Source organism: Micromonospora sp. NPDC049047 (assembly GCF_040649135.1).
Taxonomy (GTDB): Bacteria; Actinomycetota; Actinomycetes; order Mycobacteriales; family Micromonosporaceae; genus Micromonospora.
On sequence record NZ_JBEZEY010000003.1, the window covers coordinates 419,903 to 475,678 of the forward strand.

Consider the following 55,776-nt stretch of genomic DNA (forward strand, 5'->3'; position numbering starts at 1 on the left):
TTGCGCACCCGTGGCCCGTTGAGCAGGCAGACCGTGTCCGGGTCGTCGACCGCCAGTGGACGGCCGAGGGCCCAGACCGCCGCGCCGGTCGCGGCGATCACCCGCCCACCTGTCGGACCGAACTCGACGAACGCCATCCCGGTCGCGCCGAGGGCGGGCTGGGCCATCCGGAGCAGTTGGCTGAGGACCGGAAGGCCCGCCTCACCGGAATTGATCATTTCGATGATGATGGTGTGACCGGTGAGGAGAGCGGGGAAATCGATACGCTCCGGCATGTGCCGAGTCTGCACCGCCGACCCGAATTTGGCACCCCTGCCGGTCAGCGGTCCAGCCGGGCGAGGGCGTACCCCGGCCGGTCGGTGATGATCCCGTCCGCCCCGGCCGCCAGCACCAGCTCAAGGTCGGTGGGCTCGTTCACCGTCCAGACGTACACCTGGTTGCCGGCCGTGCGGAGTGCGGGCAGCAACTGCGGACGGGCCCGGACCAGGTCGATGCCCGGCCCGGCGATCCGGGTGCCGAACGGCAGCCGGCTCAGCCGCGGCCAGCGCGGCAACACATCGAGCAACAGCACAGTGGGCAGCGTCGGGGCGAGTTCGCGCACCCGGCGGACCGCCAGCGGGTGGAACGACATGACGGTGACCTGCACCGGATCGTCCGGTGCCGGGTCGGCCAGCCCGTACCGGCGCAGCAGGCTGACGAGTCGGCGTTCCACGTTCGCGCCGTAGCGGGACGGGTGCTTCGTCTCCACGAGCAACCGGACCGGCCGCCCGGCGGCGAGCACCGCCTCCAGCAGCCGGGTCAGGGTCAGCAGCCGGGTGTGCGAGTCGTCCGGGGGCAGGTCTCCGCTCGGCGCGCTGCCCGGATGCCACGAGCCGAAGTCAAGCGCCTCCAGCTCGGCGAGGGTACGTGCACTGACCAGCCCGCGGCCGTTGCTGGTGCGGTCGAGTCGCCGGTCGTGCACGCAGACCAGGTGCCCGTCCCTGGTCAGCCGGACGTCGCACTCCAGGCCGTCGGCACCCTCGTCGAGCGCCCGCAGGTACGCGGCGAGGGTGTGCTCGGGAAGGTCGTACGAGGCGCCGCGGTGAGCGAAGACCAGTGGACCACCCATCCCGGCCGCCTCAGATGACCTGGCCGGGCTGCCCGTTCGCGTCGACCACCGGGCGGCCGACCGCAGCCCACTGGCGCATTCCGCCGTCGGCGTTACGCACCTGCTCCCAGCCGTTGTTCACCAGGTAGGCAACGACCTGGGCGGAGCGCCCCCCGGAGCGGCAGACGACCGCCACCTCCCGGTCGGTGGGCACCTCCGCGAGCCGGGCCGGCAGCTCCATCATCGGCAGGTGGTGGGCCTGGGGAGCATGGCCGGCCGCCCATTCGTCGGCCTCCCGCACATCCAGCAGGTAGGTCTCGTCGGCGATCTCGGTCACGGGCACGGTGGGAACCTGGGGTCCGAACACAGGAAGCAACACTAGATCCTCGTCGGCCGGTTCGGCACCGACCTGGCCGTCAGTACTGTCACAACCGGGTCACCCAGCGCGGGTTGGCCTGGGCCCAGGACGGCATCTGACGGCCACGAACCGCCTCGAACAGCCCGTTGCCCCCGTTGTCGAGCACCACGTACGAGACCTCGTCGATGGTCTGTGGGGACGACGGCACCTGGACGCCGCGCATCCCGTCGGGCGGCAGCGCGCGTAGCGCGAGGAGCAGGTCCTCCAGGGGTACGCCGTTGGTGTCGACTGTCAACGAGCCGCCCACCGCGCGGAGCACCTGATCCAACTTGACCGGGTTGCTGCGCAGATCGGCCCGGCCGGCGCTGTCCAGCATCGCCCGGAGCAGTTGCTGCTGGTGGTGTTGCCGGTCGTAGTCGCCCCCGGGCAGGTCGTAGCGCTGCCGGACGTAGTCCAGGGCCTGCGCTCCGTCCATCTGTTGGCAGCCGACGGGGAAAACCCGGTTGGTGTGGATGGAGCGGACCTCGGTGTCCACGCACATCTGGACCCCGCCGAGGAGGTCGATGACCTTCCGGAAGCCGGAGAAGTCGATGAGCGCGGCACCGTCGAACCGGATTCCGGTGAGCCGGTTGAGGGTGGCCGAGAGCAGTTGGGCCCCGGCCGGCCCGCCGCCGCCGTGCTCGTACGCCGCATTGATCTTGTCTTGACCGCCGCCGAAGCCGTTTCCCGGCGGGATGGCGACCAGCAGGTCACGCGGGACGGAGATCAGGTATGCCTCGTGCTGGCCGGCCGGCACGTGCACGATGAGGATGGTGTCGGAGCGTTGGTCCGGGCCGCTGCCGCCGGGGCGGCGGTCGGAGCCGACCAGGAGGTAGTTGAGCGGCCCGTCCAGGTCGGTGCGGGCGGTGCGGGCGTCGGGGTCGAGCAACTGTTCCTTGGTCACCGTGCGGTCGTACCGGTTGGTGAGCGTCTTGAGCCCGACCATGGCGAGCCCGGCCAGCAGGACGAGGACCAGGCCGAGGCCGAGCATGATCCGTGACCCGAGGGCGTGGCGTGCCCGGGTGGGCGGGGCCGCCCCGGCCCGGCCCGCCGCGTTCCGTCCCCACCTGGACGTGACCGCCTCCCCGCAGCCGATACGTGAAACCTGCTCACGTCAGGCTACGCGGGGTGACGGGATGGTCGCCGGCTTTCCGGGACTCCCGCCACCGGCCTCACTTGCGGGTGGAGATCACCTCGGGGTGGTTGAAGACGAACTCGGCGAGCTTGTCCTGCTTGACCGCCCGGAACATTTCCTTCGTCTCGTCGTTCAGCGCCTCGGTACCGTTGCTGGTGCCGTTGAAGGTGCCGTTGTTGGTCTTGAGCATGGTCAGCTCGTTCGCGGTCACCCCGCGCATGGTGAAGATGAAGTTCTCGATCGACGCGCCGCCGGTGTCCAGCACGAACGCCTTGCCGGCCGCCTTGATCAGCTGCTGGAGCTTGGCCGGGTTGGTGAGCATCCCGCCGTCGGTGGCCTTCTTGGCCATCGCCTTGATCAGCTGCTGCTGGTTCTGCTGCCTGTCGTAGTCGCCACTGGCCAGCCCGTAGCGCTGCCGGGAGTAGTCAAGTGCCGCCCAGCCCTCCATCTGCTGGCAGCCCTTCTTGTGCACCACCTGGGTCATCTTCTTGCCGGTCTTCTTGGCGTCGGCGTTCCACATCGGCTTGCCGTCGACGAACGACATGTGCTTCGACTTGACCTCTTGACTCACGCAGATCCGCACGGTGCCGAGGGTGTCGATGACGTTCTTGAAGCCGCCGAAGTTGATGATCGCCGCGCCGTCGAAGCTGACGCCGGTGAGCCCCTTGATCGTCTCGGCCATCAACTGGGCGCCGCCCTCCCAGCCGCCGCCGTTGCGGGCGCCCACCTCGAAGGCCGCATTGATCTTCGCGCTGCCACCGGACCAACCGTTCTTCGGGCGGGCCGGGATCTGCACCTCGGTGTCCCGGGGGATGGAGATCAGGTACGCCTGGTCGTGGGTGGCCGGGATGTGCAGGATGATGATGCTGTCCGAGCGGACGTTGTCGGCGGCCCAGCGCTCCCGGGCGTCCACGCCGAGCAGCAGCATGTCGATCGGGCCGTCCAGGCTGGCCCCGCCCTCGGCGTCGGACTTGCTCGCCTGACCGAGCAGGTTGCGTTGGGCGATGTCCCCGGTGGCCTGGCCGATCAGCACCTTGCCGCCGACGATGCCCACACCGCTGCTGAGCATCAGCACCGCCCCGAACACCACAGTCAGCCGGGCCCAGAGCGGGTCCTTGCGCTTGGTCCGCTTCTTCGCAGCCCCTGCGCCACCCACCCGGCCGCCGTCACCGCCGCCGGGCGGGCGGCCACCCGGCCCACCACGCGCGGGGTGTACCTGCGCCGGTATGGCCGCGGCGACGCGGCCGCTGGGGGCGGCGGACCCGGGGGAGGAGGGGCGGCGACTGGCCTGAACCGGCATGCGTGCTCCAGCTCGTGATCAGGAGGGGGCGGCACCACTGTACGTACATCAAATCGACTTGGCGAGTTCATCCCGGGTCAATCTCGACACGGACCTACCCGAATCGGATCGATCGTCGCACCTCGATGACCCGAACGGCGGGGTGAGCGTCCGCCCGGCGTACCAGCCGACCGACCGGTGCGGTCAGCCGCCGTCCTTGCCCTTCGGCGGGTTGGCCTTGACCCAGTCCGCCATGGTGTCCGCAGTCATTGCCTGGTACATGGCGAGCGCCTTCTCCCGGTCGGAGACCACCACCGACTCGCCGTTGATCGTGTCGCTGCCCGAGTTCGGGCTTGTCACAAAGGTGAGGTTCTGGCCGCGCAGGTTGCGGAACTGCAACGCCATATCGGTAACGGAGAAATCCCTGTCGACGGTTACGGCCGCGGTCACCGATTTGAGGAAGTTGTTGAGCTTGCCCGGGTTCGCCAGCGTGCCGGAGCTCGCCGCCTTGTCCATCAGCGCCCGGAGGAACTCCTGCTGGTGCCGCATCCGGGCGAAGTCCCCGTCCGGGAACTGCTTGCGCTGACGGATCCAGTCAAGCGCCTCCGCGCCGTCCATGTGGTTGGTGCCCTTGGTGAACGTCCGGTACGGCTTGTGGATCGAGGTGATGGTCCGCTCCACCTTCAGGTCCACCCCGCCGAGGGCGTCGGTGACCTCCTTGAAACCGCCGAAGTCGATAGCCATCACGTGGTCGATCCGGACGTCGGTGAAGCACTCCACTGTGCGAACCGCGAGCGGCAGGCCGCCGAACGCGAACGCAGCGTTGATCTTCGCGCGCTGTCCGGAACCGCAGTCCGCGCCGGCGCTCTCCGGGATCGGCACGTAGAGGTCGCGCGGGATGGAGACCAGGTACGCCTCCTGGTGGTCGGCCGGGATGTGCATCACGATGATCGTGTCGGCACGCCACTGGCTCTTGGCGTCGACAGGCGCGTCCGGGTCCCGCGAGTCGCTGCCGACCAGCAGGATGTTCAACGCACCATCCACCGTCTTGCCCGGCCGGCCACCGGTGATCTCCGCGAACGGGTCGGTGCGGGCCAGGTCGCCGTCGAGGTTGCGGGCGTACAGCCAGGCGCCGACGCCGCCGAGCAGCGCCAGCACCAGCACCGCGACCCCCGAGACGAGGGCGATCCGACCCCACCGGGGGCGCGGCCCACGACGCCCCGACCCACCGGGGCCACCCGGCCCGCCGGGTCCCCGTGGCCCCACCGGGCCGTCGGGCCTGGGCTGCTCCTCGTCGTACGGCGGGTAGAAGCGCGCCTCGGTCGGACGGGCACGCCCGGAGGCACCCCGGTCGGGGCCAGGGACCGACGCGCGTCCGGAGCTGCGGTGCAGGTACGGGACGCCGGCAGACGAGGTCGCAGACATGTCACTCAGGGTACGTAGCCGGAGCCACCGCCGCCTTCAGCCGACACTCAGAGACCGTGGGTGCCTATCCCAGCCGGTCCCGGAAGTACGCGATAGTGCGGCGCAGGCCATCTTCGGGCGCCACCGTCGGCTCGTAGCCGAGTAGTTCCCGGGCGAGCGTGAGATCGGGCCGGCGCATCTCCGGATCGTCCGAGCTGCGCGTGACGTAGGTCACCGACGAGGTGCTGTCGGAGAGTGACACGATCAACTCGGCGAGTTGCCGCATCGACATCTCATGCTCGGTGCCACAGTTGACCGGGCCGGTCTCGGTCGAGTCGAGCAGCAGCAGGATGCCCCGCACCAGGTCCTCGACGAAGCAGATCGACCGGGTCTGGTTGCCGGTGCCGTGCACGGTGATCGGCTCACCGCGCAGCGCCTGGGAGATGAAGGTGGGGATGGCGCGGCCGTCGTCCGGGCGCATCCGCGGGCCGTACGTGTTGAAGATCCGGACGATGGCCGCGTCGAGCCCGCGGTAGCGGTGGTACGCCATTGTCGCGGCCTCGGAGAAGCGCTTCGCCTCGTCGTAGACGCTGCGGACCCCGATCGGGTTGACGTTGCCCCAGTAGGTCTCGCGCTGCGGGTGCTCCTTCGGGTCCCCGTACGCCTCGGAGGTGGAGGCCATCAGGAACCGGGCGCCGTCGGCGACCGCGCGCTCAAGCAGGTGCAGGGTGCCCACCGAGCCGACCCGGAGGATCTCCACGGGCAGTTGGGCGAAGTCGGTGGGGCTGGCCGGCGAGGCCATGTGCAGGATCGCGTCGAACCGCTCGGCAAGCGCCGGGTCGTGGGTCGGCAGACCCTCGGAGATGTCCGCTTCGACCAGCGTGAAGGTGGGCCGGCCCAGCAGGTGGGCGACGTTCTCCTTGGAACCGGTGACGAAGTTGTCGAGCGCCACCACCGTGCAGCCACGGGCGATCAGGGCGTCGACAAGGTGCGATGGGACGAAACCAGCGCCGCCGGTGACGAGAACGCGATGACCGGGACCGAAGCGCTCAGCAACCTTCATACTGGTCAGCCTACCGAGCCCCGATTGCGGCAAGAGGCCCCCTGCCGACGCGTGGCGTCAACAGGGGGCCCGGTGCCTGGATCAGTGGGCGCCAGCCCCGGTGAGGGAGCGCACCTCCAGCTCCGCGTACTTGTCCTCGTCGTGCTCCTTGGAAATGATCGTGCCGATCCACCCGCAGAGGAAACCGAACGGGATGGAGAGGATGCCCGGGTTGGACAGCGGGAACCACTGCCAGTCGTGCTCCGGGAACATCGAGGTGGCAGCGCCGGAGACCACTGGTGAGAAGAACACCAGCAGGACTGCCGAGAGCAGACCGCCGTAGATCGCCCAGACCGCGCCGGAGGTGTTGAACCGCCGCCAGAACAGGCTGTAGAGGATCGCCGGCAGGTTGCCCGAGGCGGCGACCGCGAAGGCCAACGCCACCAGGAACGCCACGTTGAGGTTCTGCGCGAAGATCGACAGGAGGATGGAGATCGCGCCGATCACCAGGGCGGAGATCCGGGCGACCCGTACCTCCTGGCGCTCGGACGTCTCGCCCCTCTTCAGGACGTTCGCGTAGAAGTCGTGCGCCAGGCTGGACGAGGAGGCCAGGGTCAACCCGGCCACCACCGCCAGGATGGTGGCGAAGGCGACCGCCGCGATGATCGCCAGCAGAGCCGCCCCGCCCAGGTCGCCGCCGAAGAACTCCAGGCCGAGCGCCTCGGCGAGCTGCGGTGCGGCAGTGTTGCCTGCCTTGTCCTGCGCGGTGATTGCCTCACTGCCGACAAGCGCCGCCGCACCGAAGCCGAGGGCCAGGGTGAGCAGGTAGAACGTGCCGATGATGCCGATCGCCCAGAGCACGCTCTTGCGGGCGGCCTTCGCGGTCGGCACCGTGTAGAAGCGGATCAGGATGTGCGGCAGGCCGGCGGTGCCGAGCACCAGGGCGATGCCGAGCGAGAGCAGGTCCATCTTGTTGTAGAAGGTCTGCGTCGAGTTGCCGGCGACCTCGACGCCGTACCGCAGACCCGGTTCGAGGAGCTTGTCACCCTTGCCGGAGGCGGAGGCGGCAGCGCCGAGCAGTTCCGACAGGTTGAAGTGGAACTTTGCCAGCACCAGGATCGTCATCAGCAGCGCGCCGCTCATGAGCAGGAACGCCTTGACGATCTGCACGTATGTGGTGCCCTTCATGCCACCCACGGTCACGTAGATGATCATCAGAGCGCCGACCATGATGATGGTGGCGATCTTCGCGGTGGACGCGTCCATGCCCAGGAAGGTCGTGCCCGGCCGGATGCCGAGCAGCAGCGCGACGAGCGCGCCGGCACCCACCATCTGCGCGAGCAGATAGAAGATCGACACCGTGATGGTGGAGACCGCCGCCGCCGTCCGCACCGGGCGCTGGCGCATCCGGAACGCCAGCACGTCGGCCATCGTGTACCGGCCCGAGTTACGCAGCAGCTCCGCGACCAGCAGCAGGGCCACCAGCCAGGCGACCAGGAAGCCGATCGAGTAGAGGAAGCCGTCGTAACCGTAGAGCGCGATGATGCCGGCGATGCCGAGGAACGACGCGGCCGACATGTAGTCGCCGCCGATCGCCATGCCGTTCTGGAAACCGGAGAAGGAGCGGCCACCCGCGTAGAAGTCGGTCGCCGTCTTCGTCTGTCGGCTGGCCCAGATGGTGATGCCCAGGGTCACCGCCACGAAGACCAGGAACAGCGTGATCGTCAGGTTGCGGGCCGTGTGGTTGCCCGCCTCGGCCGCGAGGAGCGGATTAGCCGCGAGGACCGTCTTCATGGGTCACCTCCCCGATCTCGGCGCGGATCCGGTCGGCGACGGGGTCGATCTTCCGGTCCGCGTACCGGGAGTAGAGCCAGGCGATCACGAACGTGGAGACGAACTGGAGCAGGCCGAAGACAAGTGCGACGTTGATGTTGCTGCCGAACAGCTTCGTGCCCATGAAGTCCCGGGCGTACGCGGAGAGAATGACGTAGAGCGCGTACCACAGGAAGAACGCGACGGTCATCGGGAAGACGAAGCCGCGCAGCGCACGCCGCAGCCCGGCGAACTCGTCCGACTGTTGTACGGCGAGGTACTTGTCCGACTGGGAAGCGGCCGGAGCGGGTGTGTCCGTGGACATTTGTGGATCACCACCTTCACAGGCGTCAGGGGAGTTTTGCGCACCGTAAAGAGCGCACTCCCCGGCAGGGAAGGCTGAGATCGACGGCGGTCGGCGAGTGCGCCGAGCGGTTGGCTGGCTGCGCCAAGTGACTCAGGTCACTGCGATGATCGGTCGCCCGGGCGAGGCCTCCGTTCAGGCCGGCAGCTCGTGATAGCGACCTCGGTAGTGCAGCAGCGGAGTGGCGTCCTCGACCAGGTCGACCGCCTCGATCGTGGCCTCGACCAGCAGGCCCCAGCCGTACTCCCGGGCGGTGTCCAGCCGGCACCCCGCCCACCCGCCGGCATCCGCCGGCACCGGCCCGTAGGGCGTCTCGATCCACCCACCGGTGGCGAAGAGCCCGCCCGGGGCGGGAAAGAGGCCGGCGAACCGGTCGGCGAGCTGCCGGTGCGGCGGACCGAGCGGCGTGACGGCGAAGCGCCCGGACTCCTCGACGGCCGCCCAGAGGTCGGACTCGGCGTCGACGAGCCCGAGCAGCCGGTCCGGCTCCCCCTCGGCCACCAGGGTGGACGACACCGTCAGCCCGGCCGGGCCCGGCGCCGTCCAGAGGGTCACCGGCGCGGCGAGGCGACCACGCAGCCGGCGTACCGGCGACCGCTGCCCGCTCGGCACCGCGAACGGGTCGGTGGAATGGATCTCGGCACCCGGCTCATGATTCACGTGAAACATTGTGCCGCCCCGGCCCCGCGCCCAACCCAGGAAGCGCTCGTGCAGGTCGGCGGGTCGCCCGGTGAGCCGCGTGAGCTGAGCGCCGGCCTCCGTCATCAGGGCACCCAGGTAGACCAGCAGCCCACGCGGTCGTGCCGGTACTCGGCGAGCAGCGCCAGCCGCGCCGACTGGCACGGCCAGGGAGCCCCGCAGCCGCGACACCGCCAGAGCGGCCGCATCGGTAGGTGCGGTCGGCTCACCAGCGACCGCCGTTCGCGCGCCAGGTCTGCGCCGGGGTCAGCCAGCCGGCCCGGCCCGGTCGCGGCACGGCCACCGTCGGCCCGTCCGCCCACGCGGGCCGCCGCGTGGGCTCCGTCCTCGGCGCACTCTCCGCGCTCACCACCGGCTTGTTTCTCCGGTACGACCACCGCGCCCCGTTCCTGCCCCTGACGAATCGGAACATGGCTCATCTCCTCCCGGTCGACGAGGGCCGCCCCGGCCGGGGGATGACCGGGGCGGCCCGAACGCAGGACCCAGTCGCCGGGACGTCGCCTCCACCGGCCGGGCCGCGTGCCCTCCACCCTGGACGGGAAGGCGCGGAAAGGGGAGGATGCCAGGGCTTACTACGCAGCGCAGTCACGTACTTACCGGAGAGGTAAGGATGAACGTCGAGATGTGGGTACGGGCGTTGAAGGCCGCCCGCGCCGGTGCCGAGGTGTCCCAGGAGACGTTGGCGACACTCACCAAGTGGAGTCCATCCACCGTCGCAGCCATCGAAACCGGCCGACGCCGGCCGACAATGGAATTCGCTGTCGCCGCCGACGAGGCCCTCGCCACCGGCGGCCTCCTCGCCGAGCTGTTGCGGGCTGCCGATCGGCAGCGGCTGCCGACGTGGTTCGTTCCGTGGCGCAACCATGAGGAGCAGGCGATCAGGCTCTGCGAGTTCGAGCCGTGCCTGATTCCGGGGCTCCTGCAAACCGAGGACTATGCCCGCGCGGTCATTTCCGCTGGTGGCCTTAATCCCACCAAGGTCGTGGACGAGCTGGTCACGGTCCGGATGGAACGACAGCAGTTGTGGCAACGTGCAGAGTCGCCGCAATGCGTCTTCGTCCTGGACGAGACGGCTCTACGCCGCCCGGTCGGCGGGCCGGCGGTACTGGACGCTCAGCTCGGTCGGCTGATGGAAATCGCCGTCATGCCCAGTGTCAGTCTGCACGTCGTGCCGCTCGACGCCGGCGCTCACGTCGGACTGACCGGCGGCTTCTTGCTCGCTGAACTGCCCGACGGGGAACGGGTCACCTATGTCGAGGATGTTGCTCGTGGACACGTCATCGACGACCCGGATGTGGTCCGTCTGATTGGTCGTAAATGGGATAGCCTGCTCGGCGAAGCACTCTCCACAAGCGCCTCGCTGGATCTGGTCCGGAAGCTGAAGGTGACGCCATGACCGTTGCTCAACCCCGCTGGAGGACGTCGACCAGGTCCGGTGACACGGGCGGTGCCTGCGTCGAGGTGGCGGACAACGTGCCTGGTGTCGTCCTGGTCCGGGACAGCAAGGACCGCTCCGGCCCGGTCCTCACCTTCGCGCCAGCCGTCTGGCGCGACTTCATCGCCGACGCTGCCCAGGTCCCGGCCACCGCGCCAGTCAACGGCGCGGCGTAACCGTGGCCAGCAGTTCCGGCTGACGTCGGTCCAGCACGTCGCCGGCCAGGTACGCCCCCAGCAACGCCGTGCCCAGCCCGTACGCCACACCGAGCGGCAGAGCCAGCCAGAGCCACACGTCACCGAGGAGCGCGGCGGCCACCACCATCGGCACCGCGGCGACCGCCGAGGCGACCATGCTCAGCATGACCAGGAGCCCCTTCGTCAGGCCCGCGCCGCTGGTCATCGCGAACGGGTTGCTCGTCTCCGGCAGCGAGTAGGCCCCGAGCACGGAGACCAGGCTGTTCACCGCCAGCCCGGCACCGTAGGTGGCGACCAGGCTGCCGAAGGTGAGCCCGAGCCAACCCGGTCGACTGAGCAGCACCGCGAGCACCACCGACACGAGCGCCAGCATCGGCAGCACGTACAGCGAGAAGGCCGTCATCCGCGCCCGCAGCTCCACCCGACCGGGCACCCCGGCCACGACGTTCGCGGCGTACGCGCTGCCGTCGAAGCCGAACTGGTTGGCCAGGGTGGCCGCGGCGAGCACACCCACGAGAACCATGGAGATGGTGACCACGACCGGTGAGCTGTCGCTCGCCGCAGCCGTCAACCCACCGCTCTCCATGGCCGCGAAGTCCCCGCCAGTGACGTTTATGAACACGGGTACGAAGATGCCGACCACCGCGATCGTGATCAGGTTGGCCCGGCGGCGAGCGTCCCGCCACCAGTAACGGGCCTCCCGGGCGACCAGGGCGCCGAACCGGTCGCGACGGACCCAGCCGGCCACGCGGGGAAACAGTTGAGCGACCGCACCGCCGCTCACGCCTCGCCGAACCGGGGCCTTACCGGCGCTCGCCGCACCCACCATCGCCGACTCCAGCGACCGGGACCACCAGGCCAGCAGGGCGCCGAGCGCCACCACCGTGATCAGCAACTTGACCGGTGCCGCCCACACCCGGCCCTGGGCCACGTCGATGCCGGCGGTCCACGGGGCACCGAACGGCGTCCAACCGATCACGGTCGCCGCGCTGGACAGCCGGGACCAGTCCGCCTCCCGCAGCGCGGCGAGACCGAAGACCTGCAACGGGCCGATCAGCGCGGCGGTCACCGCCAGCAGCACGGCCGCCAGGTCGCGGACCCGGCGTGAGCGCAGCATGGTGGCGAAGGCGCTTGTCACGGCCCGGCTCGCGGCCACACAGAGCAGCAGCCCGGCGAGCACACCCACGACCGCGACCAGTCCGGCCGACCAGCCACCCAACGACCAGGAGGTCAGCACCAGCCCGAACGTCGCGATGAGCACCGCGAGCACCGGCACGCTGATCAGGGCCGCCGCGAACAGGCCGGTCACCAACGTGCGGCGGGACAGCGGCAGCAGCGCGAACCGGGCCGGGTCCAGGGTTTCGTCCACGCCGAAGAAGACGAGGGGCAGCAGCAGCCAACCGAGCACCAGCAGCCCGCCGCCCGCCGCCGCGATCAGCACCGCGTACTGGCCGTCGTCGGCCAGGCCGGGCGCGGCGAAGAGGAAGAAGCCGCTGGCGGCGAACCAGAGCCCGACCAGCGCGCCACCGATGAACAGGGCGATCCGCCAGCCCTGGCCCCGGAAGTTGTTGCCCATCACCCGCAGCTTGAGCCGCATGAAGTGGCGAGCGGAGACCGCGCGTACGGGCGCGGCGGAGGTGGCGTCCACGCTCACTGGGACAGCCACGACAGCTCCTCACCGGTCGCGGTGCGCCCGCCGACCACCTCGACGAAGATCTGTTCCAACGAGCGGCCGTCGCGGACCTCGTCGATCGTCCCGACCCGTTTGATGACGCCCTGGGCGAGGATCGCCACGTGCGAACAGAGCCGCTCGACGACCTCCATCACGTGACTGGAGAAGACGACGGTGCCGCCGCCCGCCGCGTACCGGGTGAGGATGTCCCGGATCAGCGCCGCGGAGACCGGATCGACAGCCTCGAACGGCTCGTCCAACACCAGCACCCGAGGGCCGTGCAGCAGCGCGCAGGCCAGGCCGATCTTCTTCTTCATGCCCGCCGAGTAGTCCACCACGAGCGTGCGACCAGCGTCACCGAGCGCCAGCACGTCAAGCAGCTCGGCGGCCCGCTGGTCGACCACCGCCGGGTCCATCCCCCGCAGCAACCCGTTGTACGCGAGCAACTCCGCCCCGGTCAGCCGGTCGAACAGCCGGACCCCGTCGGGCATCACGCCGAGTAGCCGCTTGGCGGTCACCGGGTCCTGCCAGACGTCGTGCCCCTGCACCCACGCCGATCCCGCGTCCGGCCGCAGCAGCCCGACCGCCATCGACAGGGTGGTGGTCTTGCCAGCGCCGTTCGGGCCGAGCAGGCCGTAGAAGGATCCGGCCGGGACGTCCAGGTCCACGCCGGCCACCGCCACCGTGCCGTCGAATCGCTTCGCCAGGCCCCGCAGCGCGAGCGCGGGATGCTCACCAGTCATGGACCGACGTTATCCGCCGACCACCAGTTCCGCCGTCCGGCGGCCGACGGACCCGCGATCATCCTGGAGGCGTAGAGTCACCTGCTCCTCCGACTTTGTCGCCCACTGCGGAGGCCGCTGCCGTCGGTAACACCGCTGCCCTGTCGCAGCTGCTCGTCGTGTCGCGACGTACCACGAGATCCATTCATAACCTGATCCGCACCGGATCCCGTCCGCACGTGTTGACCCTGTCGATCATGGACTTGTGGTGGGTGACAAAGCGCCCGTGAAAGAGCAATCCAGGCACCAGAACTCCATGATCGGCGGGGCGGGGTGGGGTGGGTCCGCGAAGGGCACCCGCAGTCACTGCATGCGCAGGGCTTCCGGGGTGTGCAGGCGGAGCATGGTGGCTGCGACGTCGGCCGGCGCCCGGCGGCGGGTCGCCATCGACACCACGACCATCACGGTGAAGGCAAGCGGCACCGTCCAGGCGGCCGGCTGGGTGGTGAGCGTGGCCGGCCAGCCGGACAGCGGCGGGCCGAGCACGGTGACCAACACCGCCCCGATGGCCGCGCCGCCGCCCACCACGACACCGGCGGCGGCACCCACGTCGGTCAGCCCCCGCCACCAGATGCCGAGCACCAGCAGCGGGCAGAAACTCGACGCGGCGACGGCGAAGGCCAGCCCGACGACCTGCGACACGTCCAGTCCGGAGACGTGCAGCGCCAGCAGCGTCGGCACCGCTCCGGCGATCACCGTCGCCAGCCGGAAACCGCGCACCGAGCCCCGGCCGAGCACATCCGTCGAGATCACCCCGGCGACGCTTGTCAGTAGCCCGGACGAGGTGGAGAGGAAGGCCGCGAACGCGCCCGCCGAAACCAGTGCGGCGAGCAGTCGACCGGCTGCCCCGTCGCCGAGGGCCGCACCCGGCAGCAACACCACCACCGCGTCGGTCTGTCCGCTGACGAGCAGTTGCGGCGTGTAGATCCGGCCGAGCACCCCGTACAGGGTGGGCAGCAGGTAGAAGAGGCCGACCAGGGCCAGCACGACAAGGGTGGTCCGGCGGGCCGCCGCGCCGTCCGGGTTGGTGTAGAAGCGGACCAGCACGTGCGGCAGGCCCATGGTGCCCAGGAACGTGGCCAGGATCAGCGAGTACGTGGCGAACAGCCCCCGGTCGTCGTTACCGGCGGCGCTGGGCAGCAGCCAGTCGCTGGCGGCGGTGGCCACCCCGGACACGTCCGGCACCGGATCGCCGGCCGCGAAGGTCAGCTCGTCGCCGGGGCGTACCTCGCGGATGTCGCCGTCGGGCAGGGTGAGGGTCGCGCGGTGCTCGACCACGACGGTGGTCGCGACCCGGAACGTCGGCCCGTCGGGTGGCGTCACCGCCGGGCGACCGTCGGCCTGCCACTGCAAGGCCAGGAAGATCACCGGTACGGCGAGCGCGGTCAGCTTGAGCCAGTACTGGAACGCCTGCACGAAGGTGATGGCCCGCATCCCACCCAGCGCCACGTTCGCGGTGACCACCGTGGCCACCAGCAGGGCACCGACCGGGTACGGGGAACCGGCCACCGTCGCCAGGGTCAGCCCGGCGCCCTGGAGTTGCGGCACCAGGTACAACCACCCGATGAAGATCACGAACGCGGTGGCCAGGATGCGCAGCCGGCGCGACCCCAGCCGCAGTTCACAGAAGTCGGGCAGGGTGAACGCGCCGGAGCGGCGCAGCGGCGCGGCCACGAAGAGCAGCAGAGCCAGGTAACCGGCGGCGAAACCGACCGGGTACCAGAGCACGTCCACGCCGTACTTGAGGACCAGGCCGGCGACGCCGAGGAAGCTCGCCGCCGACAGGTACTCACCCCCGATGGCGGCGGCGTTCCACGTCGGACTGATCGCCCGGGACGCCACCAGGAAGTCCGACGTGGTCCGGGCCAACCGCAGCCCGTAGAAGCCGATGCCGACGGTGACCAGGGTAACCGCGACGATTGCCGGGACCACGAAGTCGTTGCCCACTCAGCGCTCCGGCCGCTGCACCAGGTCGGTGAAGTCCTGCTCGTTGCGCTCGGCCAACCGCACGTACGCCCAGCCCACCCCGATCAGGAACGGGAACGAGGCCAGCCCGAGCAGCAACCACGGCAGGTTGACGCCGGCGACCGTGGTCCGGCCGAGCGACGGGGCGATGGCGAACAGCAGAGGCAGCCCACCCAACCCGATGACCACCACCAGGGACAGCCGCAACGCAAGCGCGAGTTGGGCCCGGACCAGGCCGCGGACCAGCGCCTCGCCGACCTGGGTCTGCTGGGCCAGCTCGGCGCGGGTCCGCTCGGCGCGGGTGTCCTGCCGGCTGATCTCGGCCAGCACGACCCGGGTCCGCCGGGGCGGCGGTACCGCACCGCCCGACCCCACGTCAGGGAGTTGCTTGGCCACCCCGGCAGTCTTGCCCGCCGCGCGCGATTGTCAAGCGTTCACGCTCACCAGCCCCGCACAGCGGTGCAGTCCATCAGCGCAGCGGCCCCCTGGACCTCCTCGAGATCTCCCCGCGCCCGCTCCCGGCCGAGGTTCGTCCCCCAGAGCCCGTCGCGGGGCATCTCGGCGGCGAGCTGCCTCAGGGCGCAGCCACGCATCGGCTCGGGCAGCCGGTTCAGCGCCGGTACCGCGTCCGCCGACAATCCGGACAGGTAACCGACGTCCAAGCGGCCGGTCTGCTGGTACCTGTCGACGTTCCGGTCGGCGATCATCCGGTCCGGGTTGACCACTGCCAACCCGAGCAGCGCGAGCACCGCCGTGCCGACCACCAGTTGGGGCAACCAGGCGGCCCGCAGCCGCACCACCGCCACCCCGACCAGGACGAAGAGCAGCCCGAGCCAGAGTTCGACTGTCGTCACGAAGAGCCGGAGGCGGGTGGCACCGTACGCGTCGGCGTAGACCTGCATCCGGTAGAGCGCGGAGGCGACGACCACCAGGCTGAGCGCGGCGAGGGTGCCGAGTAGCGCTCGAACCAGCAGCCGGTCCGTTCGGGTGGCCTTCGGTGCCCGGCGGGCGGCGAAAGCGATCACCAGCAGGGTGAGTGCGGTGACGGCGAGCAGCTGCCAGAAGCCGCCACGGGCGTACTGGGCGTAGGTGAGCCCGGCCGTCCGCAGCACATGCCCCGCGCCACCGAAGAACACGGTGAGCTGGACCAGTACGAACGCGGCGAACAGGGTGTCGAGCAACACCAGCGGCATGGTCCACTCCAGCCGGTGGGCCGGTCGGGCCGGCCCCGGCCGCAGGCCCTCCAGGTCGGGTGGGCGACTGACCAGGTACGCGGCACCGAGCAGCGCGCCGCCGATCAGCCCCAGACGCACCAGCCAGCCGACGACACCGTCCAGCGAGATGTCGGGCAGCAGACCCGTGAGCAGGTCGGCGAAGACCGCGTCGGCGGAGGAGAAGAGCAGGCCGAAGAGCATCAACAGACCGGCGGAGATCGTCAAACTCTTCAGGATGCGGCCCACCCCGATCCCCGTGCCGGCCGGGCGGGTGTCGCCCAGCCCGCGTGCCGCCCAGGGGAGCGCCCGTACTGTCGCGGCCGGCGGCAGCATCGCGGCGACAAGCATCCCGAGTGGGCTTCGACCGCCGGTTACCGCGAGGGTCCCGGTCACCGCCGCCGCGAGCACGCAGAGCGCGAAGAGCCAGCCGGCGGCGCGGACCGTGCCGACCGCGACCAGTGCGATTGTCAAGACGGCCCAGGCGACCTGTGCCGTCCGCCCCGGTGCCCCCGTGGCACCGGAACGGGCGGGCGTCCCCGCGGATGGGGGTGCTGGCGCGGTGACGGTCGCCGACCCACCCGAGGGTGCCGGGGCGGCGGCGGTCGGCGTCGGAGTGTCGGGCTGCGCGGTTGGTGGTGCTGGCGCGGCGGGCTGCGCGGTCGGTGATGCTGGCGCGGTGGTGGTGGGTGGCGGCGTGCTGGCGGTAGTCGGTGCGGCGGCGGCCGGCGTCACCGGTGCGCCGGGTGCGCTGACCGGCGCGGTGACGCCAGCCGGCGACGGCGATGTCCTGGACCGGGCCACGCCGGCGGTGACCAGGGCGGCGGTGCCGACCAGCGTGGCCACCAGCCAGCCGAGGCCGGGACGAACCGTGGTGAGCGTGGTCGCGCCGACGACCGCCGCCGCCGCCAACGCCGCCAGCACCAGCGGCCGGGCCGGGCCGGACGGTCCCGGCCAGCGCCGCGCGATAGCCGACGGTGGCCGTGGTACGGCAGGTGCGCTCGGCCACGGTTGGGGCTGATGAGCGGCGGCCGGTGCGACTGTCGGACCCGGTCTGACGGTCGGGAGGACCTGCGATCCGGTCGGTCCGGTCGGTCCGGTGGCCGGCGGCGGAGTGGTGCCAGGGCTGGTCATGCGACCTCTTTCCGGTGTGGCCCGTCGGTCGGGATGGTGACCTGGATGCGGCAGCCGGGCCGATCAACCCGGTGCGGTTTGACGGGGTCGAGGACCGCGATCCGACCACCGTGCAGTTCGACGACCCAGCGGGCGATGGCCAGCCCGAGCCCGGTCCCGCCACCGGCGGATCGGTCGCCGCGGGTGAACCGTTCGAAGACCCGGGACCGCTCACCCGGTGAGATGCCCTGGCCTTCGTCGCTGACCTCGAAGCGGAGCTGGCCGGCGTGCTCCTCGGCGCTCAGCCGCACGGTGCCACCGGGCGGGCTGTGCCGGGCGGCGTTGTCGAGCAGGTTCGCGAAGACCTGGTGCAGCCGCCACGGGTCCGCGTGGACGGTGAGCGGCGCCGGCAGCTCGCGGAGCTGGAAGCGCACATCAAGCCCGGCTCCGGACGCGCTGGCGGTGGCGTGTTCCACCGCCTCGTCGAGGAAGTCGTCAACGTCGATGCGTACCCGGCGCAGTGGCACCACCCCGGCGTCGAGGCGGGACAGGTCGAGCAGGTCGGCGACGAGGTGCCCGAGCCGCTCGGTCTGGGCCAGCGCCGAGCGCAGCGCCGCCGGCTCGGGGTCGGCCACCCCGTCCACCATGTTCTCCAGCACGCCCTGCAACGCGGTGATCGGGGTCCGCAGCTCGTGCGAGACGTTCGCGATCAACTCACGTCGGCGCTGATCCGCGGCGTGCAGATCCTCGGCCATCTTGTTGAACGCCTGCGCCAGCTCACCGACCTCGTCCCGGGAGGTGGCGCGGACCCGTCGGGTGTAGTCGCCGCGGGCCATCGCCCCGGCGGCCGCAGTCATCTCGCGCAGCGGCGAGGTCATCCCGTGGGCGAGCACCTGCGAGGTGACCAGCCCGATGAGGATGCTGGTGGCCGCCGTGCCGGGCGGGAGCCAACCGATGCCGTACCAGAAGTAGCCGATGGCCACCGCCCACGAGGCGACGAGCAGCACACCGAGCTTCATCTTGATCGAGCGGACCGGATCCAGCGGACGCGGTAACACCAGTTCCAGCCAGTCCAACAGCCGACCGGTCACGCGGGCACCTCCAGGGCGTACCCGACGCCGTGCACGGTCCGGATCAGGTCGGCACCGAGCTTGCGGCGCAGCGCCTTGATGTGGCTGTCCACAGTGCGGGTGCCACTACCGTCGACCCATCCCCACACGTCGGCGAGCAGTCGTTCCCGGGGGAGCACGGTGCGGGGCCGCCGGGCGAGGTGGACGAGCAGGTCGAACTCCGTCGGCGTGAGGTGCACGTCGGCGCCGGCCCGGCGGACCCGCCGCTCGGACTCGTTGATCTCGATGTCGCCGAGGCGGATCGCGGGCGGCGTCGGAGTGGCGGCCCGCTCCACCCGGCGCAGCAGAACGTGCACCCGGGCGGCCAGCTCCCGCATCGAGAAGGGCTTGGTGAGGTAGTCGTCGGCACCGACCGCGAGCCCGACCAGCAGGTCGGTCTCGTCGTCCCGGGCGGTGAGCATCAGCACCGGCACCGGCCGCTCGGCCTGGATCCGGCGGCACACCTCCAGGCCGTCGAAGCCCGGCAACATCACGTCGAGTACGACGAGATCCGGCTGGCCGGTGCGGAACTGCGTGACAGCGCTGGGCCCGTCCGCCGCGACCTGCACCGTGAAACCCTCGGCCCGCAGACGGGCGGCGATGGAATCGGCGATGGTCCGTTCGTCCTCGACGACCAGTATCCGGCGTTCCCTCATGGGTCACGACTGTAGGGAGCCGCCGTGGAGATCAGTGGGTTGCGTTGTGAACAACCTGTGGAGAACGGCTCACGCCTGTGGATAACTCCGGTCGCCGGCTGGCGCATGGGACTCCCGCCCTGCTGGCCGTCACCACCTTCTGATCGTCGCCCGGAACCTTTCCCTCCGCCCAGGAGTGGGACAGGTGAAGAAGGGTGGTGAGGGTGTCCGACGGTGATCTGATTGGCGAGCTGTACGCAGGCTGTTTCCGACGCCTGGTGGTCCAGCTCTACGCGGTGACCGGCGATCTGTGCGAGGCGCAGGAGGCGGTCCAGGAGGCGTTCACCCGGGCGCTGACCGCACCCGGGCGGCTGACCCGCCTCGACAACCCGGAGGCGTGGCTGCGCCGGGTCGCGGTGAACGTCGCCCGTAGCCGCCACCGGCGGCGGCGGGTGCTGGACGGGCTGCTGCGTCGGATCGGGCCGCCCCCGACGGTTGCCGACCGCTCGCCCGAGCACCTTGCACTGCTCGCCGCGTTGCGCGAACTGCCCCTGGGGCAGCGGCACGCGCTGGCTTTGCACTACCTGGTCGACCTGCCGATCGACGAGGTGGCGGCGACACTCGGCGTTTCGCCGGGCACTGTGAAGTCCCGGTTGTCCCGGGGCCGGCAGGCCCTGGCGGCGCTGCTCACCGATTCAGAGATCAGCGAGAGCATGACCATCGGGAGGATCGATGTCCGGTCGTGAGTTCAGTGGCTTCGACGTCGACACCGTCGCCGACGCGATTCGCCAGCCACCCTTGGACGACCTGTGGACGGCAGCGCACGCCCGCCGTCGGCGGCGTACCAGCGGGGTGGCGCTTGTCCTGGTTGTCGCCGTGGCGAGCATCGCGCTGCTGCCGCTGTTCGGCAACACCGGCCGGGATGGATGGACTGGTCCTGACCAGCCGCCGGTCAAGCCGGACCGCGGCGGCGAGCTCTTCCTGACCGGGCCGGAATCGGCAGTCGTCGCGGGGGTGTGGGACGCCGACGAGGGTTGCTTCACTGTGCGGTTCCGGCACACCGACGACGGCGGGCGGAGCTGGACCGATGACGAGACGACCCGTTACCGCACCACCAGCCAATGCGGACAGGACGAACAGGGAAATCCGCTGAGCAACCCGGAGTTCTCGGTGCTGGGCCAGCGCTCCTACCTGGTCCGGGACGGCGCCCAGCTCCGGCTCTCCACCGACTACGGTCGCACCTGGCAGGACGCCGAGCAGGCCATGGTGACGGTGCCGTCCTTTCCGGCTACGGCGCAGCCGGTCTTCTGTCAGTGGGGCCGGGGCTGCGGGGCGCTGCGTGAACCGGTGGCGGTCTCGCCGACGGGGACGGTGTACCGGCTCGGAAGCAAGCCGCCGTCGCCCTATCCGCCCGCGAGCATCTATCCGAGTGCGGACGGAACGATCTGGGTGACCTACTGGCCCGGTGACGTCGGCGCCATGGTGGTGGCGCGGAGCGTGGACCGGGGAGCCACCTGGACCACCTGGCGGCCAGCCGACGGGGCGAACGTGATCGCGATAGCGGGGGTCAGCGCCCAGGAGGCGTACCTGTTGATCGCGCCGCCACCACCGGCCGGTGCCCAGCCGATGGAGGTCGAGGGCACGTCGCAGCTGCTGCGTACCACGGACGGAGGGCGGACCTGGGCGGACATGGGCACCACCCTGCCCAACTCGGTGGAGACCCGGTTCCTCGTTGTCGGCTCGGGCGGCTCCCTGCTGCTCGTCGAGGCGGGTAACACAGAGCCCTCCCGCAACACGTCCAGGGCCATGATCGGCCTGGATGCCGGGCGACAGTTCAAGACGGTCCGCGAGTACGACAGCGACGGAGGCGTCGGTGCCGCGCCCGGATACGCCTGGCTCTACGGCCGGGACGACATGACGGTGAGCGGAGCCGACCATGTCCTGCTCACCAGCGACGGCACCACCTGGACGCGCCTGGCGCTCCCGGACTGAGCGCACACGTTCCTTCGGGTAGGCGGCGGGGCCGGTGGCGTGGTGCCACCGGCCCCGCCGTGTCGAATCGTCAGCTGGTCGGAACGACCAGATCCACTGACATGCTGCCGCTCGTCGGCACTGTGAACCGTGCCAGCTTGCGGGTGCCGTCCGGCTGGGTCACCAGGTAGCGACCGTCGAACTGCTTGTCACCGAGCGAGACGTCGTAGGTGAAGAAGATCTTCTGCGGACCCTTGAGGCGGAAGCTGAACTGCCCGTTCTCCATCCTGCTGTTGCCCGCGATGTCGCCGGTGTCGACGCTGCGGGCAATGACGAAGCCATCGGTGAAGGGGGTGCCGTCCGGCGTCCGGAAGGTGCCGGTCAACTGGACGCCCTGGTCGAGCTGGACGTTGTAGGTGGCTGCCGCCCCGGCGGTGACCGTCACCGGGGTGGCGGTGAACCGGCTCGGCTTGTCGCCGGACCATTCGCTGACGTACGAGTAGCCGCTGACCACCACCGGCCACGCGTACGGGCCGAGCCGGTTGAGGGTGTAGACGCCGTGTTCGTCGGTGGTGGCGTCCTCTGCCCCGACCCCGGGGTGGGCGGTCAGCACCGACACTGCGGCCTCCGGCGCCGGCTTGCCCGTCGGGTCGGTGACCGTGCCGGTGACCGACCCGGCCCGGTCCAGCTTGATCTGCGGCCCGGTGACGACCTGACCGACGGTCGCGGTGACGACGGCTGCCTCCCGCTCGTCGCCGGTGCCGCCATTGACGCCGACCCACTGGCGGCCGTAGGTGTCGCCGCGCGGCACTGCGAAGAGCTTGTAGCTGCCGGCCGCGAGCGGGCCGGTCTTGATTTTGCCGGTGCGGTCGCTGCAGTTGCCGTAGCCGGCCCCCAGCTTCGCCTGCTTCGGTAGGAACGTGTCAAGGCAGACGTTCGGTACGGGAAGGCCGCTCTGTCGGTCCACGATCGTGGTGCTGATAACCGCTGCGGGCCGGAGCTTCACTGTCAGCTTCTTGTCGCGGCCGGCCCGCACGTCGACCCCGGTCACCTCGCGGGAGAAGTGCAGCCCGTCCGCTACGTTCACGTCCAGGGTGTAGCTGCCCTGCGGCAGGTCGGTGACGGTCGCCGTGCCGCTGCCGTTGCTGCAGACCGACCGGACGCAGAAGTTGGCGATGGACGCTCCGGTGACCGAATCGACAGCCTGCACGGTGACCGAACCGGTGCCGAGCAGGCTGTCCGTGATCGTCGTCTGCTCCCCGCCGCGCACCTCGACCCGGTCGGCGTCCTCAGAGTTCAACTTGCCGCGGTAGTACTGCTGCCGGTCACCGGCGTACAGGCCCACGAGGTAGGAGGCCGGAAGGAGTTGCGCGGTGAACTCACCGTTGGCGTCGGTCTCCGTGTACGCCCCGCTGCCACCACCGGCGGTGTTGATGCTGACCTGGGCGTTGGCGAGCGGGGCACCGGCGGCGTTGGTGAACCGGCCGCTGAGGGTGCCCGCCGACAGCGCGGTCTCGTTGACCACGATCGTCTCGTCCGCCTTCACCTCGAAGACACCGGCGCTGTCCTGATCGATCTTTCCGGGCACGTACTGCTTCTGGTAGGAGCCCGGGATCGGCTCGAAGCTCAGTGTGTAACGGCCCGGCTGGGTGGTGAAGCTGAACCGGCCCTGGTCGTCGGTGAGGCCTCCGGTCGCGGCGCCCGTCTCGACCTCGCGGGCGTTGACGGCCAGGTTCGGCACCGGCTCACCGGCGGCGTTGACGATCTGGCCGGTGATGGTGCCGACGGCGAAGAGTTGATCGTCGGCCCTGGCGGTGCCACCAGCGGTGACGTCCACCGGGGTGGCGCTGAAGATGGTCGGCTGCTGGTGGTAGTACTGCCCGGGCTGCTCAAGCGGGAAGAAGCCCACCAGGTACGAGCCCGCGGGCAGCCCGGCGACTGTGTAGCTGCCGTCGGCGTCGGTGTAGGTGTCGTGGACGTACGAGTAGCTGTCGGCGTCGTAGACCAGCACCTGGACCTCGGCGGCAGCCGTGCCGGTGCTGGTGGTCAGGTGTCCGCTGACCGCACCTGTGGCCGCGGCCTGCGCCGGAGTGGCGCCGGGCAGCACGAGTGCCGCCACGACGGCACCGGCCAGCAGGGCTCGGCGGGCTGTGGATAGCTGCATGGATGTCCCTTTGTGAGGGTGGTGGGGCGACTTGAGCAGGCTTCGCCCACACCGCCCCTGCGCCCCGTACGGGAATCGGCTCCCGGAGAATAGGCCACCGGCGATATCCGTCGGCAGGGCCGGTCGGGCGGACCTGAACGACCGGTCATCCCTCCTCAGCGGACTGTCACTCCACGCCGACGCGCTCAGGGCGGGCCGAGGCCGAGCCGAGCCAGGTGTGCGGGTTGCCGTGCCAGCACCACCCCAGCTTCGGTGCGCCCTGACTGATCCAGAGGGCCGGCACCCGCCGGTCGCCGCAGCGGGAACCGACGAGCGAGAAGCACCTGTTGCTCGCCAGCGCGGCCGGGTAGAGGGTGATGAAGGCGAGACCCTCGTCGATGGAGAGCGGCAGCCGGCCCTGGGCGGTGATCCCCTCCATGGCGGTGGCCGGGGCCAGATTGCGGAACTCCTCGCCCCGGTCGACGTCGAAGAGCAGGTACGCGGGGCCGGCCGGCACCTCCAGCTCCTTGATCGGGTCGAAGCGGGGCAGGTCGTCGTCGGCGTAGTTGCGGTCGAGGACGCCGGGCTTGCGCTTGCCGGCCAGGGTGGTGCGCCCGAGCCGCTCCACCACCCCGATCAACTCCCGGGTGATGACAAGCAGGAACGGCACCCGGGCGTCGGTGGGGGCGGGCAGGCCCGCGGTGCCCTCGATCGCCTTGGCCCGCAGCGGTGCGACCAGGTCGCGGAAGGCGGGCTCGGTCAGCCCGGCCAGCGCGGGGTAGTCGAGTCGCACCAGGTGGTCGAGTTGACTGTCGAACTCGGTGGCGGCGTCGAACACGGCGGCTCCAATCGTCGTCCGGATAACGTACCGTACGACGTACGGCTCGGCGCGCTTATTCCCGCCGCAGCTGCGCGATCGTGCCGGTCGGCCAGGCGCCTGGTCAGCGGCCCCAGTCCTGCTTCGCCGCCCGGACCAGCTTGTCCTTCAGCTCCCGGGTGTGCCGCCGGCTCACCGGCAGCTCGGTGGCGTCGATCACCACGACATAGCCGGAGTTGACAAGCCGCAGCTCAGCGATCAACCGCAACTGCACCAGGTACGACCGGTGCACCCGGACGAAACCGGCATCGGCCCACCGCTCCGCCAGGGTGGCAAGCGAGACCCGCACGAGGTGCGACCCGTCCGCCGTGTGCAACCGGGCGTAGTCGCCCTGCGCCTCCACCCACCGCACCGCCGAGCGCGGCAACATCCGGGTGGTGCCGGCCAACTCGATGGGAATCGTCGGGTCCTCCTCAGCGCGGGCCAGCGCCGCCGGATGAGACGGCACCACCCGCGACCCGATCACCCGACGCAGGGACTCGGCCAGCCGGTCGGCCCGAACCGGTTTGCGCACGTAGTCGGTGGCACCCAGATCGAAGGCGTCCACCGCGCCGTCGTCGTACGCGGTGACGAAGACGATCGCCGGCGGCCGGGCGAACCGGCGCAACACCCGGGCCAACTCCATCCCGTCCAGGCCCGGCATCCGAATGTCCAGGAAGACCACGTCCACGTCACCGTCGCGCAGCAACCGCAGCGCCTCGGTCGCGTCCCCGGCGGTGTGCAGCCGGGCCACCCGGGGGTCGGCCCGCAGGTGGTACGCCAACTCGTCGAGCGCGGGCGGCTCGTCGTCCACCGCCAGCACCCGGAGGAACCCCGTGGTCACGAGCCCGCCCGCACACCGGGGTGGAACTTCGGCACCCGCATGCTCACCTTCGTACCCGAGCCCAACCCGGTCTCCACCACCAGGCCGAACCGGTCCCCGAAGACCGAGCGCAGCCGCTCGTCGACGTTGGAGAGGCCGACGTGCTGACCCGGGTCGTCCCCCGGATCGCCGGTGCCCCGGGCCAGCTCGGCGATGCCGGCGGTAAGCGTGGACGGGTCCATTCCCACTCCGTCGTCCTCCACCGTGATGTGACATTCGGCGCCCGCGTCCCGGGCCTCGATGCTCACCATGCCCGTGCCCGGCTTGCGGGACAACCCGTGCCGAACCGCGTTCTCCACGAGCGGCTGGAGGCAGAGAAACGGCAGCGTCACCGGCAGCACCTCCGGGGCGATCTGCAACCGCACCTGCAACCGGTCGCCGAACCGGGCCCGCTCGATGGTCAGGTAACGGTCGATCGAGCGCAGCTCCTCGGCGAGGGTGGTGAACTCCCCGTGCGCCCGGAACGAGTACCTGGTGAACTCCGCGAACTCCAGGATCAGCTCCCGGGCCCGCTCCGGGTCGGTGCGGACGAACGAGCCGATCGCGGTGAGCGCGTTGTAGATGAAGTGTGGGCTGATCTGCGCCCGCAACGCGCGGATCTCGGCACGGGCCAGCCGCTCCCGCGACGAGTCCAGCTCGGCCAGGGCCAGCTGGTTACCGGCCCAGTGCGCCGTCTCCAGGGTGGCCTGCACCAGCCCCGGGGGTGGCGGGCTGTCGGCGACGGCCACCAGCGCGCCGACCATCCGCCCGTCCGCCCCCTGCAACGGCGCGACCACCGCCCCCCGGATCGGGCAGTCCACCCGGTCGCAGTGCAGCTCCTGCTCGCCGAGCACCGTCGACCGCCCGGTGTCCACCGTCCGCCGGGCCGCCGCGAGCAGTTGATCGCCGTGGTGCGTGCCCCGTCCGTCGAGGGCCAGCAGCCGTTCGACGTCGGTGAGGGCCAGCCCGACCGCGCCCACCAGGGCCCGCAGATGACGTACGGCCTTCGCCGCGCCCGCCGCGCTCAACCCCGCCCGCAGCGGCTCGGCGGCCAGGCCGGCGGTGTGCAGCACCTCGTAGGTGGCCCGTTGGGTGGCGGTGGCGATGCCCCGGCGAGCCCGCAGTCGCAGCACCGCCAGCAGGGCCGCGGTCAGCGCGGTAACGAGTGATACGACGCCGACCACGGCGGAGAGGTTGGCGCCCACGCAGTGATCCTTGCCCCTGTGAGCCGGTGCGCCAAGCCCTAGTACGCGCCCTTGCGGGCGAGCACCACGCCGACGGTGCGCCACAGGATGCTCAGGTCGTACGCCAACGACCAGTTGTCGACGTAGTAGAGGTCCAACCGGACCGACTCGTCCCAGGACAGGTCGGAGCGGCCCGAGACCTGCCAGAGGCCGGTCATGCCGGGGCGGACCAGCAGCCGCCGGCGTACGTCGCCGAGGAAGTCGCCGTCGTCGGCCGGCAGCGGACGCGGCCCGACAAGCGACATCTCGCCCCAGAGCACGTTGATCAGCTGCGGCAGCTCGTCGAGCGAGGTGGCCCGCAGGAACCGACCGACCGGGAAGACCCGCGGGTCCTCCTTCATCTTGAACAGCATGCCGTCGGTCTCGTTGCGGTCGACCAGGCTGGCCAGCCGATCCTCAGCGTCGACGTACATGGTCCGGAACTTCCACACCCGGAACGTGCGCCCCTCGTGCCCCACCCGAGGCTGGCGGAAGAAGACCGGCCCGGGATCGGAGATCCGGATCGCCACCGCGATGGCCGCGAAGAGCGGGGCGAGCAGCAGCAGACCGAGGCCGGCGGCGACCCGGTCCATCAGGTTCTTGGCGAGCAGCGCCGGCCCGGACAGGGTCGGCTCCTCGACGTGCAGCAGCGGCAGACCCTCGATCGGGCGGATGTGCACCCGTGGGCCGGCGATGTCGGTCAACTGCGGGGCGACCACCAGGTCGACGCCGGAGCCCTCCAACTGCCAGGCCAGTCGGCGCAGCTCACCCGGCTCGGCGCTGGCCGATCCGCAGACGGCGATGGTGTCCCCGCCGACCTCACGGACCAGCGCGAGGACGTCGCGTCCGGCGTACACCGGGACCGGGGTCGGCATGCCGCGGGCCGCCGCGTACCCGTCGGTGATGTGGATGGCGACGGGCATCAGCCCGGCGGCCGGGCTGCGGGTGACCGCCGCGTAGACCTCCAGGCACTCGGGCAGCGTGCCGACGAGCACCATCCGGTGCGCGGCCTGGCCGGCCCGCCGTCGGATGTAGTGCAGCGCCCAGCGGGCCACGAAACGACCCCAGAGGATCAGCAGCGTCGCACCGACAAGTGCGGTGCCCACGGTGAACCGGGACAGCTGGGTGACTGTGGAGAAGGCGAGGAACGAGACACTCGCGGCCACCGTCACCGAGGCCCGGATCACCCGCTTGAACTCGTCCGGGCCGAGCCCCAGGTAGCGCCGGTCGTAGGCCCGGTTGCTCCAGAGGATCACCACCCAGCCCAGCGGAAGCAGCAGGTAGGAGACGGTGTGGAACCAGGTCGGGTCCTGCTGGGTGCCGGAGAACCCGGAGGCGGCCTGGTCGAACAGTTGGATCGCGATCCAACTGGCGAACGCCGCCGCGCCGAAGTCGAGCAGCAGCAGGATGGCGATGTAGGGGCGGTGCCAGCGGGAGACCCGGCGACGCGACCTGGTCCACGCCGACCGGGGGACACCGTTGTGAGACGGCGGCGTCGGCGGCTGGATCTCGAAGCTGTCGACGTGCCGCACGAGTCTGCTCCGGCCTTCGTTGGTTACCGGGCGCTGGAGGCTTGCCGTCACCTCACCCATGTCCTCCCGCATGACACGGGCCGCTCACTCGGCGTGAGGGCCCGGGTCGCCCACCGTCCCAGTCTCCCACGCGGGCCCCCACCGGTCGCCGCCCCGAAGGAGATTGGCGAGCGATGGTGCCGGTGCGATCTGGCCGGCTCCGCACCATTTCAGAAGCCGGGGACCCGGGCCACTATACCGATGGATACGCGCGTGAACAGAACGGCGGACCGGAGCTTCCGCTCAGCGTGGGCGATTCCGCTGCGTAGTCGGCGAGTGGAATTACTCACCGTACGAGTCGGGACAACCGTCGGTCAGCGAGCGGTTTGCCCCCGGTCTGGCACGTTGGGCAGTACTGGAGGCTGGAATCGGCGAACGACACCTCGCGGACGGTGTCCCCGCACACCGGGCAGGGCAGCCCGGTCCGGGCGTGCACCTTCAACCCGGAGCGCTTCTCGCCCTTCAACTCGGCGGCCCGCTGACCGAGCGACCGCTCGACCGCGTCGCCGAGGACCTGCCGGGTGGCCGCGTGCAGGGTGGCGATCTGGGCGTCGGTGAGCCGATCGGTGATCGCGAACGGGGACAGCTTCGCGGCGTGCAGGATCTCGTCGGAGTACGCGTTGCCCACCCCGGACAGTACCGACTGGTCGGTGAGCACCCCCTTGACCTGCCCCCGCCGGCTGCGCAGCCGCTCGGCGAAGGTGGGTAGATCCGAGGCGAGCGCGTCCGGACCCAGCTTGGCCACCCCGGGCACCGCCGCCACGTCGGTGACCAGGTACGCGGCAAGCTTCTTCTGGGTGCCGGCCTCGGTGAGGTCGAAGCCGGAGCCGTCGTCCAGGCGTACCCGCACCGCGATCGGGCCCTTGCCGGGACGCAGCGGGGTGGTGGAGGGGAACGCCTCCCGGTAGTGCAGCCAACCGGCCCGGGCCAGGTGCACCACCAGGTGCAGATCGCCCTCGAAGAGCACGTCGAGGAACTTGCCGTGCCGGCCGGCGTCGATGACCGCCCGCCCGGCGACCGCTGTCGGTGCCGGTTCGTATGTCTTCAGGGCGCTGATCGCGGCGATCTCCAGCCGATCGACGCGCCGCCCCACCGCGCGCTGTCGCAGATAACCCGCGAGCGCCTCAACCTCCGGTAGTTCGGGCACGACCCAACGGTAGCCTTCTTTCCCGTGAGAATCGTGGTGGCGCACAACCGGTACCGGGAAGCCCAACCGTCCGGCGAGAACACCATCGTCGACTCGGAGATCGCCCAGCTCAACGCCGCCGGCGTCGAGGTGCTGCCGTTCATCCGCAGTTCGGACGAGATCCCGTCGATGTCGAAGGCCGCCAAGGCGCTGCTGCCGATCTCGCCGATCTGGGCTCCGCGTGCCCAGCAGGACCTCAGCCGGCTGCTCACCGAGCACCGCCCGGACGTTCTGCACCTGCACAACCCGTACCCCCTGATCTCGCCCTGGGTGGTGCGGACCGCGCACCGGCACGGCGTGCCGGTGGTGCAGACGGTGCACAACTACCGGCAGGTCTGCTCGTCGGGGATCTACTTCCGGGACGGCGTGATCTGCCAGGACTGCAAGGGTCGGGCGCTGGGCGTGCCGGCGATCAAGCACCGGTGCTACCGCGACTCGGCGGCGCAGAGTGCGCTGATGGCGACCACCCTGGCCGTGCACCGGGGCACCTGGAAGTCGGTGGATCGGTACGTCGCGCTCACCACGGCCATCGCCGACCACCTCCGCGACTACGGCATTCCGGACGACCGGATCGTCGTGAAGCCGAATGCCGTACCCGATCCGGGCCGCCCGGCGCCGCTGGGTGACGGCTTCCTCTACATGGCCCGGCTCTCGCCCGAGAAGGGCGTCGACCTGCTGCTGGACGCCTGGCGTCGGCACCCGGTGGGCACCTTGGGCACGCTGCGCGTGGCAGGTGACGGCGAACTGCGCCCGCTGGTGGAGGCCGCCGCCGCCGAGCGACCCGACGTGGTCTACCTCGGTCAGCTCGACCGCTCAGGGGTACGCGCCGCGGTCGAGGCGAGCGCCGTGGTGATCGCGGCCTCGATGTGGCACGACGTGCTGCCTACCGTGATCATCGAGGCGCTGGCCAGCGGTCGGCCGGTGCTCGGCACCGCGTTGGGCGGCATTCCGTACCTCGTCGGAGCGGACGCCCCGCACGAGCCCGCCGGCACCGGCCCGGCCGAGACCGCCTCGGCGGTCGCCGGGGGCGGCGGGCCGGTCATGCCGGCCGGAATCGGCCTCGGGGAGGCCGGCTGGGTGGTGGCGCCGGAGCCGGCCGCGCTGGCGGCAGCCCTGCCGGTGGCCCGTGCCGGCGCGTCCGGGTTGGCGCTGGCCGCCCGCGCCCGCTACGAGCGGACCTTCCACCCCGACGTGGTCACCAAGCAGCTCATCGACATCTACGCCGGGATGTCCCGAACCCCCGACCACGTCTAACCTCGCGCGCCGCCCCCGCCCGCGCCCCCGCGCCGCGCGCCGCGCGCCGTGCCCCGTGCGCCGCGCCCTGTGTCCCGTGCGCCCCGTGTCCCGTGCGCGCCGTGCCCCGTGCGCGCCGTGCCCCGTGCTCCGCCCCCCGCCGCGGCCGCGGCCGCACGTCATGATCGCGCTCGATCCAGGATGAAGTGGCATCCGGCCGCTTTGAAGCCACTTCATCCTGGATCGAGTGCGATCTTGGAGTCGGGCGGGCACCCGTGGGTGCCGGCGCGGTCTTGGAGTCGGGCGGGCACCCGTGGGTGGCGGTGTGATCTTGGGGGCGCGCGGGTGGTGTCAGCGCAGGGAGGCGCGGGCGGAGAAGGCGATGCTGGCCAGCAGGAAGCCGCCGTTGACGATCGTGAACGCCACAATCACCCAGAGGACCAGCGCCGGGGCCACGGCCAGCACCAGGGCGGCCACGAAGACCACAGCGCCGTAGTCGCGGACCAGCTTCACCAGGCGGACCGGCAGCGAGGTCGAGGTGACCATGCTTGCGGCGTTCGGACCGGCCTGCATGACCGAGGTGACCAGGTTGACCATCCAGGTGCCCGCGAAGGTCGCGACCAGCCAGGTCGGGGTGGCCGGTTCCTGCGCCACGGCGGTCGCGGCCAGCGCGGCGACCAGGGCGATCTGCGCGGCCACGTCGCAGAGGATGTCGACCCGGGCCCCGGCCGCGCTGCCCTGCCCGGTCACCCGGGCCAGCTGTCCGTCGGCGCAGTCCAGGGAGTACGCCACCTGCCAGCCGATCAGGGCGAACAGGCCGACCACCCAGGCCGGTACGTCTCCGTCGGCGACCGGGCCGGCGAGCGCCACCACGGTGACCGAGGTGGCCAGGCCGAGCACCAGGTTGGCGATGGTCAGCGCTGTGGGACGCAGCCCGAGGCGCTGGGCGACGAGCGCGAAGACGGCACCCAGCCACTGGCTGATCGACTCGCTGAACAGGCCGCCACCCCGGTTCACCCGGTGGAAGTCGGCGACGGTGGGACGGGGGTCAGCCAAGCTGGTCGCGGATTGCACCGGCGTAGTCTGCCAGCCGCTCCCGCGTCTCGGTAGGCGACAGCGCCAGGTGCTCGAGGATGGTGTACCGGTCCGGTCGGGTACGCGGCGCGAACTGCACCGCCTCGATGAACTGGTCGTCGCTGAGTGCCACCTCGGCGGGGAGGCGGGGCAGACTGTGCCGGGCGAGGCAGGCCGACATCTCCCCGAAGCGGCGTTGGTCACCGCGCAGCCAGGTGCAGAACAGCGCGCCCAGCCCGGCCAGCTCGCCGTGTGAGGCGGTGCCGGGGAAGAGCGCGTCGATGGCGTGCATGATCTCGTGGCAGCCGCCGCTGCACGGGCGGCTGGTGCCCTCGATGGCCATCGCCAGACCGCTGGAGATCAACGCCTCGGCGAGCACTGTGACGAAGGCGTCGTCGGTCATGTCGCCCGGGTGGTTGAGCACGGCTTCGGCACCGGCCCGGGACAGCGACGCGGCGAGTCCGTCGAACGGTTCGACGCGGACCCGGCGGGCCAGTTCCCAGTCGGCAAGCGCACTGATGTTGCTGATCACATCACCGATACCGGCCCGGTTGTGCCGCTCCGGACCGCTCTCCACGAAGTCCAGGTCGACGATCACCGCGATCGGGATGTGCACCCCGTAGGAGCCCTTGAGCCCGTCGGTGATGAGGCTGGCCACCGGGGAGGCGATGCCGTCGTTGGCGAGGCTGGTCGCCACCGACACCATCGGGAGGCCGCGTCGGGTGGCCGCGTACTTGGCCACGTCGATGGTCTTGCCGCCACCGATCCCGACCACCGCGTCGTACGACCGGGCGCGCAGCTTGCCACCGAGGTCGTCGGCGGCGTCGAGCGTCCCCCCGGAGACGGTGAACACGTCGGCCGTGCGCAGTGACGGCCGGATCAGCTCGGCGATCTGGGTGCCCTGACCTGGGCCGACCACGACCGCGACGTCACCGCCGGCCGAGATCCGCCCGTCGGCCAGGATCGCGCCGAGGTCGGCCACCGCCCCACGCCGCACGTCGATGTGCAGTGGGGTGAGGACGCTCCGAGCTAGTAGCGGCACGCGATCTCCCGCGCGCGGGCCAGGTCGGCGTGGTTGTCGACCTCGACCCACGGGACGTCACCGATCGGCGCCGCCCGCACCTCCCCGCCCCGGTCGGCGAACTCCTGGTAGCCGTCCTCGTAGTAGAGGTTCGGGTCCCGCCGCCAGGTCGCCTCCAGCGCGTCGGCGAGGGCGTCGGCGACCTGCGGTTCGATCAGCGTGGCCCCGATGTACTCCCCGTACGCCTCGCCCGGGTCCATGATCTTGGTGATCCGGGTGAGCTGGCCGGCGGCGTCGAAGGTGGTCTTCATCTCCTCCTCGGCGAGCGGCTTGAGGGTGTCCACAGCGAGCAGGATGCCCGGCCCGCGCTCGGCCAGCAGCGTCTTCTCGATGCTCACCGGGTGCACGGTGTCCCCGTTGACGAGCAGCACCCCACGGGCGAAGTACTCCCGGGCCAGCCAGAGCGAGTAGGCGTTGTTCCACTCCTCGGCCTTGTCGTTGTGTACCAGGGTGAGGGTGACCCCGTACTTCTTCTCCAGGTCGGCCTGCCGCTCGCGGACCGCGTCCGCCGCGTAGCCGACCACGATCACGATGTCGGTGAGCCCGACCTCGGCGAGGTTGCCGAGCGCGATGTCCAGGATCGTGGTCTCGCCGTCCACCGGCACCAACGCCTTGGGCAGGGTGTCGGTGTACGGGCGCAGCCGGCGTCCCGCTCCGGCCGCGAGCACCATTCCGATCATCGCGACATCCTCCCTCGTCCTGCTCCCCGTCACCGCTGGAGGATAGCGCCGGCTGACCTCACCGCTCCGGCCAACCGGGTCAGCCGGGCAGTGCGGCCAGGTCGGCGAGCATGGTCAGCCGCTCGTCCGCGCTGAGCACGGAATACGGACCGGCGGCCCGTCTGTCGGTTTCCAGCTCGATGGCGAGCCGTTCGGGGCCGGGAGGCAGGGCGGCGACGCTTGACGCTGTGTGCCCGGCGGCGGCCCAGGCGGCGGCGTGCGCGTCGGCCCGGTGGTAACGCAGCGTGCCGAGCCGGTTGAGCAGCAGCACGCCCGGCGGGGTGCCGTCCGGCTCGTGCGGGGGCGCCAGCGCCGCGAACGCCGACCCGTCCCGGTCGCCGTCGGCGTCGGCCAGCACCAGGGCGTACGTCAGCAGCCGGCCGAGCGCCGCCACCAGCCGCGTGACCCGTTCGTCGTGCCCGGCCCACAGTTCCTCGGTGACCTCGGCGTGCACCTGGTACAGCTCGGTGAGGAAGGCGGCTCCCCGCTCGGTGGCGGAGAGGGACCCGTCCGGACGGCGGTGGAGCATGCCGTACGCCACCTGCTTGTCCACCGCCCGGCGGACCGCGACCGGGTCGGCGTAGCGGGTGATCGCCGCGAAACCCGGCCCGTCGACGGTGCCGCCCGGCGCGGCGAGCCGGGTGCGCAGGTCCACCAGGAAGCCGTTCGCCGTCGGCCCGCCGTACCGCTGGCTCAACTCGGCGCCGCCACCGTCGCGGCCGGCCAGCATGCCGGCGCGGAACGTCCGGTCCACGGCCGGGGCGAGCAGCCCGGCGATCCGGTACGGCGCCAGCTCGACGGTGTTCACCGATCGATCGACCGCAGGGTGGCGAAGCCCTCCTCCGCGATCCGCCGGATCAGACCGTCGTTGACGTCGCGGTTTTCGTCCAGCACTGGCACCTCGTGCTCGGCCAGCCAGCGGTACTCGGTGTGCTTGCCCGCCTCCAGCCTCGGGTGGTCGAGGTCGCCGTCCACCCGGACCAGGAAGTCGTACTCGATGCGGGGCAGGCCGTCGTCTCCGACGTAGTGGTACTCGCCCACCTGGCCGAGGACGTGAGAGACGTGCCACCCGGTCTCCTCGGTGACCTCCCGGCGCAGCGCCTCGTCGATCTCCTCGCCCGGTTCCAGGTGTCCGCCGACGACGTCCCAGCAGTTGGGAAACAGGCGCCGGTGGGGTGAGCGGCGCTGAAAGAAGATTCGGCCGTCGTGGTCGACGATCAGCGCGCCGGCGCAGCGCAGGGGCTCGGTGGACACTCTTCGACAGTAGCGAGCGGCCCGGCATCGCGACGATGCCCGGTCTTGTCCCGGAAACATCCACCGACGACCATGTGCGTACCGAATGCCACCGTCCCAAAGGGGTGATGTGTGATGCAGGTACGGGAAGCGATGTCCAGCCAGGTCCTCGTCGTCGGTCCGGAGCACACGCTGCGTCAGGCGGCCCGGATGATGTCGGCCCGCGGTGTCGGGTCGGCGGTCGTGATCGACCCCGAGTCCGAGGGAATCGGGATCATGACCGAACGCGATGTGTTGAAGGCCATCGGCGCGGGCCTCGACTGCGACACCGAACGCACCGGCGCCCACCTGACCTGGGACGTGGTCTACGCGGGGCCGGAGTGGACGGTCGCCGAGGCCGCCGCCGCGATGGCCCGCGGCGGCTTCCGGCACCTGGTGGTGCTCGACGGCCGGGAGGTGGCCGGGGTGATCTCGGTCCGGGACATCATGCGGGTCTGGGCCGAGAACCAGGTGTCCGCCACGACCTGACCCGCGCGAGGTGTGCCAGGCCGAATCGACGGGTAAGGATCCCTCATGGGCGCGGAGATTCCGTGGCCCGTGGGGGAGGGCCCGATGCGTGACGCGGAGCGCCTGGTCGAGCAGCAGTACGCGATGCTTCTGCGGCGGGACGTGGCCCGACTGCCGGACCTGTACGCGCCCGAGGCGTTCTACTCCATGCCTGGTGTCACGGTCCGCCCGATCGAGCTGCCCGCGCTGCTGCGCACCTGGACCGGTGCCTTCCCGGACCTGCGGGTGGACCCGCTCGGCGTGGTCCGTACGGGTGGTGGGGCGGCAGTCGAGCTGCGCCTGAGCGGCACCCACACCGGCACGCTGCACTCGCCGTACGGCACCGTCGCGCCGACCGGTCGCCCGGCGAGCTGGGAGGTGGCCGACGTGGTCCGGGCTCGGCACGGGCGGATCACCGGCTGGCGTTCCTACTTCGACTGGAGCCAGCTCCTCGACGCGCTCGGCGTGCAGTTTGAGGGACTTTCCCGGGTGGCGCACCACGACGCGCTCGCACTTCCAGTCTGATCTGACGCCGACCGGTGGAGTCGGGTCACCCGTCCCGGTGGCTCAGGATGCGGACATCGCCGTGCCGTCCGCGCGCCCCCCACCGCCGCCCGTACGCTCAACATCCATGACCGCCGAGCAGTTGATCTCCTTTGCCCGTGGGGCTCCCTCGCTGGACATCGTCGATGTCGAGGGGCTCAAGGCCGCCGCCGTCCGCGCCTTCGACGCCGACCCCGCGGGGGTCACGGCGTACGGCACCTCCGTCGGTTACCTTCCGCTGCGGAAGTGGATCGCCGAGAAGCACGGCGTCCAGGCCGACCAGGTGCTTGTCACAAACGGGTCGCTTCAGGCCGACGCGTTCCTCTTCGATCACCTGATCCGCCCCGGCGACGCGGTGGTGGTGGAGCGCCCGACGTACGACCGGACGCTGCTGAACCTTCAGCGGATGGGCAGTGAGCTGCACGGCATCTCGGTCCAGCCGGACGGCCTCGACACCGCCGAGCTCCGCAAGCTGCTGGAGTCCGGGGTCCGGCCCCGGCTCGCGCACGTCATTCCCAACTACCAGAACCCGGCCGGCATGACCCTCTCGCTGGAGAAGCGCCGAGAGTTGCTCGAGTTGGCCGCCGAGTACGAGTTCACGATCTTCGAGGACGACCCGTACGCGGACATCCGGTTCCGGGGCGAGGCGCTCCCGTCGATGCTCTCGCTCGACACCCGCAACGTGGTGGTGCACGCGTCGAGCTTCACCAAGACGGTCTGCCCGGGTGTGCGGGTCGGTTACCTGGTGGGCCCGGCGGACCTGATCGCCGCCATCGCCAAGAACGCGACAAGCCTCTACATCTCCCCGGGCATGGTGTCCCAGGCGATCGTGCACCAGTTCTGCGTCTCCGGGGACATCGACCGGTCGATCGACACGGTGCGGGCGGCGCTGGGCGAGCGGTCCCGGCTGCTCGCCGAGTCGCTGCGCCAGCACCTGCCGCAGGCGCGGTTCGTGGAACCCGACGGCGGCTACTTCCTCTGGGTCGAGTTCCCGGAGGACGTGCTTGTCGATCGGCTCGCCCCGGCGGCGGCCGCGCGCGGGGTGGCAGTGGTCAAGGGCAGCGACTTCGTGTTGGACGGTGGGCGGCACGCGCTCCGGCTGGCCTTCTCGGCGGTGACCGCCGACAAGATCGACGAAGGTGTCCGTCGGCTCGCCGAGGCAGTCGAAGCGGTTCGGAGCTGAGCCGACTGTCGGGTTCCCGACAGAACGACGACGTCGGCCGTCTCGGGGCTCCCGCCCGGGCGGCCGGCAGCCCACAATGCTGCGAGCGTCACTCATCAGTTGTCGCGGAGGTCACACGCGACCTTCGGACCGGCCATGACCTGGGTGTCGCGGCAGCACAACCTCCCGCCCCCACCGGCGCCGGGTGGGCCGTGTCGTCCCCGCACACCCCCCGATGCGGCCCGGCTCACCCGGCGCCGACCCCACGCGACAGCCGTCACACATGTTCCGGACGGCGGTCGGCGTAGCCTGCAAGCCGCAGCCGACCTGGGAGGTGACGCGATGACGGATCGGACAGAGCGGGACCGGACGGCATCGCCGAGCACCGGCCGGGTGCTGCGGCCCCGGGCCTGGCCCTCCCCGGTCCGGGCGATGACCCGGATCCTCAACGCCGACGGCTCGCCGCCCGCGCCGCCGCCCACCGGCACCGGCCGCAGCGCGGTTGTCGACTGCGCGCTCTACGTCGACGGCAAGCGGCAACCCGGCGACTGGACGTACGCCGACGCGCTGACCGCCGCCCGCCGCGAGGAACACGGCTTCGTGTGGATCGGCCTGCACCAGCCCGAGTTGGCCGAGATGACCGCCATCGCGGAGACCTACGGTCTGCACGAACTGGCCGTCGAGGACGCGGTGAAGGCCGAGCAGCGCCCGAAGCTGGAGCGGTTCGGCGACGTCGTCTTCCTGGTGCTGCGTACCGCGCGGTACTGCGAGCACGCCGAGCTGACCGAGAACTCCGAGGTAGTGGAGACCGGTCAGGTGATGCTCTTCATCGGCCCGAACTTTGTGATCAGCGTCCGGCACGGGGACGCCTGCCGGCTCGCCCCGATCCGCGCCGACCTGGAGACCAAGCAGGATCTGCTGCTGCAGGGTCCGTGGGCGGTGGCGTACGGGGTGACCGACCGGGTGGTCGACCTCTATCTGGAGGTGGCCGAGCAGATCGAGGACGACCTCGACGTGCTGGAGGCGGAGGTCTTCGACCGGCAGGGCCACGGACGGATCCAACGGATCTATCAGATGAAGCGGGAGCTTGTGGAGTTCAAGCGGGCTGTGGTGCCGTTGCAGCGGCCGCTGATGACGCTGACCTCCCAGGTCAACAGGGATGTGCCGAAGGAGATCCGCAAGTACTTCCGGGACGTGCAGGACCACCTGAGCCGCACCGTGGAGCAGGTGAACTCCTACGACGACCTGCTGAACTCGATCCTCCAGGCGCGGCTGGCGCAGGTCACCGTCGACCAGAACAACGACATGCGCAAGATCGCCGCCTGGGCGGCGATCGCTGCGGTCTGGACGTCCATCGCCGGCGTCGAGGGCATGAACTTCGACAACATGCCCGAGCTGAAGATGACGTACGGCTATCCGGTGGCCCTGGCCCTCATGCTCGGCGTCTCACTCGCCCTCTACCGCTGGTTCCGCCGCAACGGCTGGCTCTGACCGCGCGACGACCGCCCCCGGACCGCCCCCGGGCCGCCCGCCCCCGGACCGGCGGTGTGATCCACTCGGGTTCCGTGAAGTCGGGCCATCCCATCCCACAGCCCCGGACACCCCGACTTCCTTAAAGCCGAGTGGATCTTGCAAAGCCCCCCGCTTGACGCGGGAGCGCTGCTTGACGCGGGAGCGCCGGTCGACGCGGGAGCGCCGGCGCGCGGGGTGGCCCCGCGTCGCCGGCGCTCGATGCGCTGTCGTCGGGTCAGCGGCGGCCGTTGGTGCGGGCGGTGTCCTTGCCCAGCGCCTTGGTGAGGTCGTCGGTCGGCCGGCCGGAGACGTCCGTGGCGCCCTCGGCGACCGACGGGACCTTGTCGGTCGGGCGGATGCTCGCCGGCTTGGCCGGGGCGGTGGTGCTGGCACTGGAACCGCCGGCCACCGCCGAGCTGCCGGCACCGGTCATCCCCGCCGCGCCGGTCATGGCCGCCCCGTCGGTCCCCTTCGGGGCGGACGGCGTACGCACCTCGATCGAGTCGACCTCGTCGCGCATCGGCTCCAGGGTGCTGCTGCGGGTCGGGTCGTACTCGGCCCACTCCTGCTGCTCCCGGCGGCGGCGCAGCGCCACCGCGCCGGCCAGGCCGGCGACGACACCCGCGGCCAGCAGGCCGGTCATCATCGAGCCGCGTCGACGCGGCTGCTTCTTCTTACCGGTGATCCGCATGGTCTTCGACTTGGCCTTTCTGGTCAGCGGCCCTGCGTGCGCGGCGCCGTCACGGGCCGCCGCGGCCAGCGGTGCCAGCGTGGTGAGTGTCGTCCCCCAGCCGGTCGACGCCTGGTCGCGAACCCGCGCCGCGGCCGGCCCGACGTAGCCCCGGGCCACCTGGACCCGCGGACCGACGGTCGCGCCCGCACCCTTCGCGGCGTGGTTGGCTGCCAGCATCAGGTGGCTGATGCTCTGGTTCAGCTCGGCCTTGGCCAGCTGCCCCTGGGACTTACGCCGCCCGAATCCAAACACGGTCCTACCTCCTGGGAGTTGTTCCTTCGTCATCCTCCACCTTCGGATGCCTCCGCGATGCCAGATCGGGCACATGGGAGGATCCGCATGGAACTGACCAACGAGTGAGGAGTACCCGTGGCCGAGGCTGTCTACGCCACCCTGCACACCAACGCTGGCCCGATCCGGCTGGAGCTCTTCCCGAACCACGCGCCGAAGACCGTCCGCAACTTCGTCGACCTGGCCGAGGGCAACCGTGAGTACACCGACCCGCGCACCGGTCAGCCGGGCAGCGGGCCGTACTACGACGGCACCATCTCGCACCGGGTGATCAGCGGTTTCATGGTCCAGATGGGCGACCCGACCGGGACCGGTCGGGGCGGACCGGGCTACAAGTTCGCCGACGAGTTCCACCCGGAGCTGCGGTTCGACCGTCCGTACCTGCTGGCGATGGCGAACGCCGGACCGGGCACCAACGGTTCGCAGTTCTTCATCACCGTGTCGCCGACGCCGCACCTGAACAACCGGCACACCATTTTCGGGCAGGTCGCCGACGAGCAGTCGGTGAAGGTCGTCGACTCGATCGCCAACACCCCGACCGGCCCGAGCGACCGTCCGCTGCAGGACGTCGTCATCGAGCGGGTCGAGATCGAGCGCTCTGCCTCCTGACCGACCAACGAGGTACCTTTGCTCGCATGATTGAGCGCTCCGGAGCATCGCACCGACCGGTGTCGGTGGATCGCGTGGCGGTGGACGGAGGGTCGGCCCGGTGAGCCAGTCTCCGCCGACCACCCCGGTCTGCTACCGGCATCCCGGTCGGGAGACCTACGTCCGGTGCACCCGCTGCGACCGGCCGATCTGCCCGGACTGCATGCGGGAGGCGTCCGTCGGGCACCAGTGCCCGGAGTGCGTCAACGAGGGACGCCGCAGTGTCCGGCCGGCGCGTACCGCCTTCGGCGGCGGTACGGCCGGCCGGCACGGCTATGTCACAAAGGCACTGATCGCGGTGAACGTGCTGCTCATGCTGCTCTCCATCGCCTCCGACCGGGGCGGGGACGCGGCGCTGGGCGGCAGCGGTTTCGGTGGCCTGATGGGCGGTGACACGCCGCTCACCGACTGGGGTTCGGTGCTCGGCCGGGCGATCCTGCCCGACGGCACGATAGGCGGGGTCGCCGAGGGCCAGTGGTACCGGCTGGTCACCGCGATGTTCCTGCACTTCGGCCTGCTGCACCTGCTGCTCAACATGTGGGCGCTGTGGGTGCTCGGCAGGTCGTTGGAGGCCAGCCTCGGCCGGGTGCGGTTCGCCGCGCTCTACCTGATCGCGGGCCTCGGTGGCAACGTGGCGGCCTACCTGTTCAGTGACCCGCGAGCGACCACAGTCGGCGCGTCGACGGCGATCTTCGGGCTCTTCGCCGCCCTGCTCATCGTCGAACGCAAGCTGGGCCGGGACATCTCCCAGATCATCCCGATCCTGGTGATCAACCTCGTGTTCACGTTGACCGCGCGGGACATCTCGATCCCCGGGCACTTCGGTGGCCTGGTGGTCGGTGCGCTGATGGGGCTGGTGCTGGCGTACGCGCCGCGTGGTCGACGCACGTTGGTGCAGGTCGTCGGCGGTGCGATCATCCTGCTGGTCCTGCTCGGCCTGGTCCTCTTCCGCACCGCCTACCTGCTCGGCTGACGGATCACGGGTGCGGGCGGGCGGCTCGCAACTCGGCGGCCACCTCCTCCGGGGTGGCCCCCAGGTCGTACCTGCCGAACAGGTGCAGCGAATCGCCCGCGTCGATCTCCAGGGTTTCGCTTGTCAGCCCCATCCGTGGGCGGCGGTCCACGGCGATCGCCTCGACCGTCGACCAGGGCAGCAGCCGGCGGCTCGCGAACCCGTGGATCACGGTGAGCCCCGCCGGGTCCACCGCCAACCGGACCGGCGCGACCAGGTCGCGTACCGCCCAGCCGACCAGGATGGCGGCGGCCAGGACGGCCACCACCAGCCGAACCGGGTCGCCGTCGGCGAAGAGCAGCCCGAGCGCGACAAGCACTGCCGCGCCGACAAGCTTCACCGCGGGCAGGGTCGCCGGCACCCGCCACTGCCGCACCGGGGGATTCTCGTCCACCCGCCCAGCATGCCAGCGGCGGGCGGGAGCCGGGAGTACGGCATCTCGACCGCTGGTCGGCTGACCGGTCCAGGGACGACGTAGGATCGGGACAGCCCAGGTTACCGGGGAGTAAACATGAGTGACGCGGTCATCGTCGGCGCGGTGCGCACCCCGGTCGGACGGCGGCGGGGCAGCCTCGCCGACGTCCACCCGGTCGACCTCTCGGCGCACGTGTTGCGCGCCCTCGCCGAGCGCACCGGGATCGACCCGGTCCAGGTCGACGACGTCTTCTGGGGCTGCGTGTCCCAGGTCGGCGAGCAGTCCTGGAACGTCGCCCGCATCAGCGTCCTCGCCGCCGGCTGGCCCGAGACGGTCCCCGGGACGAGCCTGGACCGGCAGTGCGGCTCCAGCCAGCAGGCACTGCACTTCGCCGCCGCGACGGTGCTCTCCGGGCAGGCCGACCTGGTGGTCGCCGGTGGTGTGGAGTCGATGACCCAGGTGCCGCTGGGCACTGCCAGCGCGGCCGGCGGCACCCCGTTCACCGAGCAGGTGCGGTCCCGCTACCGGGGCGTGGACGGCTTCGCCGACGACGCGCACCTGCCGTTCGACCAGGGCGTCGGTGCCGAGCTGATCGCCCAGCGGTGGCGTCTGTCGCGTACGCAGCTCGACGAGTACTCGCTGGCCAGCCACGAGAAGGCGGCCGCCGCGCAGGATGCCGGCGCGTTCGACCCGGAGCTGACGCCGGTGCCGCTCGCGGACGGGGGCAAGTTCCTCGCCGACGAGGGCATCCGGCGCGACACCTCCCTCGACAAGCTCGGCGGGCTGACCACCCCGTTCCGCGCCGACGGTGTGGTGACCGCCGGGTCCTCGTCGCAGATCTCCGACGGCGCCGCGGCCCTCGCGGTGACCACCTCGGAGTGGGCCAGCCGGCACGGCCTGCGGCCACTCGCCCGGATCCACACCGCTGTGGTCGCCGCCGCCGATCCGGTCACCATGCTCACCGCGCCCATCCCGGCCACCGCGAAGGCGCTGCGCCGCGCGGGGCTGGGCATCGAGGAGATCGGGGTGTACGAGGTGAACGAGGCATTCGCGCCGGTGCCGCTGGCGTGGTTGGCCGAGACCGAGGCGGACCCGGAGCGGCTCAACCCGCGGGGCGGGGCGATCGCCATCGGTCACCCGCTCGGCGGCTCCGGTGCCCGGATCATGACCACCATGCTCCAGCACATGCGGGACAACGGGATCCGCTACGGCCTGCAGACCATGTGCGAGGGTGGCGGCATGGCCAACGCGACAATCGTCGAGCTGGTCTGACGGTGCGGGCGGATAACGCCTCGCCTGCCCCGGCCGGGTCCCCTATGGTGCCCAGCGTGACAACGACGATCGCGGATGCGGGTGTCCCCGACTGGTCCAGCGAGCGATGGCAGGCGGGGGCCCGATCCTGGGTCGACGCGCAGCTGAACCGGGTCGGCCGTCGGGTGACCGGGTCGGTGGAGCCACGGCGGCGTCCCTGGTCGTTGGTCTGGCGGGTGCCGACCGACGACGGCCCGGTCTGGTTCAAGGCGAACAACCCGGGCACCGTGCACGAGGCGGTGCTGATCGCCAGGCTCGCCCAGCTGACGCCGGACCGGGTGCTGGCCCCGATCGCTGTGGACCCGGCGCAGGGCTGGTCCCTGCTGCCCGACGGCGGTGAGTCGTTGCGCGACGTGCTGGCGCGCGACAGCGATCCGGCCCACTGGGAGCGGGCGCTGCCCGGGTACGCGGCACTCCAGTTGGCCACCGCGCCGCACGCCGACGAGCTGGTCGCCATGGGCGTGCCGGACCACCGTCCCGAGGTGCTGGCCGGGCTGCTTGCCGAGTTGCTCGACGATCGTGAGTCGCTGCTGGTCGGTGCCGAGGGTGGGCTCAGCCCGGACCTGCACGAGCGGCTGCGGGCGGAGCTGCCGTCGTACGCCGAGCGGTGTCGTCGGCTTGCCGACCTCGGCATCGCGGCCACTGTGCAACACGACGACCTGCACGACGGCAACGTCTTCGCGGCGCCGGACGGCTACCGCTACTTCGACTGGGGCGACGCCTCGGTGGGGCAGCCGTTCGGCACGTTGCTGGTGACCCTGCGTTCCGTCAGGTACGCCAGTGAGGGCGCGGCCGACGACGCCCAGTTGGCCCGGTTGCGCGACGCCTACCTGGAGGCGTGGACCGACCGGTACGACCGGCGGACCCTGATCGAGGCGGCCGATCTCGCGATCGAGTTGGGGGCGGTGAGCCGGTCGCTCTCCTGGCGTCGAGCGCTGGACACCGCCGAGGAGTCGCGGGTCGAGTACGCCGACGCGGTGCCCGGCTGGCTGGCCGAGCTGTTCGCCGCCAGCCCGCTCACGACGGATACCTGACCAGGATCCGTCCACGTCGGAAATCGGACAGGCAGTGCGACCCGCCGCGTGGAAGTTCCAAAAAAGCGTCGTGACCCACGTCACCCCGCCGGGGAGGTCGTTGGGCAGGTCATGGACGTCTTCTCCCGAACGTTCCTCCCGGCCGCCGCCGAGGCTGGCCTGGCCGTGCAGACCGTGAGCCGGCACATGCCGGTCTTCCGGCGCTGTGTCGGCTCCGGTGACGCCACCATCCTGGTCACCCGGTGCAGCCGCCCCGACCGTCCGGTCACCGGCGACTACCTGCTCCTGCTCACCCATCGTCGGCTCGTGGTGACCCAGCAGACCCGGCTGCTGCACCGACTGCGTCTGCACCTCAACACCGAGCTGCGCGAGCTGAGCAACGTCACCTGGAGCCCGGACCCGCGACTGCAGTCGGTCGAGATGGCGGCCACCGCGATCGACGGGATCCGTGAGCGGTTCCTGATCCGCACCAGCCACCCGAAGCAGGTCTGGCAGCTCGACGCGCTGCTCAACCAGGCATTCCGGACCCGCCTGCGACCGCCCGGCGCGCGGGTCGTCGCCAGCATCGGCGACGCCCCGGCCGTCCCGCGGCCCACTGTGTTCGCCCCGTCCCGGTGAGCTGACACCCACCGGGTCGCACCGCACCTTTACCGAACTCGAACACACACCGATCGCCCCGAGCGTTCGCCGTCGGCAATCATGGGCCGGTGACCGTCGAACCGCCGCACCGCGGGCTCGTCCTCGTGGTCGAGGACGAGCCGGCCATCGCCGACCTGGTCCGGCTCTACCTCGCCAGGGACGGCTTCGGCGTCCACCTGGAACGCGACGGCGAGGCCGGTCTGCACGCGGCTCGCCGGTTACGCCCGGTGGCCTGCGTCCTGGACATCGCGCTGCCGGGCCTCCCCGGCACCGAGATCTGCCGCCGGCTCCGTGAGGCAGGAGACTGGACCCCGGTCATCTTCCTCACCGCACGCGACGACGAGGTGGATCGGATCGTCGGCCTGGAGTTGGGTGCCGACGACTACGTCACCAAGCCGTTCAGCCCTCGGGAGCTGGTCGCCCGGGTGCGCGCGGTGCTGCGCCGGACCGCCGGGGGCCCGGAAGGCGCGGCCCGTCCCCGCGTCGTCGGCCCGGTCACGCTCGACCCGGCCCGGCGCACTGTCACCGTCGCCGGCGCACCGGTGCAGCTCACCTCCACCGAGTTCGACCTGCTGGCCCACCTGATGGCCCGGCCCGGCCGGGTCTTCACCCGGGAGGAGCTGCTGGCCGGGGTCTGGGGGTACGCGGCGCACGCCGGCACCCGCACCGTCGATGTGCACGTCGCCCAGGTGCGGGCGAAACTCGGCCCGGCGAGCGTCATCCGGACGCACCGTGGCGTCGGGTACGCGGTCGATGCCTGATCACCCCGGACGTGTCGAGTCGCCGACAATGACACTGCCGGTGGTCGGCGCGGACCCGCCGGTCGCACCTCGACGGGGCCGGTTCGGCCGCACCCTGACCGCCCGCGCGGTGCTCGTCACCTGTGCGGTCGCGCTGGTGTCGGTGCTGGTCACCGCGATCGTCGCGGTGCCGTTGGCGATCCGTGGGGCGGAACGGCGCGATCAGGACGCCCTCGCCGCGCAGGCCCGGCTCGCCGCCGAGGTGCTGCGGACCCGCCTGGACCGGGGGCGCACCGCCGACGAGGAGCGGCTCATCCAGCAACTACGCAACCAGGGCATCGACGCGTACCTGATCCGGCGGGGGGTGGTCGACCGGCCGGGGCTGCCAGCCCGGGTGGTGCAGCGGATCGGGCAGGGCCGCAACGTATCGGTGCGACGCGTCGTCAACGGCGAGCGTGCCCTGGTCGAGGGCCGGGCGTTACCCGACGGCAACGGGGTGGTGCTCTCCCGCAGCGCCTCGAACGGGCTGTGGGCCCGGGTGCTGCTCGGGCTCTGGTTGCCGCTGCTTGCCGGGTTGGCCGCCGGTGTGGTGGCCGGGCTGCTGCTGGCCCGCCGGTTGGCCCGGCCGATCCGCGTCGCGGCCACCGCCGCCGCCCGGCTCCGCGCCGGCGACCGGGCCGTCCGGGTGCCGGTCGAGTCACCGGACGAGGTCGCCGACCTGGCCGAGGCGTTGAACGGCCTGGCCGGCGCGCTGGCCACAAGCGAGGGGCGGCAGCGGGAGTTCCTGCTGTCCGTCTCGCACGAGTTGCGCACCCCGCTCACCGCGATCCGGGGGTACGCCGAGGCGCTCGCCGACGGGGTGCTCGACGCGGACCACACAGTCGACGCCGGTCGGACCATGCTGACCGAGGCCCAACACCTGGACCGGCTGATCGGGGACCTGTTGGCGCTGGCCCGGTTGGAGGCCGCCGACTTCCCGCTCGAACCGGTGCCGGTGGACCTGACCGAACTGGCCGTGGGCGCGGAGCCGACCTGGGCCGGTCGGTGCGCGGCGGTGGGCGTCCCGTTCCGGTTGGAGACGCCGGGTCGGCCGGTGCCCGCGTACACCGATCCGGGGCGGATCCGGCAGGTGCTGGACGGGTTGCTGGAGAACGCGCTGCGGGTCGTACCCCCGGGGTCGCCGGTGGTGCTCGCGGTCCGGCCGGTCGGCGCGGACCCGACCGCCGGCGGTGAGCTGGAGGTCCGCGACGGCGGGCCCGGCTTCACCGACGACGACCTGGCCGTGGCGTTCGAACGCGGTGCCCTGCACGAGCGGTACCGGGGAGTGCGCAAGGTGGGCAGTGGGCTGGGGTTGGCGCTGGCGGCCGGCCTGGTCCGTCGGTTGGGCGGGGAGGTCAGCGCGGGGCACGCGCCGGAGGGCGGCGCGGCGTTCACGGTCCGGCTGCCCGGCAATCCTTACCTGGCTCGAACATCGGCCTGACGCTCCGCTCGTCCTCGGCCGGAATGCTGAGGTTTCCACGGACGGAAGGGAACGTCATGCCACGTTGGGGATTCGCCACCGGCACCACGGCACTGCTCGCGGCGCTCACGTTTGGCGTCACCGGCTGCGGTGCGGCCGAGGTGGCCGGCCAACCCGCCCGGGAGGCCGCCGTCGAGGTCGCCGCCGCGATGGGCGTGGAGGGTCAGGCGCTTGCCGCGATGGGCTTCGACGCCGACGACCTGGACGTGCAGACCGTCGTCGCGCCGGCCACCCCGGCGCCGGGGGCCTCCCCCACCGCGAAGGAGAAGGCCCGGGACAAGCGCGGCGAGGAGTGGCGCAAGCGCCACCAGGCCCGGGTGCTGCTGCGCAAGAACACCCTGCACGGTGAGGCGGTGGTGAAGACGAAGGACAGCGGTACGCAGACAGTCGCCGTGCAGCGCGGCGAGGTGACCGCGATCGACGGCGACTCGATGACCGTCAAGTCCACCGACGGCTTCACAATGACCTGGACCTTCGGCGACGACCTGCGGGTCGTCGAGCGGCGTGCCACGGTGCAGCCGAGCGAGGTGAAGGTCGGCACGACGCTCGGTGTCGCCGGCGCGAAGGACGGCGACAAGGGTGTGGCCCGGCTGATCCTCATCCCCCGCACCAAGTGACAGGGAAGGGCCCCTTTTTGAAGGGGCCCTTCCTCAGCTCAGTACACGCGGGAGCCGATGAAGTCGTCGTGACCGTAGCCGACCGGGTTGGCGGCGGTACGGGACTCGAACGACCACTGCTGCCGGGTGCTGCTGCCGCAGTTGGCCAACCGGAGGCGGGAACTGCCCAGCAACGGGTTGTCGAACGCCACGCAGAGGTTGCTCGCCGCCGCCGGCTTGAGCTGGTTGCCGACGAAGACGAACTGCTGCGCGCCGGTGCCGTTGCAGTCGTAGATGTTTACCGCGGTGCCCGAGGTCATCGAGCTGTTGGCCACGTCCAGGCAGCGGTCGTGGGACAGCTCCGAGTGCAGCGACCGGCGGGTCGAGTCGTACCAGAAGCCCTGGTTACGCCCACCGTGGCAGGAGTACGGCTGCTGCACTGTGCCGTTGCGGGAGTCGTACCCCTTGCCGTCGACGCAGGTGCCGGTGGCCAGGTTGCGCAACTGCTTGAACTCCAGCAGGCCCGGGTAGAGCACGCCGCTGCCGGTGCTGGCCGGGTCGACGCAGCTGGCCCGCTGCTGCCCGGAGTTCCAGAACTGGGTGATGCACTGGGCGAACATGCCGTGCCCCCGGGCGTTGGGGTGGAAGGACTGCCGGGCGGCGTTCTCGTTCCAGATCCCGACCTCGATGAAGAGACCACGGACCGAGGTGTTGTCGGTGCACACCTCGTGGCCGTGGAAGAGTCGGCTGGCGTCCAGGTACCGGGTGCCGGTGTTGGCGGCGGCCGACCGCAGGGCCGACTCGAACATCGGCACCGCCTTGTTCCGGGCGAAGGCCGCGTCGGCCAGGTAGAGCAGGCAGCCGCCGGAGTACCAGCCGGGGAAGTTCGGGTTGTCCTCCACGTCCGGGCTGCCGGGGCTCGGGTACGACATGAGCACAAGTTCGTAGTCTGAGCGCAGGTAGCCGGCGTCGGTCATGGTCTGCCGGATGTCGTTGAGCGCGTCGGTCACGGCCTGCCGGCTGCCGTCGGTGCGGATCGTCCACTGGTCGGTGTAGGTGGGGTAGCAGGCCCCCTGGAAGAAGACCCGACGGATGGCGCAGTCGGTGGCGACCGGACCGAACTGGATGGTGCCGTCGCCGTTCGCGCCGACCACCACCCAGATCAGCTTCACGTGCGTGTTGCGCGCCTTGATGCCCAGGTAGTCGCCCTGGTTCAGCTCGTTGTGCTGGGTCGGTCCGCCGGCGATGAGGTTCCACGGGGTGGCGCCGGAGCAGGCCAGGTTGTACTGCGCGTCCGACGGGATGCCGGTCCGGAAGACCGCCTGGTCGTACGAGCGGTCGCACCAGTTGCCGTCCTGGTGGGTGCCGGGGACGTAGTTGCCGACGCCCTCGCCGGAGATCTCGCTGTCGCCCATCGTGATCAGTGCGGTGCGGCGTTGCTCGATCGGGCGGATCGCGGGGCTGCCGTAGAGGGCGGTGGCCTCGGCGGCTCGGACGGCTTCGAGGTTGGCGGGCAGTGGCTGGACGGACGGCCGGTCGGCGGCGGTGGCGGGGGTGGCCGGTCCGGCGAGCATCGGTAGGACGAGAGCGGCCACGGCGACGACGACGGTGCTGACCCGTCGTCGGGTCGCGCGTTCGGGCCTGGCGGGGGTTGCAGGCATCGACGCACTCCTTTCGGCTCAGTCGCGGGACGTCGACTGAGTTACCAGACGGTAACGTGCGGATCCATAGATGTGAATGCGCTTCGGATCCTTGCGCGCGGGCTGCGGAACCGCCCGGATCGGACGATCCGGGCGTCTCCGTTCAGCGACCCGGCGGTAGGGCGTAGCCCACGTAACCCCGGAACTTCAACCGCCAGCCGGCCGGGATCAGCTTCGTGCAGGCCGGTCGACTGCCGGTGCAGACGATCGCGTCCACCGAGGTGGGGTCGGCCGGCGGCCGTTCGGGCAGAACCGACTGCAACGACACAAGCTCCGGCGAGCGACCGTCCGGCTGGCGCAGCACCAACCACCACGGGTACTCCCAGTTGTCGTTCTGCTCCACCAGCCCGATCCGCCGCGCACCGCTGTCGTGGACCGCCGTTGCGGCCCAACGGAACTCGTCGGCCCACTGTGGACGGCGCAGGAACCGGGTGTCCCAGTCCGAGGTGGTGAAGACCGAGCCGGAGCCGACGAGCCGACGCGGAAAGCCGTACGACAGGGCGAGCACCCCGGCCAGCGCGGAGGTGGCGAGCACGACGGCCACCGTCCCGGTGGCCACCGACCGTCGCCGCCGGTCAGCCGTGCCGGTGGCTCGGCGGCTCAGGAGCGCGTCCAGCCACAGCCCGGCGAGCGGCACGGCAAGCACCAGGGCGTAGAGGAGCAGCCGGTTGCCCCACGGCTGCCATTTGATCATCGAGGTGTGTAGCAGGACGGTGGCCAGCACCACCACCGCGTACGCGCGCAACGGCCCGACCTGCCCGCTGTCGATGCGGCGCGGCCGGGCCAGCGCGACCACCGCGCCGATCAGTGCCAGCGCCCCGGCGACCGGGAACGCCACCCGGTCCTCGTCCGGGTACCAGGCGGGCTCCGGGAAGCTCTCCCGGCCGAAGGTGGTCGCCCGGTCCTGGGGGTCGACGCCGATCGCGTCCGCGCCACCGATGATCGCCGCCCCGCCGAGCTGACGCAGCGGCGCCAGCGGCGTGTCGAACGCGGTGTGCCCGATCCGCAGCGCGTTGATCAGGATCGACGGCAGATCGTGCCGCTCCATCGGGATCGACTCCCGCAACCGGGGCGGGCCCAACGGATGCCCGAACTCGGCAGTCACCCGGGCCAGGAACGGGCCGACCACCACGGCCGCCACCAGCACGATCAGCACCGAACCACCGACGACGCGCGCCACCTGGGCGACCGGCCGGGAGGTGGGCCCCTCGCCGGCCGGGCCGGCGTGCGCGGCCGAAGCCGACACCCGGGCGGTCCGGGCCAGCCGGAGCTGCGCCAACCCCCAGAGCACAAGCAACGGACCCAGCGCGATCAGGCCACTGGTCTTCGTCAGCGCGGTCAGCCCGGTGGCCGCCCCCAACCCGAGCAGGATGCCCCAGCCCGTCCGTCGACGTAGCCCGTCCAGTACCAGCGTCGCCGCACCGGCCACCCAGGCCGCACAGACCAGGTCGGTCTGCGTACTCGTCGCCTGGAGCACCACCATCGGAGTGGTCGCCAGGACGAACGCGGTGATCAACTGAGCCCGCCGGCCGCCGCCGAGCTGCGCCGTGATCCGAGCGGCCACCAGCAGGCAGAGCACCCCGGCGGCCCACTGCACCAGGTTGTACAGCTGGTCCCCGCCGGTCAGCAGGCGTAGGTGCAGCAGCAGATACTCGGCCCCGGGCGGGATGGTCACCTGCCGGTGGATGGCGGTCGGCCAGAAGTCCAGGTCGCCCTGTGCCACCCAGCGCTCCACCTTCGGCAGGTGGTACGTCTGCGAGTCGAAGTTGTTCGGCTCGGCAAGCAGTGCGACAAGCAACTCCACAAGCAGCAGTCCGCCGACCGTGCCAGCGAGCAGGCGTTCGCCCCGACCCGCCGTACGCCAGGCGTCGACCGCCCTGGCGCGCAGGCCACCGCGTACCCGATCGACCTGGGCTGGCCCCCTCCGGCCGTCGTCGGCGACCGGCGCGGGTAGGTCCGGTCCGGCACCGGCGGACACCGCCGCTCCGACCGGCACCGGCCGGGAGGTCGGGGCGGGCTGGCGCGCGAGGATGGCGTCCCGGTGGTGGCGCAGCCAGGCCGCCGCCGCGCAGGCGACCAGGAAGAGCAGCCAGGCGACGACGAACGCCGGCCGGGTCAGCGCGTGCGTCCCGCCGAGCACCTCGACGACGAGCACCGCGTACGCCCCGCTGAGCAGGGCGGCACGCACCACGGCGAGCCGCAGCGGCGCCACCCCGGCGGCCCTGCCCGGCCTCGTCACGACGGTGAGCAGGAGCACCGCGGCGGCGGGTAGCACCGCGAGCAGGGGGCCGGCAGCCGACATGGCGGAAGTAAACACCATCAGTCTGGGACCACCACGTCGACTGCCCGTCGGTGGCGGCACACGCCCGGCCGACCTGCCAGGTTAGGCTATGGCCGACTCGTCGTCGCCACCGTGGAGAATCCCGTGAAGCTTTCCATCCTCATGCCGGTCTTCAACGAGGAAGAACGCATCGCGGACGCCCTCAAGCAGGCCTTGGCAGTCGACTATCCGTGCGAGGTCGAGCTGGTAGTGGTCGACGACGGGAGCCGGGACGGCACCGGCGAGGTCCTCGGTCGCGCCGACGACGCACGCCTGCGGGTCATCACCCACCAGCGCAACGCCGGCAAGGGTGCCGCCATCAAGACGGCTGTCGACAACGCGGAGGGTGACTACATGGTCATCCTCGACGCCGACCTGGAGTACGACCCGCAGGACATCCCCAAGCTGCTCGACCCGGTGCTCGACGGGCGGGCGACTGTCGTCTACGGCAATCGCACGTTCGGCAGCCACAGTGCCTACAGCTTCTGGTACGTGATGGGCAACAAGGGCGTCACGATGGCGGCCAACGTGCTGTTCAACTCGTACATCGGTGACCTGGAGACCTGCTTCAAGCTGATGCCGGTGGCGCTCTACCGGTCGCTCGAGGTGCGCTCGCGCGGGTTCGGCATGGAGGCCGAGGTGACCGGCAAGCTGCTGCGCCGCCGGATCCGGCCGTACGAGGTGCCGATCAGCTACCGGGCCCGTGGCCGCGAAGAGGGCAAGAAGATCACCTGGAAGGACGGCGTCGAGGCGATCTGGATCCTCGGCCGTGAGCGCGCCCGCCGCCGCCGTCCCGCCACCTCATCGGCCAGCTGAGCCCAGAAACGCGCTTATCGACAGCCGCAGACCGGCGGCGTCCAGGCCGTGCCACCGGGTGTGGTCGGCCGGGCCGCCGTACCGGCGTAGGTCGGTCTGACCCACCCCGAGCGCGAGCAGCCGATGCGGCACATCCGCCAACGCCCGGCTGACGACAGCGCTCGACGTGCCCGCCAGGTACGGCTCGACGAGCACCACCTCGGTCCCGGCGAGCGCCCGTAGCCCAGCGGTGTCGAACGGTCGGGGCGTGTGGGTGTACGCGACAGTCACGTCCATCGCCTCGGTCGCCGGCAACACGGCATCGAGTGTCGGCCCGACGGCCACCACCAGCGGCGCGTTCGTCCCGCCCTGCCGCAGCACCCGGAGTCGGTCCGCGTCCGGGTACGCCTCGGCGTTGCGCTGTTCGCTGAGCCGCAGGTAGACCGGGTCGTCGCTGGGCGCGGCGTGCCGGAGCAGCGGCGCGACCTCGTCCGGGTGGCCGGGCACCCGCACCGTCCAGCCGTCGCCGAGCGAGTCGATGAGCGCCACGTCCCCGGGCGACTGGTGGGTCCGGCCCTCCGCCGACCCGTCGTACGACGCGCCGATGCTCACCAGGACCGCGCCCACGCCCTGGTGGTCCAGATCCAACTTGATCTGCTCGTACGTCCGGTCCACCAGGAACGTCGCGTACGTGTGCACGATGGGGCGCAGCCCGGTCAGGGCGAGCCCGCCGGCCACACCGATCATCAGTTGCTCCCGGATGCCGACGTTGAGCACCCGGTCCGGGTGTCGTCGGCCGGCCTCGGCGAACTGGCTGGCCGAGATGTCAGCCAGGACGAGTGCGGTACGCGGATCCTGGTCGAGAAGCGCGACTGTGCTGTCGATGAAGGCGGCACGCATGACTGTCATCCCTTGCTCTCGACGCGGGCGACCACCAGGTGTGGCCGCCGGGGCAGGTGTCCGGTCAGTGCCCGGTACAGGGCGGTGTGGTCCCGGCCGTCGATGGCGTCGGCGGTCCAGCCGTTGACGGTGAAACGGCTGGCGATGCCACCCGACCAGCCGTGGGTGGCCGACGAGTTGTCGACAACTATCGCGGTGAGCCGGTCCAGGCCGGTTGCCCCCGCGTACACGATTGCCTCGTGGTTGGATCCCTCGTCCAGTTCGGCGTCGCCGAGCAGCACGTACACCCGGGGGGTGTGCAGCCCCTGGGCCCGCAGGCCGAGGGCGGTGCCTACGGCCAGCCCGAGCCCGTGGCCGAGCGAGCCGGAGCCGATCTCGACCCCGGGCACCAGCAGCCGGTCCGGGTGGTGGCCGAGCCGGCTGTGTGGCCCGGCCAGGTCGTCGAGCCAGGCGTCCGGGATGAAGCCGTGCGCGGCGAGCACCGCGTAGTAGGCGGCCGGCCCGTGGCCCTTGGAGAGCAGGAACCGGTCCCGCTCCGGGTCGTCGACGGTGTCGGGGGTGACCCGCAGCACCCGGTCGTAGAGCACCTGGAGCACGTCGATCGTCGAGTGCGCGCTCGGCGAGTGCTTCTCGTCGCCGGTCAGCCGCCGGATCAGCCCGGGAAGCCGGGGCCCGGTGTCGGTGGGCAGTGTGGTCGTCATGCCACTACTGTCTGACTTGAAGTGCACTTCAACTCAAGGACCTGGTGATGCAGGATCTACTGACGATCGGCGAATTGTCCGTCCGCTCCGGCGTGGCGCCGTCCGCGCTGCGCTACTACGAGCGGCTCGGGTTGATCCGCGCCGACCGGACCGGCGGCAACCAGCGCCGGTACGCGCGCGCCGAGCTGCGCCGGGTCGCCTTCATCCGGATCTCCCAACAGGTCGGCGTCTCGCTCGACGAGATCCGGGCGGCGTTGGAGTCACTCCCCGATTCGCGTACGCCCAGCCCGCAGGACTGGGCGCGGCTCTCCGCGAGCTGGCGCGGCCGGTTGGACGAGAAGATCCGCCTGCTCACCAACCTCCGCGACGACCTGGACAGCTGCATCGGCTGCGGCTGCCTGTCCCTGCAACGCTGCACCCTCAACAACCCGGGCGACGCACTTGCCGGCGAGGGGCCGGGCGCCCGCCTGATGCTGCCCCGCGCGTCCGACGACACGCTCGTCTGACGCCGCCGCTCAGCCGCGGGTGAGCAGCACCTTGCCGAAGTGGTCGTTCGACTCGACGAGCCGGTGCGCCGTCGCCGCCTCGCTCATCGACACCCGCCGGTCCACTATCGGTCGGACCGTGCCGGCCTCGATCAACGGCCACACCTCGTCCCGGACGCCCTGGACGATCGCCGCTTTCTCGGCGAGCGGTCGGGAGCGCAGCGCCGTCGCGGCGACGCTCGCCCGCTTGGTGAGCAACGCGCCGAGATCCAACTCGGCCTTCCGCCCACCCTGCATCCCGATCACCACCAGCCGGCCGCCGGTGGCCAGCGCGGCGACGTTCCGGCCCAGGTAGGACGCGCCAATGATGTCCAGGATGACGTCCACGCCCCGACCGTCGGTGACCCGGCGGACCTCCTCGACGAAGTCCTGCTCCCGGTAGTCGATCGTCTCGGCCGCACCCAGCTCACGCAGCCGGGAGTGCTTGGCCTCCCGGGCGGTGGTCAGGACTGTCGCGCCGAGCGCCGCCCCGAACTGGACCGCGAAGGTGCCGATCCCGCTGCCCCCGCCGTGCACCAGCAGCGTGTCACCCGCGCCGAGCCGAGCCACCTGGATCAGGTTCGACCAGACCGTGCAGGCCACCTCCGGCAGCGCCCCGGCGTCCACCGGGTCGCAGGCCGGCACCGGCAGCAACTGCCCGGCCGGGACCGCCACCCGCTCGGCGTACCCCCCGCCGGCCAGCAGCGCGCACACCTGCTGCCCAACCGCCCACCCGGCGACCTCCGAACCGACCTCGGTGATCACCCCCGAGCACTCCAACCCGGGGTACGGGGAAGCGCCCGGCGGTGGCGGGTAGTGCCCCTGCCGTTGCAGCAGGTCAGCGCGGTTGACCGCGCTGGCCCGCACATCCACGATCACCTCGTCGGGGCCCACCTCGGGATCGGGCACCTCGGCCCAGACCAGCGCGTCGGGTCCACCGGGCTCGGGAATGGTGATGGCTCGCATGGGCCCAGTCTTCCCGATCTCGCCGGGTGTCGCAGGCGCACCGGCCAGCCCACAGTGGACGGCCCAGATGGCCTGGTCGCCGGGTTCGGGGAGGGACGGCGGGCCGCCCGCGGGGAGCCGTGGCAGACTATGCGTGGCCGTACGCCCGCGGGTGGCGGCCCAGGAGGGTTCGCCTAGTGGCCGATGGCGCTGGTCTTGAAAACCGGTAAGGCAGCGATGTCTTCGTGGGTTCGAATCCCACACCCTCCGCCCCTCTGGACAACAAAAACGCCCCTGACCAGTGCGAACGCTGGCCGGGGGGCGCTTCTGTGAATGGCGAGTCAGTCTCACTTAGTCCCGCCCGGTGCCGCCGTGTCTCACTGGTCGTGTCGTCTACGTGTCGGCGTCACCTGGTGCATTCTCGGCCTGGTCGTCGGTGCCCAACGCTCCCTCAATCCGCTTGCGGGCGACCTCGTCCTGTCCGTCGATGCACGAGGCGTAAACCTTGAGCAGGACGTGCACGCTGTGTCCGGCCCATTGGGCTACCTGGGTAGCCGGTACTCCGGCGTTGAGCCAGAGCGACACGCCGCGTGCCGCAGGTCGTACGGCCGGTGCGCCAGTGGCGAGCGTTGCTGAGCCGGTGTCAACGCCGCCTCGCGCCTGCCGCCAGGCACGCAGATACGTGCTCTTGGACACCGGG

Annotated in this window: 54 protein-coding genes, 1 tRNA gene and 2 pseudogenes (1 of these 57 running past the window's edge); 21 read left to right on the forward strand and 36 right to left on the reverse strand. The window is 71.2% G+C overall.

Annotated elements, in window-relative coordinates; translation table 11 throughout:
- From AB0B86_RS07615 to AB0B86_RS07660, 10 genes and pseudogenes are all read right to left on the reverse strand, one after another.
- Positions 1-275, reverse strand: the 5' end (the start) of a protein-coding gene (locus tag AB0B86_RS07615) for a PAS domain-containing sensor histidine kinase (RefSeq protein WP_357416629.1). The gene continues 1,180 nt to the left of window position 1, outside the view; only the first 275 of its 1,455 coding nucleotides appear in the window; the start codon lies at positions 273-275; its stop codon lies beyond the left edge, outside the window.
- A gap of 44 nt (positions 276-319) precedes the next feature.
- Positions 320-1,108, reverse strand: a complete 789-nt coding sequence (locus AB0B86_RS07620) for a glycerophosphodiester phosphodiesterase family protein (protein WP_357416632.1) — start codon at positions 1,106-1,108, stop codon at positions 320-322.
- Between the two features lie 10 nt (positions 1,109-1,118).
- Complete coding sequence (locus tag AB0B86_RS07625; protein WP_357410144.1) at positions 1,119-1,454, reverse strand: rhodanese-like domain-containing protein; 336 nt, start codon at positions 1,452-1,454, stop codon at positions 1,119-1,121.
- A 58-nt stretch (positions 1,455-1,512) separates the two neighbouring features.
- Positions 1,513-2,475, reverse strand: a complete 963-nt coding sequence (locus AB0B86_RS07630; protein ID WP_357416634.1) for an LCP family protein — start codon at positions 2,473-2,475, stop codon at positions 1,513-1,515.
- Between the two features lie 181 nt (positions 2,476-2,656).
- Positions 2,657-3,919 carry an LCP family protein gene (locus tag AB0B86_RS07635; RefSeq protein ID WP_357410140.1) on the reverse strand — a complete coding sequence of 421 codons (1,263 nt, stop codon included), beginning with the start codon at positions 3,917-3,919 and terminating at the stop codon, positions 2,657-2,659.
- Between the two features lie 183 nt (positions 3,920-4,102).
- Complete coding sequence (locus AB0B86_RS07640; RefSeq protein ID WP_357410138.1) at positions 4,103-5,323, reverse strand: LCP family protein; 1,221 nt, start codon at positions 5,321-5,323, stop codon at positions 4,103-4,105.
- Between the two features lie 64 nt (positions 5,324-5,387).
- Complete coding sequence (locus AB0B86_RS07645) at positions 5,388-6,365, reverse strand: NAD-dependent epimerase/dehydratase family protein (protein WP_357416637.1); 978 nt, start codon at positions 6,363-6,365, stop codon at positions 5,388-5,390.
- 81 nt (positions 6,366-6,446) lie between these two features.
- A complete protein-coding gene (locus AB0B86_RS07650) occupies positions 6,447-8,138 on the reverse strand; it encodes a cation acetate symporter (protein WP_357410134.1) in 1,692 nt (563 codons plus the stop codon).
- Positions 8,116-8,481: a DUF485 domain-containing protein gene (locus AB0B86_RS07655; protein ID WP_357410132.1), complete on the reverse strand. Its 366-nt coding sequence runs from the start codon at positions 8,479-8,481 to the stop codon at positions 8,116-8,118. Before AB0B86_RS07655 ends, AB0B86_RS07650 begins: the two co-directional genes overlap by 23 nt.
- A gap of 174 nt (positions 8,482-8,655) precedes the next feature.
- Positions 8,656-9,407, reverse strand: a pseudogene (locus AB0B86_RS07660) (flavin reductase family protein).
- A gap of 422 nt (positions 9,408-9,829) precedes the next feature.
- On the opposite strand from AB0B86_RS07660, the gene AB0B86_RS07665 reads away from it, so the two are divergent.
- Both AB0B86_RS07665 and AB0B86_RS07670 read left to right on the forward strand, forming a co-directional pair.
- Complete coding sequence (locus AB0B86_RS07665; protein WP_357416639.1) at positions 9,830-10,615, forward strand: helix-turn-helix transcriptional regulator; 786 nt, start codon at positions 9,830-9,832, stop codon at positions 10,613-10,615.
- Positions 10,612-10,830: a DUF397 domain-containing protein gene (locus AB0B86_RS07670; RefSeq protein ID WP_357416641.1), complete on the forward strand. Its 219-nt coding sequence runs from the start codon at positions 10,612-10,614 to the stop codon at positions 10,828-10,830. Before AB0B86_RS07665 ends, AB0B86_RS07670 begins: the two co-directional genes overlap by 4 nt.
- On the opposite strand, the gene AB0B86_RS07675 is transcribed toward AB0B86_RS07670, so the two are convergent.
- From AB0B86_RS07675 to AB0B86_RS07695, 5 genes are all read right to left on the reverse strand, one after another.
- The gene (locus tag AB0B86_RS07675; protein ID WP_357410191.1) at positions 10,814-12,505 is read right to left on the reverse strand and encodes an ABC transporter permease; all 1,692 of its coding nucleotides are present in this window, start codon (positions 12,503-12,505) and stop codon (positions 10,814-10,816) included. The genes AB0B86_RS07670 and AB0B86_RS07675 overlap by 17 nt on opposite strands.
- The gene (locus tag AB0B86_RS07680) at positions 12,502-13,266 is read right to left on the reverse strand and encodes an ABC transporter ATP-binding protein (RefSeq protein WP_357410126.1); all 765 of its coding nucleotides are present in this window, start codon (positions 13,264-13,266) and stop codon (positions 12,502-12,504) included. The genes AB0B86_RS07675 and AB0B86_RS07680 overlap by 4 nt, the downstream gene beginning before the upstream one ends.
- 342 nt (positions 13,267-13,608) lie before the next feature.
- Positions 13,609-15,252 carry a cation acetate symporter gene (locus AB0B86_RS07685; RefSeq protein ID WP_357410124.1) on the reverse strand — a complete coding sequence of 548 codons (1,644 nt, stop codon included), beginning with the start codon at positions 15,250-15,252 and terminating at the stop codon, positions 13,609-13,611.
- A complete protein-coding gene (locus AB0B86_RS07690) occupies positions 15,253-15,666 on the reverse strand; it encodes a hypothetical protein (RefSeq protein ID WP_357410122.1) in 414 nt (137 codons plus the stop codon).
- Positions 15,667-15,710: 44 nt separating this feature from the next.
- Complete coding sequence (locus AB0B86_RS07695) at positions 15,711-16,955, reverse strand: DUF4173 domain-containing protein (protein ID WP_357410120.1); 1,245 nt, start codon at positions 16,953-16,955, stop codon at positions 15,711-15,713.
- 88 nt (positions 16,956-17,043) lie between these two features.
- Here AB0B86_RS07695 and AB0B86_RS07700 point away from each other — a divergent pair, with 88 nt between their 5' ends.
- Complete coding sequence (locus AB0B86_RS07700) at positions 17,044-17,502, forward strand: hypothetical protein (protein ID WP_357410118.1); 459 nt, start codon at positions 17,044-17,046, stop codon at positions 17,500-17,502.
- Between the two features lie 109 nt (positions 17,503-17,611).
- On the opposite strand, the gene AB0B86_RS07705 is transcribed toward AB0B86_RS07700, so the two are convergent.
- Both AB0B86_RS07705 and AB0B86_RS07710 read right to left on the reverse strand, forming a co-directional pair.
- The gene (locus AB0B86_RS07705; RefSeq protein WP_357410189.1) at positions 17,612-18,613 is read right to left on the reverse strand and encodes a HAMP domain-containing sensor histidine kinase; all 1,002 of its coding nucleotides are present in this window, start codon (positions 18,611-18,613) and stop codon (positions 17,612-17,614) included.
- A gap of 68 nt (positions 18,614-18,681) precedes the next feature.
- Positions 18,682-19,359, reverse strand: coding sequence for a response regulator transcription factor (locus AB0B86_RS07710; protein WP_357410116.1), 678 nt, complete (start codon positions 19,357-19,359; stop codon positions 18,682-18,684).
- A 203-nt stretch (positions 19,360-19,562) separates the two neighbouring features.
- On the opposite strand from AB0B86_RS07710, the gene AB0B86_RS07715 reads away from it, so the two are divergent.
- Entirely contained in the window at positions 19,563-20,084 is a 522-nt protein-coding gene (locus tag AB0B86_RS07715; protein ID WP_357410114.1) for a sigma-70 family RNA polymerase sigma factor, read from the forward strand.
- Entirely contained in the window at positions 20,071-21,330 is a 1,260-nt protein-coding gene (locus tag AB0B86_RS07720; protein ID WP_357410112.1) for a hypothetical protein, read from the forward strand. Before AB0B86_RS07715 ends, AB0B86_RS07720 begins: the two co-directional genes overlap by 14 nt.
- Before the next feature lie 70 nt (positions 21,331-21,400).
- Here AB0B86_RS07720 and AB0B86_RS07725 read toward each other — a convergent pair whose 3' ends face one another.
- The 6 genes from AB0B86_RS07725 to AB0B86_RS07750 form a co-directional block, all read right to left on the reverse strand.
- Complete coding sequence (locus tag AB0B86_RS07725) at positions 21,401-23,473, reverse strand: carboxypeptidase-like regulatory domain-containing protein (RefSeq protein ID WP_357410110.1); 2,073 nt, start codon at positions 23,471-23,473, stop codon at positions 21,401-21,403.
- Positions 23,474-23,639: 166 nt separating this feature from the next.
- Complete coding sequence (locus tag AB0B86_RS07730) at positions 23,640-24,290, reverse strand: DUF5701 family protein (RefSeq protein WP_357410108.1); 651 nt, start codon at positions 24,288-24,290, stop codon at positions 23,640-23,642.
- A gap of 103 nt (positions 24,291-24,393) precedes the next feature.
- Positions 24,394-25,152, reverse strand: a complete 759-nt coding sequence (locus AB0B86_RS07735) for a LytTR family DNA-binding domain-containing protein (RefSeq protein WP_357410106.1) — start codon at positions 25,150-25,152, stop codon at positions 24,394-24,396.
- Positions 25,149-26,375, reverse strand: a complete 1,227-nt coding sequence (locus tag AB0B86_RS07740) for a histidine kinase (RefSeq protein ID WP_357410104.1) — start codon at positions 26,373-26,375, stop codon at positions 25,149-25,151. Before AB0B86_RS07740 ends, AB0B86_RS07735 begins: the two co-directional genes overlap by 4 nt.
- A 38-nt stretch (positions 26,376-26,413) precedes the next feature.
- Entirely contained in the window at positions 26,414-27,985 is a 1,572-nt protein-coding gene (locus AB0B86_RS07745) for a sugar transferase (protein WP_357410187.1), read from the reverse strand.
- A 265-nt stretch (positions 27,986-28,250) separates the two neighbouring features.
- The gene (locus AB0B86_RS07750; protein WP_357410102.1) at positions 28,251-29,111 is read right to left on the reverse strand and encodes a DNA-formamidopyrimidine glycosylase family protein; all 861 of its coding nucleotides are present in this window, start codon (positions 29,109-29,111) and stop codon (positions 28,251-28,253) included.
- Positions 29,112-29,135: 24 nt separating this feature from the next.
- Between AB0B86_RS07750 and AB0B86_RS07755 the strand changes: the two genes are divergently transcribed.
- Positions 29,136-30,404 carry a glycosyltransferase gene (locus tag AB0B86_RS07755; RefSeq protein WP_357416646.1) on the forward strand — a complete coding sequence of 423 codons (1,269 nt, stop codon included), beginning with the start codon at positions 29,136-29,138 and terminating at the stop codon, positions 30,402-30,404.
- Between the two features lie 330 nt (positions 30,405-30,734).
- Here AB0B86_RS07755 and AB0B86_RS07760 read toward each other — a convergent pair whose 3' ends face one another.
- The 5 genes from AB0B86_RS07760 to AB0B86_RS07780 form a co-directional block, all read right to left on the reverse strand.
- Positions 30,735-31,457 (reverse strand): CDP-alcohol phosphatidyltransferase family protein, encoded by a 723-nt coding sequence (locus tag AB0B86_RS07760; protein WP_357410098.1) that lies wholly within the window; start codon positions 31,455-31,457, stop codon positions 30,735-30,737.
- Positions 31,432-32,499 carry an iron-containing alcohol dehydrogenase family protein gene (locus tag AB0B86_RS07765; protein ID WP_357410096.1) on the reverse strand — a complete coding sequence of 356 codons (1,068 nt, stop codon included), beginning with the start codon at positions 32,497-32,499 and terminating at the stop codon, positions 31,432-31,434. Before AB0B86_RS07765 ends, AB0B86_RS07760 begins: the two co-directional genes overlap by 26 nt.
- Positions 32,487-33,218 (reverse strand): phosphocholine cytidylyltransferase family protein, encoded by a 732-nt coding sequence (locus AB0B86_RS07770; protein WP_007453659.1) that lies wholly within the window; start codon positions 33,216-33,218, stop codon positions 32,487-32,489. Before AB0B86_RS07770 ends, AB0B86_RS07765 begins: the two co-directional genes overlap by 13 nt.
- Before the next feature lie 79 nt (positions 33,219-33,297).
- The gene (locus AB0B86_RS07775) at positions 33,298-34,065 is read right to left on the reverse strand and encodes a hypothetical protein (RefSeq protein ID WP_357410094.1); all 768 of its coding nucleotides are present in this window, start codon (positions 34,063-34,065) and stop codon (positions 33,298-33,300) included.
- Positions 34,062-34,511 carry an NUDIX domain-containing protein gene (locus AB0B86_RS07780; protein ID WP_357410092.1) on the reverse strand — a complete coding sequence of 150 codons (450 nt, stop codon included), beginning with the start codon at positions 34,509-34,511 and terminating at the stop codon, positions 34,062-34,064. Before AB0B86_RS07780 ends, AB0B86_RS07775 begins: the two co-directional genes overlap by 4 nt.
- A gap of 114 nt (positions 34,512-34,625) precedes the next feature.
- On the opposite strand from AB0B86_RS07780, the gene AB0B86_RS07785 reads away from it, so the two are divergent.
- From AB0B86_RS07785 to corA, 4 genes are all read left to right on the forward strand, one after another.
- Positions 34,626-35,018: a CBS domain-containing protein gene (locus tag AB0B86_RS07785; RefSeq protein ID WP_357410090.1), complete on the forward strand. Its 393-nt coding sequence runs from the start codon at positions 34,626-34,628 to the stop codon at positions 35,016-35,018.
- A gap of 84 nt (positions 35,019-35,102) precedes the next feature.
- Positions 35,103-35,561 (forward strand): ester cyclase, encoded by a 459-nt coding sequence (locus AB0B86_RS07790; protein WP_357410088.1) that lies wholly within the window; start codon positions 35,103-35,105, stop codon positions 35,559-35,561.
- 106 nt (positions 35,562-35,667) lie between these two features.
- Complete coding sequence (locus tag AB0B86_RS07795; RefSeq protein WP_357410086.1) at positions 35,668-36,762, forward strand: PLP-dependent aminotransferase family protein; 1,095 nt, start codon at positions 35,668-35,670, stop codon at positions 36,760-36,762.
- A 321-nt stretch (positions 36,763-37,083) separates the two neighbouring features.
- Positions 37,084-38,232 (forward strand): magnesium/cobalt transporter CorA, encoded by a 1,149-nt coding sequence (gene corA / locus AB0B86_RS07800; RefSeq protein ID WP_357410083.1) that lies wholly within the window; start codon positions 37,084-37,086, stop codon positions 38,230-38,232.
- Between the two features lie 256 nt (positions 38,233-38,488).
- Here the strand turns inward: corA and AB0B86_RS07805 are convergent, their stop codons facing one another.
- Complete coding sequence (locus AB0B86_RS07805; RefSeq protein ID WP_357410081.1) at positions 38,489-39,271, reverse strand: hypothetical protein; 783 nt, start codon at positions 39,269-39,271, stop codon at positions 38,489-38,491.
- An 84-nt stretch (positions 39,272-39,355) separates the two neighbouring features.
- Here AB0B86_RS07805 and AB0B86_RS07810 point away from each other — a divergent pair, with 84 nt between their 5' ends.
- Both AB0B86_RS07810 and AB0B86_RS07815 read left to right on the forward strand, forming a co-directional pair.
- The gene (locus AB0B86_RS07810; protein ID WP_130405633.1) at positions 39,356-39,886 is read left to right on the forward strand and encodes a peptidylprolyl isomerase; all 531 of its coding nucleotides are present in this window, start codon (positions 39,356-39,358) and stop codon (positions 39,884-39,886) included.
- Positions 39,887-39,986: 100 nt separating this feature from the next.
- On the forward strand, positions 39,987-40,898 hold the full coding sequence (locus tag AB0B86_RS07815) for a rhomboid family intramembrane serine protease (protein ID WP_357410079.1): 912 nt from the start codon (positions 39,987-39,989) through the stop codon (positions 40,896-40,898).
- 4 nt (positions 40,899-40,902) lie between these two features.
- Here AB0B86_RS07815 and AB0B86_RS07820 read toward each other — a convergent pair whose 3' ends face one another.
- Positions 40,903-41,331 (reverse strand): PH domain-containing protein, encoded by a 429-nt coding sequence (locus AB0B86_RS07820; protein WP_357410077.1) that lies wholly within the window; start codon positions 41,329-41,331, stop codon positions 40,903-40,905.
- Between the two features lie 117 nt (positions 41,332-41,448).
- Here AB0B86_RS07820 and AB0B86_RS07825 point away from each other — a divergent pair, with 117 nt between their 5' ends.
- From AB0B86_RS07825 to AB0B86_RS07850, 6 genes are all read left to right on the forward strand, one after another.
- Positions 41,449-42,624, forward strand: coding sequence for an acetyl-CoA C-acyltransferase (locus AB0B86_RS07825; protein ID WP_357410075.1), 1,176 nt, complete (start codon positions 41,449-41,451; stop codon positions 42,622-42,624).
- Between the two features lie 56 nt (positions 42,625-42,680).
- Positions 42,681-43,697, forward strand: a complete 1,017-nt coding sequence (locus tag AB0B86_RS07830) for an aminoglycoside phosphotransferase family protein (protein WP_357410073.1) — start codon at positions 42,681-42,683, stop codon at positions 43,695-43,697.
- A 111-nt stretch (positions 43,698-43,808) separates the two neighbouring features.
- Positions 43,809-44,315 carry a hypothetical protein gene (locus AB0B86_RS07835; protein WP_357410071.1) on the forward strand — a complete coding sequence of 169 codons (507 nt, stop codon included), beginning with the start codon at positions 43,809-43,811 and terminating at the stop codon, positions 44,313-44,315.
- Positions 44,316-44,404: 89 nt separating this feature from the next.
- The gene (locus AB0B86_RS07840) at positions 44,405-45,097 is read left to right on the forward strand and encodes a response regulator transcription factor (RefSeq protein ID WP_357410069.1); all 693 of its coding nucleotides are present in this window, start codon (positions 44,405-44,407) and stop codon (positions 45,095-45,097) included.
- Complete coding sequence (locus AB0B86_RS07845) at positions 45,090-46,556, forward strand: histidine kinase dimerization/phospho-acceptor domain-containing protein (RefSeq protein WP_357416652.1); 1,467 nt, start codon at positions 45,090-45,092, stop codon at positions 46,554-46,556. The genes AB0B86_RS07840 and AB0B86_RS07845 overlap by 8 nt, the downstream gene beginning before the upstream one ends.
- A 56-nt stretch (positions 46,557-46,612) precedes the next feature.
- Positions 46,613-47,212 (forward strand): hypothetical protein, encoded by a 600-nt coding sequence (locus AB0B86_RS07850; RefSeq protein WP_357410066.1) that lies wholly within the window; start codon positions 46,613-46,615, stop codon positions 47,210-47,212.
- Positions 47,213-47,250: 38 nt separating this feature from the next.
- On the opposite strand, the gene AB0B86_RS07855 is transcribed toward AB0B86_RS07850, so the two are convergent.
- On the reverse strand, positions 47,251-48,852 hold the full coding sequence (locus AB0B86_RS07855) for a ricin-type beta-trefoil lectin domain protein (protein ID WP_357416655.1): 1,602 nt from the start codon (positions 48,850-48,852) through the stop codon (positions 47,251-47,253).
- Positions 48,853-48,994: 142 nt separating this feature from the next.
- Positions 48,995-51,193 carry a glycosyltransferase family 39 protein gene (locus tag AB0B86_RS07860; RefSeq protein WP_357416658.1) on the reverse strand — a complete coding sequence of 733 codons (2,199 nt, stop codon included), beginning with the start codon at positions 51,191-51,193 and terminating at the stop codon, positions 48,995-48,997.
- Between the two features lie 123 nt (positions 51,194-51,316).
- On the opposite strand from AB0B86_RS07860, the gene AB0B86_RS07865 reads away from it, so the two are divergent.
- A complete protein-coding gene (locus tag AB0B86_RS07865; protein WP_357410060.1) occupies positions 51,317-52,027 on the forward strand; it encodes a glycosyltransferase family 2 protein in 711 nt (236 codons plus the stop codon).
- Here the strand turns inward: AB0B86_RS07865 and AB0B86_RS07870 are convergent.
- Both AB0B86_RS07870 and AB0B86_RS07875 read right to left on the reverse strand, forming a co-directional pair.
- Entirely contained in the window at positions 52,013-52,906 is an 894-nt protein-coding gene (locus AB0B86_RS07870; RefSeq protein ID WP_357416660.1) for a transketolase, read from the reverse strand. The two genes, AB0B86_RS07865 and AB0B86_RS07870, sit on opposite strands and share 15 nt — an antisense overlap.
- A gap of 5 nt (positions 52,907-52,911) precedes the next feature.
- Positions 52,912-53,607, reverse strand: a complete 696-nt coding sequence (locus AB0B86_RS07875) for a transketolase (protein ID WP_357410056.1) — start codon at positions 53,605-53,607, stop codon at positions 52,912-52,914.
- 47 nt (positions 53,608-53,654) lie between these two features.
- Here AB0B86_RS07875 and soxR point away from each other — a divergent pair, with 47 nt between their 5' ends.
- On the forward strand, positions 53,655-54,113 hold the full coding sequence (gene soxR / locus AB0B86_RS07880) for a redox-sensitive transcriptional activator SoxR (protein ID WP_357410054.1): 459 nt from the start codon (positions 53,655-53,657) through the stop codon (positions 54,111-54,113).
- A 9-nt stretch (positions 54,114-54,122) separates the two neighbouring features.
- Here the strand turns inward: soxR and AB0B86_RS07885 are convergent, their stop codons facing one another.
- Positions 54,123-55,097 (reverse strand): NAD(P)H-quinone oxidoreductase, encoded by a 975-nt coding sequence (locus AB0B86_RS07885; RefSeq protein WP_357410052.1) that lies wholly within the window; start codon positions 55,095-55,097, stop codon positions 54,123-54,125.
- A 162-nt stretch (positions 55,098-55,259) separates the two neighbouring features.
- Between AB0B86_RS07885 and AB0B86_RS07890 the strand changes: the two genes are divergently transcribed.
- Positions 55,260-55,346: transfer RNA gene (locus tag AB0B86_RS07890), tRNA-Ser, on the forward strand.
- Positions 55,347-55,469: 123 nt separating this feature from the next.
- On the opposite strand, the pseudogene AB0B86_RS07895 reads toward AB0B86_RS07890, so the two are convergent.
- Positions 55,470-55,775, reverse strand: a pseudogene (locus AB0B86_RS07895) (integrase); the annotation flags it as partial.
- Position 55,776 lies beyond the last annotated feature (1 nt).

Coding starts and splice junctions, on each gene's coding strand:
- AB0B86_RS07870 (WP_357416660.1), bottom strand. CDS start 52,906: ATGCGTGCCGCCTTCATCGACAGCACAGTCGCGCTTCTCGACCAGGAT.
- AB0B86_RS07725 (WP_357410110.1), bottom strand. CDS start 23,473: ATGCAGCTATCCACAGCCCGCCGAGCCCTGCTGGCCGGTGCCGTCGTG.
- AB0B86_RS07680 (WP_357410126.1), bottom strand. CDS start 13,266: ATGACTGGTGAGCATCCCGCGCTCGCGCTGCGGGGCCTGGCGAAGCGA.
- AB0B86_RS07710 (WP_357410116.1), bottom strand. CDS start 19,359: ATGAGGGAACGCCGGATACTGGTCGTCGAGGACGAACGGACCATCGCC.
- AB0B86_RS07790 (WP_357410088.1), top strand. CDS start 35,103: ATGCGTGACGCGGAGCGCCTGGTCGAGCAGCAGTACGCGATGCTTCTG.
- AB0B86_RS07650 (WP_357410134.1), bottom strand. CDS start 8,138: ATGAAGACGGTCCTCGCGGCTAATCCGCTCCTCGCGGCCGAGGCGGGC.
- AB0B86_RS07670 (WP_357416641.1), top strand. CDS start 10,612: ATGACCGTTGCTCAACCCCGCTGGAGGACGTCGACCAGGTCCGGTGAC.
- AB0B86_RS07745 (WP_357410187.1), bottom strand. CDS start 27,985: ATGGGTGAGGTGACGGCAAGCCTCCAGCGCCCGGTAACCAACGAAGGC.
- AB0B86_RS07845 (WP_357416652.1), top strand. CDS start 45,090: ATGCCTGATCACCCCGGACGTGTCGAGTCGCCGACAATGACACTGCCG.
- AB0B86_RS07630 (WP_357416634.1), bottom strand. CDS start 2,475: ATGCTCGGCCTCGGCCTGGTCCTCGTCCTGCTGGCCGGGCTCGCCATG.
- AB0B86_RS07785 (WP_357410090.1), top strand. CDS start 34,626: ATGCAGGTACGGGAAGCGATGTCCAGCCAGGTCCTCGTCGTCGGTCCG.
- AB0B86_RS07655 (WP_357410132.1), bottom strand. CDS start 8,481: ATGTCCACGGACACACCCGCTCCGGCCGCTTCCCAGTCGGACAAGTAC.
- AB0B86_RS07720 (WP_357410112.1), top strand. CDS start 20,071: ATGTCCGGTCGTGAGTTCAGTGGCTTCGACGTCGACACCGTCGCCGAC.
- AB0B86_RS07640 (WP_357410138.1), bottom strand. CDS start 5,323: ATGTCTGCGACCTCGTCTGCCGGCGTCCCGTACCTGCACCGCAGCTCC.
- AB0B86_RS07850 (WP_357410066.1), top strand. CDS start 46,613: ATGCCACGTTGGGGATTCGCCACCGGCACCACGGCACTGCTCGCGGCG.
- AB0B86_RS07805 (WP_357410081.1), bottom strand. CDS start 39,271: ATGACGAAGGAACAACTCCCAGGAGGTAGGACCGTGTTTGGATTCGGG.
- AB0B86_RS07885 (WP_357410052.1), bottom strand. CDS start 55,097: ATGCGAGCCATCACCATTCCCGAGCCCGGTGGACCCGACGCGCTGGTC.
- AB0B86_RS07645 (WP_357416637.1), bottom strand. CDS start 6,365: ATGAAGGTTGCTGAGCGCTTCGGTCCCGGTCATCGCGTTCTCGTCACC.
- AB0B86_RS07620 (WP_357416632.1), bottom strand. CDS start 1,108: ATGGGTGGTCCACTGGTCTTCGCTCACCGCGGCGCCTCGTACGACCTT.
- corA (WP_357410083.1), top strand. CDS start 37,084: ATGACGGATCGGACAGAGCGGGACCGGACGGCATCGCCGAGCACCGGC.
- AB0B86_RS07875 (WP_357410056.1), bottom strand. CDS start 53,607: ATGACGACCACACTGCCCACCGACACCGGGCCCCGGCTTCCCGGGCTG.
- AB0B86_RS07705 (WP_357410189.1), bottom strand. CDS start 18,613: ATGAAGCTCGGTGTGCTGCTCGTCGCCTCGTGGGCGGTGGCCATCGGC.
- soxR (WP_357410054.1), top strand. CDS start 53,655: ATGCAGGATCTACTGACGATCGGCGAATTGTCCGTCCGCTCCGGCGTG.
- AB0B86_RS07795 (WP_357410086.1), top strand. CDS start 35,668: ATGACCGCCGAGCAGTTGATCTCCTTTGCCCGTGGGGCTCCCTCGCTG.
- AB0B86_RS07770 (WP_007453659.1), bottom strand. CDS start 33,218: ATGATCGGAATGGTGCTCGCGGCCGGAGCGGGACGCCGGCTGCGCCCG.
- AB0B86_RS07860 (WP_357416658.1), bottom strand. CDS start 51,193: ATGTCGGCTGCCGGCCCCCTGCTCGCGGTGCTACCCGCCGCCGCGGTG.
- AB0B86_RS07825 (WP_357410075.1), top strand. CDS start 41,449: ATGAGTGACGCGGTCATCGTCGGCGCGGTGCGCACCCCGGTCGGACGG.
- AB0B86_RS07635 (WP_357410140.1), bottom strand. CDS start 3,919: ATGCCGGTTCAGGCCAGTCGCCGCCCCTCCTCCCCCGGGTCCGCCGCC.
- AB0B86_RS07855 (WP_357416655.1), bottom strand. CDS start 48,852: ATGCCTGCAACCCCCGCCAGGCCCGAACGCGCGACCCGACGACGGGTC.
- AB0B86_RS07835 (WP_357410071.1), top strand. CDS start 43,809: ATGGACGTCTTCTCCCGAACGTTCCTCCCGGCCGCCGCCGAGGCTGGC.
- AB0B86_RS07665 (WP_357416639.1), top strand. CDS start 9,830: ATGAACGTCGAGATGTGGGTACGGGCGTTGAAGGCCGCCCGCGCCGGT.